The sequence below is a fragment of the Geminicoccus harenae genome (assembly GCF_019800005.1).
Taxonomy (GTDB): Bacteria; Pseudomonadota; Alphaproteobacteria; order Geminicoccales; family Geminicoccaceae; genus Geminicoccus; species Geminicoccus harenae.
In genome coordinates, this window is the sequence record NZ_JABGCL010000002.1 from 170,361 (window position 1) to 225,464 (window position 55,104).

Sequence of the window (55,104 nt, forward strand, 5' to 3'; positions counted from 1 at the left end):
GAGGCGGCGAGTGCGCTCGGCCTGGAGCGCAGCCAGATCCTGCGTCTGGTGGTGGTGCCTCAGGCGCTCAGGGTCATCGTGCCGCCGCTCACCAGCCAGTACCTGAACCTCACCAAGAACAGCTCGCTGGGCGTGGCGGTGGGCTATCCCGACCTGTTCAGCGTGGCCGGCACCATCAACAACCAGACCGGGCAGGCAGTGGAGGTCATCGCCATCACCATGGCGGTCTACCTCCTGTTCAGCCTGATCACCTCGGCCTTCATGAACTGGTACAACGCGCGCATCGCGCTGGTGGAGCGCTGACGCCATGGCCACGGACATCGCCCCTCACGCCACCGCCGCGGAGCTGCCGCCGCCGCGCACCTCGGTCGGCCCGCTGGCCTGGCTGAAGCAGAACCTGTTCGCCACGCCCAAGGACACGGTGCTCACCATCCTGGTGGTGCTGTTCCTCCTCTGGGTGGTGCCGCCCTTGCTGCGCTGGGCGATCTTCGACGCGACCATCTCCGGCACGACCCGTGACGTCTGCACCTTCGACGGGGCGTGCTGGACGGTCATCAAGATGCGGTTCGGCCAGCTCATCTACGGCCTCTACCCGCCCGAGGCACGCTGGCGGGTCAATCTCATGGCGGTGCTGGTGGTCCTCTCGCTGGTGCCCTTGTTCCTGCCATGGCTGAAGCAGAAGCTGCTCTACGGGGCAGGAGTGCTGATCGTCATGCCGATCGTGGCCAGCCTGATCCTGGAGGGAGGCTGGGGCGGGCTGCAGCAGGTCGAGACCAATCTCTGGGGCGGCCTGTTCCTGACCCTCCTGATCTCGTTCGTCGGCATCGCTGCCAGCCTGCCGATCGGCATCCTGCTGGCGCTCGGCCGGCGCTCCAACATGCCGATCATCAAGGCTTTGTGCGTGACGCTCATCGAGATCGTCCGCGGCGTGCCGCTGATCACCGTGCTGTTCATGGCCTCGGTCATGCTGCCGCTGTTCTTCCCGCCGGGCTGGTCGATCGACAAGCTGACCCGGGCACTGATCGGCGTATCGATCTTCAGCGGCGCCTACATGGCAGAGGTGATCCGCGGCGGCCTGCAGGCGATCCCCAAGGGCCAGTACGAGGCCGCCAACGCGATGGGGCTCAGCTACTGGCAGAGCATGGGGCTGATCATCCTGCCGCAGGCGCTGCGCCTGGTGATCCCGGGCATCGTCAACACCTTCATCGGCCTGTTCAAGGACACCTCGCTGGTGCTGATCATGGGCCTCTACGACCTCCTGGGCATCGCCCGGATGATCGTGGCCAGCCCGGAATGGCTGGGCCGCTCGATCGAGACCTATGTGGCTGCCGGGTTCGGCTTCTGGATCTTTTGCTACGCCATGTCGCGGTACAGCCAGCGCCTGGAGCGCAAGCTGCATACTGGCCACAAGCATTGACGGAGAGGGTGCCCATGAGCAGCGGGGCGATGATCCAGCTGGACCAGGTCAACAAGTGGTACGGCCAGTTCCACGTGCTCCGGAATGTGAACCTGTCCGTCGAGAAGGGGCAGAAGGTCGTGGTCTGCGGGCCGTCGGGTTCCGGCAAGTCGACCATGATCCGCTGCATCAACCGGCTGGAAGAGCACCAGCAGGGCCGCATCGTGGTGAACGGGATCGAGCTGACCTCGGACGTGAAGAACGTCGACGCGATCCGGCGCGAGGTCGGCATGGTGTTCCAGCACTTCAACCTGTTCCCGCATCTGACCGTGCTGGAAAACCTGACGCTGGCGCCGATCTGGGTGCGCAAGACGCCCAAGACCGAGGCCGAGGAAACAGCGCGCCATTATCTGGAGCGGGTGCGGATTCCCGAGCAGGCCGACAAATATCCGGGGCAGCTTTCCGGCGGCCAGCAGCAGCGCGTCGCGATCGCGCGCGCCTTGTGCATGAAGCCGCAGATCATGCTGTTCGACGAGCCGACCTCGGCACTCGATCCGGAAATGGTCAAGGAGGTCCTGGACACCATGGTCTCGCTGGCCAACGAAGGCATGACCATGATCTGCGTGACCCACGAGATGGGCTTTGCCAAGGCGGTGGCCGACTTCGTGGTGTTCATGGACAAGGGCGAGGTCGTCGAGCAGGCAGCGCCAACCGAGTTCTTCGGCAATCCGCGCAGCGACCGGACCAGGCTGTTCCTCAGCCAGATCCTGGCGCACTGACCAGATCCTGGCGCACGGAAAGCTGCGCCATCCCGGCGGCCGGCCGTGCCAGGCCACCCGCCAGGACGGTGCTGGCGATTACATCTCGTCCTTGACGTCGTCGGCGGTGTCCGAGATCGCGTCACCGCCAGCACTGATGTCTTCGCCGGCACCGCTGATGGTGTTGCAGGCGGCAAGGGAGCCGGCGGTGAGAGCGAGCATCATCATGGTGAGCAGGATACGACGGATCGACATGGTGGGGCTCCTTGGGCCTTGGCTGTTCGCCGCGCGGGATGTCCTACGGCGAAACGAGTGTAGGATGAACATCCACCCCGTTGCCGCGTTCCCGATCTGTCATAACGCATCTACCACACCATAGAACGTCGTGCCCGACACACCCATGCCTGCCGTGCTCGTCTACCGCGATCGCCTGCTGGCGCCGCCGGAAGGATTCGTCCCCCGCCAGTACCGGGCGTTCACCGAGCTGCGCCCGGTGTTCCTGGGGTGCCGTCGCGATACGGGGTTCGCGGACCTGCCGCACGAGGCCGCGATCCTGGGCGAACTTGACGGCGTGCGGCCCTGGCAGGTGCCGCTGTTCCGCCAAGCCGGGATCGTCCCGGACCGGCTGCTGCGCTGGGCGCGCGACCATGACGTGCGCATCGTCCATGCCCAGTTCGGCCGCGGCGGTACTTTGGCATTGCCGATCGCGCGGGCGCTGGGCGTGCCGCTGGTGGTGACGTTCCATGGCGGCGACGCCAGCAAGCGCAGCCATTTCCGGCGCTCCTGGCCATTCCGCACCATCTTCCAGCGGCGCTGGCCTGACCTGCAGCGCGAGGCTGCCAAGTTCCTGTGCGTGTCGGATTTCGTGCGCCGCCTCCTGCTGGAGCGCGGCGTGCGCGAGGATCTGCTGAGCGTCCATCATCTAGGCGTGGAGATGCCGTCCATGCCGCCCGCCACCCGGGAGCGCGGCAACCGGCTGCTCTGCGTCGGCCGCCTGGTGCCCAAGAAGGGTTTTGGCGACGCCATCGCCGCCCTGGCCGCAGCGCGTGCCCGGGGTCACGCGCTGGAACTCGACGTGATCGGGGACGGCCCCTTGCGCCAGGAACTCACCGCCGCAGCAGCCGGCCAGCCGGTGCGCTTCCTGGGCTGGCAGCAGCCCGACCAGGTGGCGGCCGCGATGGCCGACGCCCTGGCCCTGCTGGTGCCGAGCCGCGTCGCCGCCAGCGGTGATGCCGAAGGCCTGCCGACCGTGGTGCTGGAGGCGCAGGCGCGCGGCCTGCCGCTGATCGCCACCCGCCATGCCGGGATCCCGGAAGCCGTGCATCACGATACAACCGGCCTGCTCGTGGCCGAGGGCGACGTCGCCGCTCTGGCGGATGCGATCGTCCGGCTCGCCGGCGACGCGCAGCTCTGGCGGCGCCTGCGCGACCAGGCGCTGCACTCGGTGCGCGCGGAGTTCGACGCGGTGCGCCAGTCCCAGCGCCTGGAGCGCCGCCTCCTGGCACTGCTCTAGCGCCCCCCGGCTTGCACCTCCGGACGATCGACCCGACATTCTACCTGGATAGGCAGCAGAACCGAGGAGGAAGCATGGACGGGCTGGTCGCCGTCGAACTGGACGGGCGCGCAGTGCTGCGCATCGGCGGACCGGACCGGACCGGCTTCCTGCAGAACCTGGTCAGCGCCGATGTGGGCCGGGTTGCGGGCGGCCATGCGGTGTGGAGCGCCCTGCTCACCCCCCAGGGCAAGTACCTCGCCGACTTCTTCCTCTACCCGTTCGAGGACAGCTTCCTGCTCGACACGGAGGCCGAGCTCGCGCCCGACCTCCTGCGGCGCCTCACCCTCTACCGGCTGCGCGCCAAGGTCACCATCGAGCAGCCGGACCCGGCACTGCGCGTGTTCGCGCTGCTGGGCGATGGTGCGGCGGCCGCTGTCGACCTTCCTTCGGAGCCGGGTGCCTGCCGCTCCAAGGCGAGAGGCGTCACCGCCGTGGACCCGCGGCTCGTGGAACTCGGCGTGCGGATGGTGAGCGACCGGATGCCGGAGCTGCCTGGGATCCGGCCCGGCAGCTTCGCGGACTGGGATCGTGCGCGGCTGCTCGCCGGCGTGCCAGACGGGACGCGCGACCTGGTGGTCGAGAAGACCACGCTGCTGGAAGCCGGCTTCGACGAGCTGGGCGGCGTGGATTTCGCCAAGGGCTGCTATGTCGGCCAGGAACTCACCGCGCGCATGAAATATCGCGGCCTGCTGAAGAAGCGGCTCCTGCCGGTACTGATCGACGGCGAAGCCCCTGCCCCAGGCACGCCGCTGCTGGGCCCGGACGGCCGCGAGGCCGGCGAGATGCGCTCGGCCTGCGGCGAACTGGGCTTGGCGCTGGTGCGGCTGGAGGCGGCCGGTCAGGAGCTGAGCAGCGATGCCAGCCGGCTCCAGGTACGCCGGCCGGCCTGGCTGCCGCCTAGCTAGTTCGACCGGGCGCGGATCGCCGCCTGGGCCGCCGCCAGCCGGGCGATCGGCACGCGGTAGGGCGAGCAGGACACATAGTCCAGGCCGACCTCGTGGCAGAAGGCGACCGAGGCGGGATCGCCGCCATGCTCGCCGCAGATGCCGAGCTTGAGGTCCGGCCGCCTGGCCCGGCCGCGCTCCTTGGCGATCCGGATCAGCTCGCCCACGCCGTCCTGGTCCAGGGTCTGGAACGGATCGGCCTGGAAGATGCCTTCCTGGAGGTAGCGCTCCATGAACTTGCCGCTGTCGTCGCGCGACAGGCCCAGCGCCATCTGGGTCAGGTCGTTGGTGCCGAAGCTGAAGAAGGCGGCGTGCTCGGCGATGGCGGCAGCCTGCAGTGCGGCGCGCGGCAGCTCGATCATCGTGCCGATCAGATAGGTCAGCTCGCGGCCGCTCTCGCCGATCACCTGCCGCGCCGTCGCCTCGACCCGGCCCTTGATCAGCTCCAGCTCGCGCGCCATGCCGATCAGCGGGATCATCACCTCCGGGATGACGGTCTCGCCGGTCTTGCCCCAGACCTCGACCGCCGCCTCGAAGATGGCGCGCGCCTGCATCTCGTAGATCTCGGGGAACAGCACGCCCAACCGGCAGCCACGCAGGCCCAGCATCGGATTGGCTTCGGTGAGCTCGGCCAAGCGCCGCTTGACCACCTTGGGCTCGACACCGGCGGCCGCGGCGACCTCGGTGATCTCGTGCGGCTCGTGCGGCAGGAACTCGTGCAGCGGCGGGTCGAGCAGCCGGATGGTGACCGGCAGGCCCTGCATGATGGTGAACAGCTCGACGAAGTCGCGGCGCTGCATCGGCAGGATCTTGGACAGGGCACGGGTGCGCCCTGCCCCGTCCTCGGCCAGGATCATCTCGCGCATCGCCAGGATGCGCTCGTCCTGGAAGAACATGTGCTCGGTGCGGCAAAGCCCGATGCCCTCCGCGCCGAACCGCCTGGCCGCGCGCGCATCCAGCGGCGTCTCGGCATTGGTGCGGACCTTGAGAGTGCGCGCGCGGTCGGCCCACTCCATCAGCGTGGCGAACTCGCCAGAAAGCTGCGGCTCCACGGTCGGCACCTTGCCCAGCATCACCGTACCGGTGCCGCCGTCCACCGTGATCAGGTCGCCCTCGGCCACCTTGGTGCCGCGCACGTAGAAGCAGCGGTTCTCGTAGTCGATCAGCAGGTCGCCCGCCCCGCACACGCAGGCCTTGCCCATGCCGCGTGCCACCACCGCCGCGTGGCTGGTCATGCCGCCCCGGCTGGTGAGGATGCCTTCGGCCGCATGCATGCCGTGGATGTCGTCCGGCGAGGTCTCGATCCGGACCAAGATGACCTTCTCGCTGGCCGCGGCCCGGCGCTCGGCCACGTCGGCCGAGAACACGACCTTGCCGGAAACGGCACCCGGCGAGGCCGGCAGGCCCTTGGTCAGAATGGTCTTCTCGGCCTTGGGGTCGAGGGTCGGGTGGAGGAGCTGGTCGAGCGAGGCCGGGTCCACCCGGAGCACCGCCTCCTCCTCGGTGAGGATGCCGGCCTGTGCCATCTCCACCGCGATCTTGAGCGCTGCCTGGGCGGTGCGCTTGCCGGTGCGGGTCTGCAGGACGAACAGCTTGCCCTTCTCGATGGTGAACTCGATGTCCTGCATCTCGCGATAGTGCCCTTCCAGCTTCTGGAAGAGCGCCGTGAGCTCGGCGTAGGACTGGGGCAGCACCTCCTCCATGGGCGGCAGCTCGTTGCCGTCCTGCTCGCCCATCTTGCGGGTGAGCGGCTGCGGCGTGCGGATGCCGGCCACCACGTCCTCGCCCTGGGCGTTGACCAGGAACTCGCCGTAATAGGCGTTCTCGCCGGTGGACGGGTTGCGGGTGAAGGCCACGCCGGTGGCGCAGTCATTGCCCATGTTGCCGAACACCATGGCCTGCACGGTGACAGCCGTGCCCATGGCGGCGGAGATGTCATGCAGGCGCCGGTAGGTGACGGCGCGCGGTGTCATCCAGGAGCCGAACACCGCACCGATCGCCGCCCAGAGCTGGTCCTTCGGCTCCTCGGGAAACGGCCGGCCGGTCTCCTTGCGGACGATCGCCTGGTACTGGCGGACCAGCTCCTCCAGGTCCTTGGCGGAGAGATCGGTGTCGAACCTGGCACTGCGGTCGCGCTTGAGGTCTTCCAGCGCCTCCTCGAACAGATAGTGGTCGACGCCCAGCACCACGTCACCGAACATCTGGATGAAGCGGCGGTAGCTGTCGAAGGCGAAGCGGCGGTCGCCGCTGCCCTTGGCCAGGCCCTCCACGGTCCGGTCGTTCAGGCCCAGGTTCAGGACGGTGTCCATCATGCCCGGCATGGAGACCGGCGCGCCGGAGCGCACCGAGACCAGCAACGGCTGCTCGGGATCACCGAAGCCGCGGCCCAGCATCTGCTCGACCCTGCCCAGCGCCGCCGCGACCTGGTCGGCCAGCTCGGCCGGGTAATTCTTCCCGTTGGCGTAGTAGTGCGCGCAGACCTCGGTGGTGATGGTGAAGCCCGGCGGCACCGGCAGGCCCAGCTTGGCCATCTCAGCGAGGTTGGCACCCTTGCCGCCCAAGAGCTGCTTCATGCCCGCAGCACCTTCGGCCGAGCCGCCGCCAAAGCCGTAGACCCATTGCGCCATGCTCAACCTCGTCCCCTTGCTGCCTTGGAGCCGTCCGCCTCAGGCCCGGGCGGCTGCGCCCGGGCTGTCCTCGACCGCGCCGAAATCCGCTACCGCACCTAGTGCAGCCTGAATGGTGGACAACAGGAACAGTCGATTTCGCCGCAGGGCGGCATCATCCACGTTCACCAGCACCTTGTCGAAGAACTGGTCCAGCACGGGACGCAGGGCCGCGAGCGCCGCCATGGCGCGGCCGTAATCCTCGACCGCGAGCGCCGAATCGATCTCCTTGCCGGCGGCATCCAGCCCTGCCGCCAGTGTTCGCTCCGCCGGATCGACCAGCAGATCCGCCGCCGGGCGGCCGACATAGCTGGCCTTGTCCTTCTTCTCCTCGATCCGCACGATATTGGTGGCACGGCGCCAGGCAGCCAGGAGGTTGGCGCCGTCTTCGGTGGCGAGAAAGCTTTGCAGGGCAGCCACCCTCGCCAGGATCCGCACCAGATCGTCGTCACCGCCCTGGGCCACCACCGCCAGGATCAGGTCGTGCCGGACGCCCTGAGCCCGCTGCTGGACCTGGAGGCGGTCGATGAAGAAGCCCAGCAGCTCCTGGCCGAGTGCCGCCGCGTCGACGCCCGAGAAGCGCTCGCCATAGAGCCGGTGCGCCTGGGCGAACAGCTCGAGCAGCGGCAGGCGCAGCCGGTTCTCGACGATCAGCCGGATCACGCCCAGTGCCGCACGGCGCAGCGCGAACGGGTCCTTGGAACCGGTCGGCCGGATGCCGGCGGCGAAGAAGCCGGTCAGCGTGTCGATCTTGTCGGCCAATGCCAGCGCGACCGAAACCGGGGCAGCCGGGCAGAGGTCGTCCGGCCCCTTCGGCGCATAATGTTCCGCCACGGCCTGGGCCACCGCGTCCGGCTCGCCCTGATGGCGGGCATAGTAGCCGCCCATCACCCCCTGCAGCTCCGGAAACTCGCCGACCATCCCGGTCACGAGATCGCACTTGGCCAGCAGGGCCGCCCGCTCCGCCGCCAGCCGGTCCCCTTGCGGGATCAGGCCGGCGATGAACCCGGCCAGCGCCACCAGGCGCTGGACCTTGGCTTCGAGCGTGCCGAGCTCCGCATGGAACACCATGCGGCCGAGCTGCGGCAGGCGTGCCTCGAGTGGCTGCTCGCGGTCCTTGGCCCAGAAGAACTTGGCGTCCCACAGCCGCGCGCGCAGCACGCGCTCGTTGCCGGCGATCACCGCGGCACCGCCGTCCAGCGTCTCGCGGTTGGCGACGAACACGAACCGGTCGCCCAGCGAACCGTCGGCCTTGCGGGTGGCCAGATATTTCTGATGCTCGCGCATGGAGGTCACCAGCACCTCGGCCGGCAGCTCCATGAAGCTCGCCTCGATCCGGCCGATCAGCGGCACCGGCCACTCCGCCAGCCCCTTGAGCTCCTCGACGAGCCCGGGATCCTGCTCCAGCACGAGGCCGGCGCTCTCGGCGAGCTCGGCAGCCTTGGTGAGGATCAGCTCGCGGCGCCGGTCCTGGTCCAGCATGACCTTGGCCGCCTCCAGCTTCGCCGCATAGTCGGCAAAGCCCGTGACCTCGATGGGGCCGGGCGCCATGAAGCGGTGGCCGAAGCTCGTCCGCCCGGCGACGAGACCGGCGAACTCGACCGGCACCACCTCGCCGTCCAGGACGCACAGGATCGACTGGAGCGGGCGGACCCAGCGCGCCTCGCCGCTGCCCCAGCGCATGGATTTGGGCCAGGGAAACTGCGCCAGCACCCGTTCGACCAGCGTCCTGACGACTTCCCCGGCGGGCAGGCCGGGCTGATCGGAGAGGGCATAGAGCACCACGCCCTTCTTGCCCTCGTCGCGCTCCTCCAGCCGGTAGTCCTGGCCGGCCAGGCTGGCGAAGAAGCCGTCCTTGGCACGCTGGGGCGCGTCCACTCTGGGCCCGCGCTTCTCGACCACCCGGTCCGCCTGGCGGGCCGGCAGCCCGTCCGCCACCAGCACCAGGCGGCGCGGCGTGGCGAAGCTGCGGACGCCGGCAGGGCTGAGCCCGGCCTCGGCCAGTCCTGCCCCGATCAGGCGCGCCAGGTCGGCACGCGCCTGGTCCTGCATTCGCGCCGGGATCTCCTCGGAGAACAGTTCCAGCAGCAGCTCAGCCACGGGCCGCCTCCCCAACCTGGGTGGCTAGCCATGCCTCGGCGCAGCCCTTGGCCAGTGCGCGGACCCGGCCGATATAGGCCTGCCGCTCGGTCACCGAGATAACACCGCGCGCGTCCAGGAGGTTGAACAGGTGGCTGGCCTTCAGGCACTGGTCGTAGGCCGGCAGCGGCAGGTTGCGCTGGAGGATGCTCTGGCAGTGCCGCTCCGCATCGTCGAAGTGGCGGAACAGGATCTCGGTGTCCGCGTACTCGAAGTTGAAGGCCGAATATTCGCGCTCGGCTTGGTGGAAGACCTGGCCGTAGGTGAAGCCCTTGCCGTTGAAGTCCAGGTCGTAGACGTTCTCCACGCCCTGGATGTACATGGCCAGCCGCTCCAGCCCGTAGGTCAGCTCGCCGGACACCGGCCGGCAGTCGATGCCGCCCACCTGCTGGAAATAGGTGAACTGGCTGACCTCCATCCCGTCGCACCAGACCTCCCAGCCCAGGCCCCAGGCGCCGAGCGTCGGGCTCTCCCAGTCGTCCTCGACGAAGCGCAGGTCGTGCATCTCCGGATCGACGCCCAGCGCGTAGAGCGACTTCAGGTAGAGGTCCTGCAGGTCCGGCGGCGACGGCTTCAGGATCACCTGGAACTGGTAGTAGTGCTGCAGCCGGTTCGGGTTCTCGCCATAGCGGCCGTCGGTCGGGCGGCGGGACGGCTGCACATAGGCGGCGTTCCAGCTCTGCGGCCCGAGTGCCCGCAGCGTGGTCGCGGGATGGAAGGTGCCGGCACCCACTTCCATGTCGTAGGGCTGCAGGATGACGCAACCCTGGTCGGCCCAGAAGCGCTGCAGGGTGAGGATGAGGTCCTGGAAGCCCGGTCGGCCCTGGTCGCGCAAAATGGTCTCCGTGGGTGCCCATGAATCGAGGTGGCGCGGACCTTAGTGGCGCCGCCAGAGGCGGGCAAGGCGGCGCGCCGGGGGTGCTAGCGCCGGTCGCAGTCGCACCATTTGTCCTTGGGCAGGAAGGTGCCGCAGCGCGGGCAGGCGCTGAGCTCCACCGTCCTGGGATTGCCACGCGGCATGGCCTGGCTCCTGGCCCGCTCCTTGGCCCGCGAGCGCATCATGATCACGATCACGCCGATCACCAGGACCAGCAGCAGGAGCTTGCCGATGGAAAGCGTACCGATCATCGCCCCGCTCTTATAGCCCGTACCGCGCGAACGCCAGCCGCTCCTCGGCCAGCTCCAGCAGCTCGCCGCCGAGCGCCGCCATGCCGAGCCGCCGCTGCAGCCAGGAACGGCGCCGACCATAGGCCCGCAGGCGCAATTCGTCGCCAAAGCGCGCCCGCAGCACGGCTTCCGGTGTGCCCAGCGCGTCCACCAGGCCTAAGTCCTGGGCCCGCTCGCCCGACCAGACCCTGCCGCTGAAGATCTCGGCATCGTCGCCGGTGAGCCTGATCCCTCGCCTTGCCCGGACATGCTCGATGAAGGCGTGGTGGATGTCGGCCTGGATCTCGTCCAGCAGCTCCAGGTCCTGCGGCGATTGCGGCCGGAACGGGTCGAGCAGCGCCTTGCGCTCGCCACGCGCCCGGATGCGCCGCTCGATCCCGAGCTTGGCGATCGCCTCGGTGAAGCCGAACCCGGCCGAGATCACTCCAATCGAGCCGACCAGCGAGCAGCGGTGCGCGAACATCTCGTCGCCGGCGCAGAGCAGCCAGTAGCCGCCGGACGCGGCCACGTCCTCGGCGAACGTCAGCACCCGCTTCTTCTTCCGCTCGGCCAGGAGCCGGATCTTCTCGCTGATGAGGGCGGACTGGACCGGCGAGCCGCCCGGGCTGTTCACCACGATCGCGACGGTGTCGGTGCTCTTGTGGGCGAAGGCCTGGCTCAGCATGGCCTCCACGGCGGCGAGCGTCAGCCCGTTGCGGCCCGGCATGCTGCCGATCACGCCGGACAGGCGGACCACCGGCACCACCGGCCCGCGCTTGAGCGGCCAGAACCGTTGCAATTTCATCGAGCGCTTCCACCTTCACGATCGCCTGCGGCCCAATCGATCGCACCCCCGTCCTCCAGGATGTGCCGGGCCGCCTGGGTCCATCCGCCATCCTGCCCATGCAGGACGAGGCCGGGCAAGAGCATGTCCGGGCTGCGGTCCCCCTTGCGCGCCCGGATCAGTGCCCGGGAGGCCGGGCGGTCCGCGTAAGGGTGGACCGGGAGGATCCGGATGGCACCTGCCTTGCCGATGAGGCTCCCGAGTGTCGGCGCCAGCCGGTCGGCGCGCAGGATCACCACGATCTCGCCGCGCGAACGGCAAAGGCGCAGGCAGTGGCCGAGCCAGTCGGCCAACGACATGCCGCCGAAATGGGCGAGATCCCGGGCGGGTTCGGCCGCCCGGGAGGAGGCGGGATGGTGGAAGGGCGGATTGCTCAGCACCAGGTCGAAGCCCCCGTCGCGCAAGCCCGCCAGGTCCGCCTCTATCGTCCTGAAGGAATTCTGCCGGCCGTTGAGCGCCGCATTGGCCGAGGCGGCGGCAAGCGCCGTCCCGTTCACGTCCAGGGCGGTCACCTGGACGTCGGGGGCACGAGCCAGCAGGCACAGGCCCACCACCCCGGTGCCGCTGCCGGCATCGAGCACCCGCTGCGGGCCCGGCACCGGTGCGGCCGCAGCGAGCAGGACACCGTCAATGGCCGGCCGCGCCAGCCCGGCCTGGTCGATCATGGTGACCCGGCCCTGCAGGAGCCCGAACCTGCCGCTCATCGCGGCCTTGCGGTGCAGGGGGCGGCAAAGCGCCGGCGGCACCCTGCCCTCATGCGCCGGTCGGTTTGCCACCGCTCGGCAGCCCATGGTAGCAACGCCGCGCCGCATCCGGCGCTGCACATCATCAGGCGGGCCATAAGCCGAGGACGACGGAGTTGAGTTTGGCGCCTCTTTCCGATGACACGACTCCGACACTGGCAAAGGCTGGCCTGGATGGCCCGCTGGCCCTGGTGGCTCCCGAGATGCAGAAGGTCAACAGCCTGATTCTCGACCGCCTGCAAAGCGAGGTGTCGCTGATCCCGGAACTGGCGCGCCACCTGATCGCGGCGGGCGGCAAGCGGATCCGCCCGGTCCTGACCCTGCTCGCCGCCAAGCTGTGCGGCTACCAGGGCGAGCGGCATGTGGCGCTGGCGGCCTGCGTGGAGTTCATCCACACCGCCACCCTCCTGCACGACGACGTGGTCGACGAGAGCGATCTCCGGCGCGGCCGCAGCACCGCCAACGCGGTCTGGGGCAACAAGGCGCCGGTGCTGGTCGGCGACTTCCTGTTCAGCCGCGCGTTCATGATGATGGTGGACGATGGCTCGTTGCGGGTGCTGCAGATCCTCTCACGGGCCTCGGCGGTGATCGCCGAGGGCGAGGTCGAGCAGCTCGTCACCGCCAACGATACCTCCTCCACCGAAGCCGCCTACCTGCACATGATCGCCTCCAAGACCGCGGCCCTGTTCGAGGCGGCGGCCCAGGTGGGTGCCGTGGTGGCGGAACGCCCCGCTGCCGACGAAGAGGCGCTGGCCACCTATGGCCGCTCGGTCGGCGTCGCCTTCCAGCTCATCGACGACGCGCTCGACTACGGTGCCGGCAAGAACCTCGGCAAGACGGTGGGCGACGACTTCCGGGAGGGCAAGATCACCCTGCCGATCCTGCTCGCCATCGCGCGCGGCAACAGCGAGGAGCGCGCCTTCTGGAAGCGCTGCATGGAGACGATGGAGCAGGAGGAGCAGGACCTCGAGCGCGCGATCGGCATCCTGCACCGGCACGACGCCATCGACGACACGATCCGGCGCGCCGAGAGCTACTGCGCCGAGGCCAAGGGGGCACTGGCCGGCTTTCCTGACAGCCCGGCCCGGCAGGCACTGCTCGATCTGGCCGACTTCGCAGTCCATCGGGCGTTCTGACCAGGAACCCACTTGCGCGGGAGCGTCCTGGCGGCTATCTCCCGCGCACCGCAGGACGGGGCGTAGCTCAGCTTGGTAGAGCGCTTGCTTCGGGAGCAAGAGGCCGGAGGTTCAAATCCTCTCGCCCCGACCATCAACGGACCGGATCCCTCCGATCATCCCATGAGCTGGCTAGACGGCGGGCCGGATGTCGGTGTGGGCGAAGTCGTTGCCCTTGTCGAGCAGCGGCAGGTCGCTGGCCTTCGCCAGGGCATAGGCGAACAGGTCGCCATAGTTCAGGAACGATCCTTCAGCGCCGCGGCCTTTGCCGAAGCGGCAAGAGCCTTCGATCGCGCAGGCCAGCTGGGCTTCGTCGCCCGGAACGAGCTGGATCTCGTAGGCGTCGAGCAACCGCTCGATCCGATTTTTGGCTTCGGTGCCGACCCTTCCGCCCAACACCAAAGACAGCTCGACCCGGTTGCCGAAGGTCAGCAAGGCCCTGCCGTTCTCCAGCACGTTCTGAAGGCGTTCGTTGTCCGGTTCTCGCAGCAAGATCGCGATCAGCGCCGACGTGTCGACAACCACCGTCAACGCGGCAAGCCGAACTCGTCGTAGCCGATGATCTCCTCGGGGCTCCGGTCATCATAGACCGGTAGGCGAGCGACTTCTTCCTGAAGCGCCCTGATCCGCCGCCGCTTCTCCTGGACTGCCCGCTCGTGCGCGAGCCGTGCACGCAGGGCCCGCTCCACCGCCTCCTTCACCGACACATGCTCCACCTCGGCCAGCTCCTGGGCCAGGCGGTCGATGTCGGGATCGTCGATGACGAGCGCCATGGGTCGGATCTCCATGGAGGATGAAGCAACCTAACAAGGATCGATGCGCGCGCCAATCCACCAGAAGTTGCGCCCGGCCGGAGTGGTCCGGCCGGGCGTTGCATGATCAGGGCAGCGTGTAGCTGGTCTTGACCGTGGTGTAGAACTCCGCGGCGTAGCGGCCCTGCTCGCGCGAGCCGTAGGAGCTGCCCTTCCGGCCGCCGAACGGCACATGGTAGTCCACGCCCGCGGTCGGCAGGTTGACCATCACCATGCCGGCTTCCGACGCCTTCTTGAAGTGGCTGGCATGCTTCAGGCTGGTCGTGCAGATGCCGGAGCTGAGGCCGAACTCGGTGTCGTTGGCGACGTGGAGCGCCTCCTCGTAGTCCTTTACACGGATCACGCTGACCACCGGGCCGAACACCTCCTCGCGGTTGATCCGCATGGACGGGGTGGTGTCGGTGAACAGGGCCGGCTGGAGGTAGAAGCCGGTCTTCTCCCGGTTCAGCCGCTCGCCGCCGAACGCCAGCTTGCCGCCTTCCTTGCGCGCGATGTCGATATAGGAAAGGTCCTGGTCGAGCTGGTTCTGGTCGACCACCGGGCCGATCTGGGTGCCCGGCTTGAGCGCGTCGTCAACCACCAGCGCCTTGGTCGCCTCGACCGTGGCGGCCACGAACTTGTCGTGGATGCCCTCGGTGACGATCACCCGCGAGGACGCGGTGCAGCGCTGGCCGGTGGAATAGAAGCCGCTCTGGACCGCACAGTTGACCGCGGTGGTGAGATCGGCGTCGTCCAGCACAACAAGCGGGTTCTTGCCGCCCATCTCGAGCTGGAACTTGCACAGCCGTGCGGCAGCGGCCGCCGCGACGCGCTTGCCGGTCGCAACCGAGCCCGTGAAGCTGATCGCGTTCACCCGCGGGTCGTCCAGGAACACCTGGCCCACCACCGAGCCCCGGCCCATGACCAGGTTGAACACGCCTTCGGGCACGCCCGCCTCGACGATGATCTTCGCCAGCGCGTGGGCCGAACCCGGCACCAAGTCGGCGGGCTTGAACACTATCGTGTTGCCGTAGGCCAGTGCCGGCGCGATCTTCCAGGCCGGGATCGCGATCGGGAAGTTCCAGGGCGTGATCAGGCCCACCACGCCGATCGGATCGCGGCGCATGTCGACCTCGATGCCCGGACGGACCGAATCGATCCGCTCGCCGGTGATGCGCAGAGCCTCGCCGGCGAAGAACTTGAAGATCTGGCCGGCACGGGCGACCTCGCCGATGCCTTCCGGCAGGGTCTTGCCCTCCTCGCGGGAAAGCAGCCGACCGAGCTCCTCCTTGCGCGCCAGGATCGTGTTGCCGACCTTGTCGAGCAGGTCGGCGCGCTGCTGGATCGGGCTGAACTGCCAGGTCTTGAGCGCTTCCTTGGCAGCCGCGATCGCCTCCTTGGCCTGGGCGGCGTCGGCCTGCGCGTATTCACCGACCACGTCGTCCAGGTCGGATGGATTCACGTTGCGCGAAACGGACGCACCGTCGACCCAGGCGCCGGCGATGTAGTTCTGATGAACGCTCAATCTCTTCACTCCTTCGAAAGCCGGCCCGACCGAGGCCGCGCCCGTGCCTCACATGGGCAGCCCGGCATCGCTCTGCCACCCGTGCCGTGCTACCAGCCCGGCACAACTTGCGCGCAACGGGAGGCGCTTTTCGCATGAGCGGCATCGATCACGATCTGTTCCAGCATCTGGCCGGGTTCGACACGCCCACGATCTGCAACGCGCTGGAGGTGGCGCGAGGCTTCCGGTCGACCGAAGGCTATACGCTCCAGCCGCTCGTCTGCGCCTTCCCCGACCTGAAGCCGATCGTGGGCTTCGCCCGTACCGCGACGATCCGCGCCGCCCGGCCGAACGAGCGCAAGGGCGACGAGGCGCGCCAACACCGGATCGGTTATTACGAGTATGTCTGCTCCGAGCCGCATCCGACCATCGCGCTGATCCAGGATCTGGACGAGCACAAGGGCACCGGCGCCTTCTGGGGCGAGGTCAACACCGCCGTGCACAAAGGCCTGGGCGTGCTGGGCTGCGTGACCGACGGCTCGATCCGCGACCTCGACATGATCGCGCCGGGCTTCCAGCTCCTGGCCGGCTCGGTCGGGCCGAACCATGCTTTCGTCCACTGCGTCGAGTACGGCATCGACGTGACCGTGGCCGGCATGCAGGTCCGTCATGGCGACCTGATCCATGCCGACCGCCATGGCGCCACCGTGATCCCGCTCGATCTCCTGCCGAAGCTGCCCGACGCGATCGACCTGTGCATCCGCCAGGAGCGGCCGATCCTGGAGGCCGCCCGCTCCAGCGACTTCAACATCGACATGCTGAGGCGGGCGATGGCGGAGGCCGACGAGATCCACTGAGCCGGCCTGGACGGCCGGGTTCAGCCGCGCTTCAGCTCGGCCCCCGGCCACAGCCTGGCCCCGGCCCGCTCGTGGCGGACATGCCAGGCGGGCGGCACCCCCAGCGCATCGGCGGCATGCTGGCCCCAGCGCAGGTTGTCCAGATAGGCACGGGCAACCGCGACCAAGTCGGCCTTGCCCTCGGCCAGCACCTGCTCGGCCTGCTCCGGGGTGACCAGCATGCCCACTGCCTGGACTGCGGTGCTGTCGCCCACCGCCTGCTTCACCTTCGCGGCGAGCGGCACCTGGTAGCCCGGGCCCACCGGCACGCGAATGTCCGGGCGGATCGCACCGGACGAGACGGTGATGTAGTCGACCCCGATCGCCGCCAGCTCCTGGCCCAGGCGCGCTGCGTCCTCGGGCGTGAAGCCGTCCTCGTGCCAGTCGCTGCCGGTGATGCGCGCGCCCAGGATCTTGTCGCGCGGCCAGACCAGGCGCAGGGCGGACGCGATCTCCAGCACGAGCCGGATGCGGTTGGCGAAGCTGCCGCCATAGGCGTCCTGGCGCTGGTTGCTCAGCGGCGAGCAGAAGCTGTGCAGGAGGTAGCCGTGCGCCGCGTGCAGCTCGATGGCGTCGAACCCGGCGCACAGCGCCCGGCGCGCCGCCAGCACGAATGCCTCGCGGATCCGCTGGATGCCGGCCTGGTCCAGCTCGGTCGGCGGCTGGTGCTTGGGGTCGAACGGAATCGGGCTCGGCGCCACGGTGGTCCAGCCGCCCTGGTCCGGGCGGAGCTGGGCGCCGCCCCGCCAGGGTACGTCCGAGCCGGCCTTGCGGCCGGCATGGGCGAGCTGGATGCCGAACCGCTGCTCGGGCGCATAGGTGCGGATGTCGCGCAGGAGCCTGGCCAGCGCCGCCTCTTGGTCGCTGTTCCAGATGCCCAGGTCCGCAGGCGTGATCCGGCCCTCGGGCAGGACCGCGGAAGCCTCCATCACCAGGAGCCCGGCCCCGCCGAGCGCCAAGCTGCCGACATGCTGCTGGTGCCAGGGTGCGACCAGGCCATCCCGGGACGCATACTGGCACATGGGCGAAATGGTGATGCGATTGGGCAGGCGGATGCCGCCGATCGTGACGGGTTCGAACAGCTTGGCGCTCATCTGGTCCTGGAACTCCCTGGTCATAGGCGGCCGGATGGTGGGAGGCGGGCTCGGTGGGGTATCGGCTACAGGAACAGCCGGCCCTCGCCTACGCGCACCGCCCGGCCCGACACCTCGGCAGCCGCGTGGCCCGCCTGATCCAGAAACGGCTTCAGGTAGATGGTGCTGGGCCGGCCCATGGCCACGCCCTGGGCGATCGCCACCTGCCGGCCGGCACAGCCCGGCTCGTCGGCGAGCAGGAGGGCGGCCATCGCCGCGGCCGAGCTGCCGGTGGCGGGATCCTCGAACACGCCTTCCTGCGGAGCGAACATGCGGACGCTGAAGCTGGCGGGGCCGGTGCGGGCGAACACGGTGAGCCCGGTGGCCGGCGACGGCATCAGCCGGGCGATCGCCGCGTGGTCGGGCTCCAGCCGGTCGATCCAGGCCGGGTCATGCACCTGAAGGAAGGCGAAGGTGGTGCCGGCCGTGGCGAGGCGGACGGGGCTTGCCACTTCCGCCTCGGTCAAGCCCACCGCAGCCGCCAAAGGCTCTGCCTGGACGATGCCGGCCAGGGCCGGCGGCAGCGGTGCGCGCAGCGTCGCCAAGCCATCCTCGATCCGCACCGGCACCGGTCCTGCCGGCAGGTCCAGGACCGCCTGGCCCGCACCTTCGCTCGTGGGCAGCAGGCCCAGCTCGGCCAGCAGCACGGTGGTGCCGATGACCGGGTGGCCGGCAAAGCGGATTTCCGCACCCGGCGTGAAGATCCGGACGGAGAACAGTGCCTCCGCGTGCTCCGGCGGGAACAGGAACAGCGTCTCGGAAAGGTTGAACTCGCGCGCGATCATCTGCATGCGCTGCTCGTCCAGGCCGGCGGCGTCCGGCAGGACGGCGAGCTGGTTGCCGGCGAGCCTCGTCTGGGTGAACACGTCCAGCAGATGGTAGGTGTAGTCGGTCATCGGGCAGTCCTCGTCGGTCGTGAGCCCATTCAGAGCGGCAGATATTGCAGGGCCAGGAAGGCCAGGAGCGAGCTGCCGAGTGCTACGATGAACTGGCCGGACCAGCGCATCACGGCAAACCCCACCAGCGCCCCGCCCCAGCCGGCAGGTCCGGCGCTCCATACGGAAGGCGCTACCAGGGCGGCAAACACCGCCCCTGGCACATGGCCGAACCAGGCTTCGAGGAATGGCCCCGGCCGGAACCGGCGGATCAGGAGGAAGCCGCCGATCCGGGTGGCGTAGGTGGCAAGGCCCATCAGCAGGATGGCCAGTACGCCCTCAGGCCCGGCGGACATGCAGCCACGCTCCCAGCAGCGAGCCGGCGAGCGCGCCGGCCAGGATGTACCAGGTGCCGGGCAGCAGCGCCTTGACCGCCAGGGCCATGGCGGCCGCCACCAGCCACGGGACCAAGTCGCCCCTGCCCCGCCAGAATCCTGCCAGCAGCACGACGAAGAAGCCGGTGATCAGCCAGGCGAACAGGGCCGGGTCGACATCCCCGGTGAGGTTGCCCATGCCGTGGCCGGCCACGCCCGCCGACAGCCAGGCCAGCCACAGTGCTGCCCCGGCACCCATCAGGAAGGCCGCGTCGCCATGGCCGCGCCGCCGATCCGCGACGGCGACCCCCCAGGATTCATCGGTCATCAGATAGAGCGACAGCCAGGTCCGCGCCCGTCCCACCCCCTCGAACCAGGGGGCCACCGTGGCGCCCATCAGGAGATGGCGGAGATTGATCACCAGCACCGCGATCACCATGGTCGCGATCGGCAACGGCTCCTGCCAGAGCTCCAGGGCGACGAGCTGCGAGGCGCCAGCGAAGATCAGCATGCAGCTCAGCGCCACCTCCAGCAGCGACATGCCCTTCTCGGCCGCGGCCACCCCATAGACCAGGCCGAATGCGACGGCAGCCGGCAGGATCGGCAGCACGCCCAGTGCGCCGCGCTGCAGGCCGGCGGCGCTGAACGATGCAGGCGAGGCTTTCGAGCCGATCATGTAGCGATACACTTCCCGCGATTTCTGCGGATGATGATTCGTTGGCGAGCGAGCATCATCGGATTGACTCGGCAGGTGAGTCAATCCGATGATCGGTTCATGAGCATTCAGCGTAGTGACATCGCCGACGGGGGTCGCCCCGCCTACCGAGCTATCGCCGACGCGCTGGAGCGCGCCATCGGCGTGGGCGATTTCGGCCCGGGCGAGCGCCTGCCGCCGGTGCGCGATCTGGCCAAGAAGCTGGGTGTGACGGTCGGCACGGTGAACCGCGCCTATGTGCTGGCGCAGAGCCGTGGCCTGCTGACTGGCGAGGTCGGGCGCGGCACGTTCGTGCTGGCCCGGCCCGACCGGCAGAGCCGGATCCGGATCGCTGCCCAGGATGCGGCCAGCGTGTCCGACCTGGTGGTGAACCAGCCACCCTGCGTGCTTTCCGACGAAGAGGTTTCCGCGAGTGCCGCCAAGGCGCTCGCCGCGGGCGGCGCCGATCTGCTCGGCCGCTATCCGCCGACGGCCGGGCTCGAGCGGCATCGCGCAGCGCTGGCGCGCTGGGTCGGCCGGATCGGCATGCCGGCCACGGCCGATCAGGTGCTGATCACGGCGGGCGTCCATTCCGCGATCGCCGCGACCTGCCTGGCTTGGCTGCGCCCGGGCGACACGATCCTGGTGGACCAGCTCACCTATCCGGGGGCGCGCGACCTGCTGGGTAGCTTGAAGTTCCGGCTGGAGCCGGTCGCCACCGATGGCGACGGCGCCCTGCCTGACAGCCTGGCGGCGGCGGCGCGTGCCCATGGCGGGCGGGCCTTCCTCACCTGCCCCACCCTGCACAACCCGACCGCGGTGACCATGCCGGACGACCGGCGCCGCCAGATCGCCCAGGTGATCGAGCAGAACGACCTGCTGCTGATCGAGGACGACATCTACGGCCATCTGCCGACCGCCCGCCCGGCGCCGATCGCGGTGCACCTGCCCGAGCGCGCGGTGCTGGTCAGCGGCCTGTCCAAGTGCCTGGCACCCGGATTGCGGCTCGGCTACATCGTGGCTCCGCTCGACCGGGTGGGGTCGATCACCACCGCGCTGCACGACCTGCTGGTAGCCGCCTCGCCTTTGCCGGCGGAACTGTTCAGCCACTGGCAGGACACCGGCCAGGCCGATGAGGTGCTCGGCCGGATCCGTGCAGCCATCGCGCGCCGCCGCGAGATCGCCGGCGACCTGCTGGGCATGGCGCCGCCCGACGGCAGCCCGCATCTGTGGCTGCCGCTCCCGCCGGCCTGGAGTGCTGGGCGACTGGTCGAGGAGGCGGTGCGCCAGGGCATCTACCTGCCGCGCAGCGACGTGTTCCAGGTCGGCCGCACGGCACCATCGCCCAAGGCGATCCGGGTGGCACTCGGCTCGGTGCCGGGCGAAGCGGAGCTGGCTCTGGCGCTCGGTCGGCTGCGCGCCCTGCTCGACCAGCCGCCGCCGCGCGCGGCACCGGTCATCTGAAGCAGCAGACCAGCCGCAGCTCGACGGTACGGCCGGGATTGGCCACCGGCTGGCCCCACTGGAACCCGGCCGAGAACCGCGCGGCGACATGGTCGGCGGGCAGGCCAGCCTGGACCAGTCGGTCCACCAGCTGGCTGATGCGCATCAGCGAGAGCTGCCAGCCGGACAGATCGACCCCCGACGGGCCGGCCGCCTGGGCCGCATGTCCCTGGATCAGCACCTGCCAGCGCTGCTCGGCCGGGATCCTGGCCACCGCGGCAGACAGGCCCTCGATCGCCTGGACGAGCTGCCTGGTCTCGTCGGTGCCCAGATCCGCCGAACCCGGCGCGAAGGTCACGGTCGCGGCGAAGACCTGTGCCGGTGGTGCTTCGCCAGTGTCCGGTGCCGCCAGCACCTGGTCTAGATCGGCCACGCTCGCTGCCCGGTAGCGTGCCTCGGTCTCGGCGAGCTCGGCCTGGGCGCGTTCCGCCTCCAGGGTCAGCTCACCGATGCGCTGCTCGCGCTCGGCGAGGTTGCCCTGCAGGACCGTCACCCAGGTGATCCCGCCGGCCAGCAGCACGGCCAGCAAGGCACCCGTCAGCAGGGCCGGAACCGGCAGGTGCCGCGGCAGCCCGGTGCCCAGCGGATCGGCCGGGCGGGTGCGGGGCCGGCGCTTGCGCAGCAGGCGGTCGAACGACCAGGGACTGGCCAGGGGGTCGGCCCGTGGCGGTGCGGCCGGGCGCTCGGGCGCCGGCTCGTCGCGGCCAAGCTCGACGCTGTCGGCGTCGTAGTGCAGCCGCCGCGAGGGGTCGCGCAGCACCTCGTAGGCGTCCAGCACGCGCTGGAACGCCGCCGGGTCGCCCCCGTCCCCGGCATGGTCCGGATGGAGGAGCTTGGCGCGCTCGTTGAACGCCCGCCGGATCTCGTCCGCCGTCGCGGTCACCGGCAGGCCGAGCGCGGCATAATAGCCGCGCGGGTCGCCTCGGCGGATCATGGGATCGTGGGTATGACGCTCATGCCCCAGGCGCTTGCCGATTGGCCGGCCACTCGTCAAGCTGCGGGCGTACGTGCGGGTGGATGTCCGGGAAGCGGAACGAGTGGACCAGCGCAGGCAGACGGCTGCCAAGCCGACGGGAAGCGGTCGCCGGGCGAGGCAGCCCCGGCCGCGGGACTTCCAGCGCAGCCGCCTGTACCGCTGGGAGAACGAGCACGTCCTGCCGCTGGATCGCCAGCCGATCCCGCTGGAGGAGTGCCGCACCCTGGTGGCGGCCGTGTTCGCCCGCAGGCTCGGCCCGGATGCCGTGCCGCCGCGGGTGGAGGACGGCAGGGGCCGCCGCCATGCCGCCGGCTCCCGCGAGGCCATCAAGCTGCCCCGCTGGGCCAGGACCCGCCCGGTGGTGCTGCACGAATGCGCCCATGGCCTCGCCACCGACGGCCACGGCCCGGACTTCGTCCGCGCCTATGTCGAGCTCCTCGTGGAGTTCGGGAACTTCGACCGCGCCATGCTGGAAGCCAGCTTGGCGGCAGCGGGCCTCCAGGTGACGCCGGCCGGCCAGCCCATGCGTCAGCCGGACCCGCCGGAACTGTACGTGGCGGTCGGGCGGAACCTCAGCTCCTACCTGATGGCCAGGGGCATCCACAGCATTGCCCAGGTGCGGGCGCGCGGCGCCATCCAGACCTGGATCTGGCTGAAGCGTTGCTTCGGCGATGTGATCGGTCAGGCCAGCCTCCTGTCCCTGGCTGCGGTGGAGCAGGGCCGGCCGGTAGAGGCGCTGGACGGGCGCACCCGGGCGCGCATCCGGTTCGAGGCACTGGGCCAGCTCCTGGTCGCGCGGGCACGCGGCGCGTGGATGGACCGCCCGAGACGGCCGCGCGCGCCTCGCTAGGTGATGACCGGGTCAGTTGATGATCGGGCCGCTCGCGGGCTCGACCGGGATCAGGTGCTCGACGCCGTCCTGCAGGGTGCTGACCCGCCCCGCCTTGAGCGGCGGCCGGGCGCGCTCCACGAGGCGCCTGGGGGCGGGGACGGCGGCGCGATCGAGCTGCCGCGCGGCCGGCGAGGCCAGCCGGTCGAGCTCGTCGCGCGGACCCTCCTCGGCCCCCGACGACTTGCCCCACAAGGCCGCGGTGACCAGCGAGGTGGAGACGAGCTGGTTGGTCAGTACGCCCAGCGGCTCGGCGGCGAGCGTACCTGCCGGCCGGGCGCCGCCCTGCCCTGCCGGGCCACCCGCCGGCGCGGTCGCCGCGACCAGGGCCGCGGACGGGGCCGGGTCGATCGGCACGATCGCATCCCGGTCGGTACCTTCCGGTTGGGGCAAGCGGTCTTGCTGGGTCATGCGCGGGCTGGCCTCGACCTTCACCGGCGGAGCAGGATCGCCCGCTGTGCTGTCGTCCGGCGCCACCCAACTGCTAAACAGCTCCAGGAGCGTGCGCGGCTGCTGGGCGGGATCGGGGTTGGGCGCCACGGCCGGCACGCCATGATCGGTCACCTTCACCGCGGACGATCCCGGCACCACCGGCACGTCGGCACGCAGGCGCTCCAGGCTGCCGGCACCCATGGTCTGCGACATCATGAGCACGCCCAGGCAGCACGTCGCGAGGCCGGCCGATAGCCATTGGCGCGGCATCAGCAACCGGTCGGCGGGATCTTCAGGACGTTGCGGCAATCTGGGGCTCGAAATCGGGGTATCTGGGTTACCAATACTTAATCCGTTTTCAGCTGGCCGCAACAGATTGTTGGCGCACTGCAACTCGTATCACCCGCTCAGCCACGGATCCGCGTGTTTTCCGGGTCATACCAGGCACCAAGCTGCGCCTGCACCGGCACCCGCTTGCAGGCGATCTCGACCTCGAGCGGATGGCTCGCCAGCCAGCCCGAATCGGCCGGGACGTCACCGGTGACATAGCCCATGCCGAGCGACGCCCCGACCCGGTGGCCGTACATGCCGGAGGTGACGGCACCCACGATCCGGTCGCCCGACCAGATCGGCTCCTCGTGGTGCAGCAGCCGGCCAGGATCGGTGAGATTCAGTTGCACCAGCCGGCGACGCGGCCGGCCTTGCTCCCGCAGGCGCGCCAGTGCTGCCCGGCCGATGAAGCCGCCGGGCTTGTCCCAGGCGACGCAGAAGCCGAGGCCGGCCTCCAGCGGCGTGTCGTCCACCCCGATATCGTGCCCCCAGTGCCGGTAGCCCTTTTCGGTGCGCAGCGCGTTCATCGCATGGTAGCCGGCCAGCCGCAGGCCCAGCCCCTCGCCTTCCGCCAGCAGCGTGTCGAACAGATGGGTGGCGAACTCCGCGGGGACGTAGAGCTCGTAGCCGAGCTCACCCACATAGGTGAGCCGGGACGCCCGCACCCGGGCGAAGCCCAGCTCCAGCTCGCGCGATGTACCGAAGGGGAAGGCAGCATTGCCCAGTTCCTCGCCGCTCAGCCGCTCCAGGAGGGTACGGCTGCTGGGGCCCATCAGCCCGAACATCGGCAAACCTGAGGTAACGTCGACCGCGTGGCAGCGCGCGTCCTGGGGCAGATGGCGCCGGAGCCAGGCGAAGTCGCGGGCCTGGGCTGCCGCTGCGGTGACCAGCATGAAGCTGGTCTCGCCGGTCCGCGTGACGGTGAGGTCGCTCTCGATCCCGCCCCGCTCGTTCAGCCACTGGGTGTAGACCACGCGGCCGACCGGTACGTCGATGTCGTTGCAGCAGATCCGGTTCAGCACCTTCACCGCGTCGGCCCCTTCCACCAGGAACTTCGCGAACGAGCTCTGGTCGAACAGGCCCACGGCATCGCGTACCGCCCGACACTCCTCGCCCACCGGCTCGTGCCAGTTCTGCCGGCCCCAGGAATAGTGGTAGCGCCGCTCCGTCCCCTCGGGCGCGAACCAGTTCGGCCGCTCCCAGCCCGCCACCTCGCCGAACACGGCCCCCCGTGCCGCCAGCCGGTCATGGCAGGGCGAGCGCCGGGCCCCGCGCGCGGTTTCCATCTGCCGGTACGGCCAGTGCATCGCGTAGAGCAGGCCCAGCGTCTCCGTGGTGCGCTCCTTGAGATAGCGCCGCCCGGACTGGAAGGGCTGCATCCGCCGGACGTCCACGTCGATCAGGTCGGCCGGCATGGCGCGGCCCTGGATCCACTCAGCCAGCACCTTGCCCGCCCCGCCCGAGCTCTGGATGCCGATCGAGTTGAAGCCGCACGCGACGAACAGGTCGGCGACTTCCGGCGTCTCGCCCAGCAGGTAGCGGTCGTCCGGCGTGAAGCTCTCCGGGCCGTTGAAGAAGGTGTGGATCCCGGCGGTCTCCAATGCCGGCATCCGGGCCATGGCCGCCTCCAGGATCGGCTGGAAATGGTCGATGTCCTCGGGCAACTGGTCGAAGCAGAAATCCTCAGGGATGCCGGCCATGCCCCAGGGCTTGGCCACCGGCTCGAAGCAGCCCAGCAGGATCTTGCCGGCATCCTCCTTGTAGTAGGCGCACTCGTCGGGGACGCGCAGCACCGGCAGGTTCGACGGCAGGCCGGCGATCTGCTCGGTGACGATGTAGAAATGCTCGGCCGCATGCAGCGGCAGGGACACGCCGATCCTGCGGCCGAGCTCATGCGACCACATGCCGGCGGCGATCACCACCGTGCCGGCACGGATCTCCTGGCCGTCGACCAGGCGCACGCCTACTGCCCGGCCGCCTTCCACCAGGATCGTGTCGACCGGGCAGTTCTCCACGATCCGGGCACCGCGTTGCCGGGCACCGCGGGCAAAGGCCTGGGTCACGCCCACCGGGTCGGCCTGGCCGTCCTTGGGCAGGAACACGCCGCCCACCGCGCCGTCGAGATTGAGCTGCGGGTATTTCGCCCGCACGTCCTCGACCGTGAGCAGTTCCGCCGCCAGGCCGAAATTCTTGGCCATGGAGGCACCGCGCTTCAGCTCCTCGAAGCGCTCGCCGTTCAGCGCCAAGGAGATCGAGCCGTTCTGCCGAAAGCCAGTGGCTTGGCCGGTCTCGCGCTCCAGCTCGAACAGGAGGTCGGAGGTGTACTTGGCGAGCTCGGTCATCACCCGGGTGGCGCGGAGCTGGCCGATCAGCCCCGCCGCGTGCCAGGTCGTGCCACAGGTGAGCTGGCGGCGCTCCAGGAGCAGCGTGTCGGTGATGCCGAGCCTAGCCAGGTGATAGCTGATCGAGCAGCCGATCACGCCGCCGCCGATTACGATCACCTCGGTCCTGGAAGGCAGATCCTGACCCATCGCTGCGCCCCGTAGCTGTTGCGCCTGCCTGTCTAGCCTGGGGTGGCGTCAGGCGCGAAGCGACAGAGGCGACCTCGCTCGCCGCGCAGGGGCAAGTCCGCTAGCTCCGGCCCGTTCAGGACAGGCCGACCGGCCGGGCCAACGGTGGTGGCGCCTCGGCCGGGCGGGTGGCCGGCCGGGTCCATGGCTGCGCCTTGTACCAGTCGACGATCCGGGCGGTGACCAGCAGCACGAGGATGCCCCCCAGGTTCAGCAGCGGCACGACCACCGGCCCGCCGCCCGAGCGGTGCAGGACGATGCCCAGGACCTGTGCCGTCACCAGGCCCGCCAGGAACACGGCGAGCGACTGGCGGCCGATCAGGACACAGCGGCGCACCAGCGGCCCGCCCAGCCGGCTGCCGGCCGGTCCGACCAGCCACCAAGCGAGATAGGCCAGCGCCAGGAAGTGGACGAAGCGCAGCAGGCCGAACCGGGTCTTGCCGGTGAGCGGCAGGATGAGGTCGTGCACCGACTCGAGAACCGGCAGGGCCCGGACGAGCGGCAGCCAGGAGAACGGCACTGCCAGGGCGATGACCACGACTGCCGCCAGCGCCAGGGCGGTGCTGCGCGGTGGTGCCGGCAGCCAGCCGCGCACCAGGGCAAAGCCGGTAAAGAAGACGAGCTGCCAGCCGAACGGATCGAAGAACCACTGCCGCGTCATCCATGGATCCGCGGGCAGTGCGGTCAGCCGCGTCTGCGCCAGGCACCAGAGCAGGACCATCGCCGCGAGGGCGGCACCCCTGCCGTGCAGCCGCTCCAGCCCCAGCATCACCGGGATCAGCACCAGGATCACTAGGTACATCGGCAGGATGTCAAAATAGTTGGGCACATAGGTCAGGCTCATGAGCCCCAGGATCCCGCTGCCCGGGTCGGCCAAGAAGCGCTGGAGCTGGAGGAGCCTGGTATAGGCATCGGTCGCGAACAGGCGGTCGGCCGCCACCATCAGGGCCAGCACGGCAATGAACACCCCGATCTGCGCCCACCAGATCTGCCAGACCCTGAGCCCGATCCGGAGCGTGCCGACCGTCCAGCCATGCCGGTCGAACACCCGGGCGAACGCATGGGCGGACGCCATGCCGGAGCAGAACACGAAGATCTCGGTGGCGTCGGAGAAGCCGAAGCGGGCGGGGATCCAGTTGATCCAGGCATTGCCCGGGATGTGGGCGATCAGGATGATGCACATCCCGATGCCGCGGAAGAAGTCGAGCCGCAGATCGCGCTCGCTGCGCCGATGACCCTGACCGTCCACGGACACCCCCGGCTGGCGGGCGGCCCGGCCCCGCGCGGCCGGCCCGTTCCCTGCCAGCGCCGGCTACACGGGCGGCGGGTCGCTGTCCACGCCGGGCACCGGAGCGGCCGCGCCCGAGGGCGGCACGGTGGTGGCGCCGACGATCAGCCGGGCGCCGCGCTGGAAGGTGACATAGTCCCACAGCCAGTTGATCGCGACCATCAGGCGGTTGCGCCAGCTGATCAGGAAATAGATGTGCGCCACGCCCCACACCAGCCAGGCGAAGTAGCCGCTCAGGCGGATCCGGCCGAAATCGACCACCGCGGCGCGGCGGCCGATCGTGGCGAGGTTGCCGGCATGGCGGTAGCGGAACGGTGCCGGCTCGGCCGCCTCGCCCAGGAGGAAGCGCAGGCGGCGGGCGACGTGGCGACCCATCTGCTTGGCCGCCGGCGCGATCCCGGGCACCAGGCCGCCACCCGGCCACGGCACCGCCGCGGCATCGCCGATCACGAACACGCCCGGGCGACCGGGCACTCCGAGATGCCCGTCCACCGCCACCCGGCCGGCCCGGTCCGCCGGCACCTCCAGCCAGCGCGCCACCGGGGAGGCCTGCACGCCCGCTGCCCAGACCACCGAGCCGGCCGGGATGTGCAGGCCGGCGGCGGTCACCCCGCTTTCGTCGATCGCGGTGACCTGATGGCTGAGCAGCAGCTCCACGCCCAGTCCCGCCAGGGCCCGTTCGGTCCTGGCCGACAGCTCTGCGGGAAATGCGCCCAGCACGCGGTCACTGCCCTCGATCAGCACCACCCGGGCATCGGCCGGGTCGACCCGCCGGAAGTCGCGGGCCAGCGCGTAGCGGGTGAGCTCGGCGATGGCGCCGGCCATCTCCACCCCGGTGGGGCCGCCGCCCACCACCACGAAGGTGAGCAGCCGGCGCCTCATGGCCGGATCGTCGGCCAGCTCGGCCTGCTCCAGCCTGGTCAGGATCCGCTCGCGGATCTGGGTCGCATCGGCGATGCGCTTGAGGCCTGGCGCCAGCTCCTCCCACTCGTCATGGCCGAAATAGGCGTGGCGGGCACCGGTGGCGAGCACCAGCCAGTCATAGGCCAGGCGCCGCCCGTCGCCCAGGACGACCTGGCGTGCCGCATGGTCCACCCCGACGACCCGACCCAGCTGCACCTCCACGTTCCGCTGGCGGCGCAGGATGCTGCGAATCGGCCAGGCAATATCGGCGGGCGACAGGGCCGCGGTCGCGACCTGGTAGAGCAGCGGCTGGAAGAGATGGTAGTTGCGCCGGTCGACCAGGGTGATCCGCAGCCGGGCGCCGGCCAGCGCCTGGACGCAGCTCAACCCGCCGAACCCGGCGCCGACCACGATCAGACGCCGCGCACCGTCCTGTTCCGCGCCTGCCATGCTCCTTCCCGTTCCTTGGCTGTCGCTGCGTCGCCGCCATGTCCGGCGCGGCCGCCCTCGGTCAGGCGGTCACCTGCAGCAGCGCCTGCACCTTCGCGTGCAGCATGTCGAACGAGAACGGCTTGACCAGGAGCTCGGTGCCCTCGCCCAGATGCCGTTCCAGCCGCGCGCCGGCATAGCCGGTGATGAACAGGACGGCGAGGCCGGGTCGGCTCGCCCGGGCGATCTCGGCCAGCTGCCGGCCATTCGGGATCCCGGGCAGGCCCACATCGGTCACCAGCAGGTCGACCCGGCGCCGCTCCGACAGGATCGCGAGCGCCTCGCGCCCGTCCGCTGCCTGGAACGTGCGGTAGCCGGCCTCGGCCAGCCGGTCGACGGTCACCCGCCGGATCGCCTCGTCATCCTCGACCAGCAGCACGGTCCGCCCCGTCCCGTCCACTGCCGCCACCGGCTGGACGGGCTCGGCGGCAACAGGCGGTGCGCCCTCGTGGCGCGGCAGGTAGATCCGGATGGAGGTTCCCTGGCCGGGCGCGCTGGTCGTGCGCAGGAGCCCGCCCGACTGGTGGACGAAGCCGTAGATCTGGCTGAGGCCGAGCCCGGTCCCCTGGCCGATGGGCTTGGTGGTGAAGAACGGCTCGAACGCGTGGGCCAGCACCTCCGGCGGCATGCCCACACCATTGTCGGCGACCGCGATCTCGACGAACGCGCCGGGTGGCGGGTCGTCGCGCTCCGTCAGTTCGGCCGCCGTCAGGCTCACCTCCGCGACGGTGATCAGGATCCGCCCGCCACCCGGCATCGCGTCGCGCGCGTTGATGCACAGGTTGAGCAAGGCACTCTCGAGCTGGTTGGCGTCGCACAGCACCAGGCCGACCTGGTCCTGGAGGCCCAGCTCGATCTGCACCTCCGGGCCGACCGAGCGGCGGATGAAGTCCTTCATCCCGCGCACCAGCTCGACCGCATCGGTCGGCCGGGGCTGCAGGGTCTGGCGCCTGGCGAATGCCAGGAGCCGATGGGTGAGGTTGGCCGCCCGCTCGATCGCCTCGCGCGCGCCGTTCAGGTAGCGGTCCACCTCGTCGATGCGCCCCTGGGCGATCCGCCGCCGCACCATCTCCAGGCTGCCGGAGATGCCCTGGAGCATGTTGTTGAAGTCATGCGCGATGCCGCCGGTGAGCTGGCCCACCGCCTCCATTTTCTGTGCCTGGCGCAGGGCCTCCTCGTTGGCCCGCAATTCGCGGGTCCGTTCGGCGACCTGCTGCTCCAGGGTCGCGTTCAGCTCGTAGAGCGCCTGCTCCGCCCGCTTCTGCTCGGTGATGTCGTGGCCCTGGACGAAAATGCCGACCACGCCGCCCGAGGCGTCACGCACCGGCTGGTAGATCAGGTCCAGGAAATGCTCCGACGAGGACAGGCCGTCCGGTGCCACGAGGACGACGCGCACGTTCTGACCGACGAACGGCTCGCCCGTGGCGAACACCCGTTCCAGCACCTCGAAATGGCCCTGGCTGCCGATCTCCGGCAGTACCTCGCGCACGGTCTTGCCGACCACCGGGCGGTTGACCAGGCGGAGATAAGCGGCGTTGGCCAGCTCGAACACATGGTCCGGGCCGCGCAGCAGCGCCATGAAGCTGGGTGCCTGCTCGAACATCTCGCGCAGGTTGCTGCGTTCCGCGTCCAGCGCCTGGTTGGCGATCTGCACCGCCTCCGCACGCCGCAGCACCCCTTCGGTGATATGGATCGACGCGGCGACACCGCCGATACGCAGCCGGTGGAGCTCGGTGACGTCCACCGCGTGCTGCAGCACGAACGCCACCTCGCCCCGCTCGTCGAACATGGGCGCGTGGGTGGCGCTCCAGTAGCGGTCCTCCAACGTGCCGTCCGGGCGGGTGATCGCGTAGTAGATCAGTGAAAGATGGTCGACCGCCTTCTCGGCCACGACCCGGGTGAGCGATGCCCGCAGCGCCCGGCCGCTCGCCGCGTCCGGGCCGCTTGGAAAGGCGTCGAAGATGTTGCGGCCGACCAGCTGGTCGCGCTCGCGCATGGTGACGCGCAGATAGGCGTCGTTCATGCCGACGATGTCGAAGTTGCGGTCCAGGATGACGTACGGATTGGGCGAGGCGTTGAACAGCCCGGCCAGATCCACGGTGCTCAAGGCGGGTGCACGAAACAGACCGCATCTCCAGCCTGCCGGTCCTGCGCAGGCGCTCTCCTGGAGTCATTCTAGCGAGCCGCCTGGGCGAAGGCGAGCGGCATCCCGGCGCCGGCACCCTGCCCTGGCGCTCGCCGCCCGGGCGACTCAGCTCTGAAGCTGGGCCCGGATCGCGGCCTGGTCGATCACGGACCACACGCTTTCGATCCTGCCCTGCGCAAACCGGTAGAAGACGTTCTCCGTGAAGGTGACGCGCCTGCCGTTGACGGGCAGGCCGAACAGCTCGCTCGTGGGCGTGCAGTCGAACCGGAGCCTGGCCCCTATGACCGGCGGGTCGACCACGAGAAACTCGATCTCGAAGCGCAGGTCCGGAATGGCCGCGACGTCGCCTTCGAGCATCCGTCGATAGCCCTGGAGGCCGATCGTCTCGCCATTGTAGCAGACCGCATCCGCGACATGCTCGCCCAGGTGCTGCCAGTCCCGCCGGTTGAGGCACTGGATGTACGCCCGATACGCCGCCGCAAGCTCGTCCTTGGTCATGGGGCAATGTCCGATCTGCGGCCGTCCGCCAGCTTGCCGATGAAGGCGCGCAGGTCGGCCAGCATCAGCTCCGGCTGTTCCAGGGCAGCGAAATGCCCGCCAGCGCCGGGCTCGCTCCAGTGCACGACGTCGTAGGTCTGCTCGACGAGCGAGCGGGGCGTGGGCAGGAACACCGGGTCGGGAAACGCCGCGACCCCCATGGGTGCCCGCACCCGCGTGCCGGCCGGGAACCGGCTCGATCCTTCCAGGCGCTTGCCATGATAGATCCAGCTCGCCGTGACCATCGCGGACGGCGCCAGATAGAGCATGATGTTGGTGAGCAGCTCCTCTTCGGAGAACCGGCTCCACAGGTCCGGGCTGCCATCGGCACGCTTAGGCAGGTCCGCCCACTGGCCGAACTTCTCCAGGATCCAGCCAGCCGCCCCGACCGGGCTGTCGGCCAGGGCCACGCCCAGCGTCTGCGGGCGCGTTTCCTGCTCGAGATTGTAGCCGGTTTCCCACTCCAGGATCGCCTGGCGCCCGGCGATCAGTTCCTGTTCCGCGGGCGTGGCCGGCCGCACGTCCTCGCCCAGGATGCTGACCATGTTGATGTGGAAGCCCAGCAGTGCTTCCGGCCGGTCGTGGGCCATCCAGCTCGCGATGTGCGCACCCCAGTCGCCGCCCTGCACGAGGTAGCGACGCTCGCCGAACAGCCGGGTCATCAGGCCGTGCATCAGCGCGCCGGCGCGGCGCGGGCCGATGACACCGGTGATCGGCCGGGAGAAGGCGAAGCCCGGCAGGGAGGGCACCACGACATCGTGCCCATCCTGTGCCAGCGGCGCCCAGATGCGCTCGAACTCCAGGAACGAGCCGGGCCAACCATGGAGCAGCAGGACGGGCGGCTTCGACCCGTCGCCTCGCACATGGAGGAAATGAAGGCGCTCGCCCTCGATGTCGGTCACGAACTGCGGCAGCAGGTTGAGGCGCCCCTCGACCGCACGCCAGTCATAGCTGTCCCGCCACCAGGCGACGAGCCGCTTCAGGTCGGCGATGCCGACCCCTGCCGTCCAGCCGCCTATGTCCGGAAGCTGGCTCCAGTCATAGGCGTCGACCTTCGCCATGATGGCGGCCAACCGTTCCTCGGGAACGTCGATCCGGTAGGGCGAGATCATGTGCTTCTCCCAAGCTGCTGGGGCGACGGTGGTGCCCGCCGCGTCAGTCGCCGATCTTCACCACGAGCTTGCCGACATGGCCGGCCGCCCGCAGGGCCTGGTAGGCCTCGTCCGCCGCCTCGAACGGGAACACCCGGTCGATCACCGGCGCGATGCCGGTCGCGACCAGGGCGCGCAGCGTCGCCACCGGCCCGACATAGATGCCCTGGAGGGTGATGCGCTTTTCCAGGATGGCGGCGGTGTCGACCTCGCCGCCAAACCCGGTCAGCACGCCCATGAGCGAGATCCGCCCGCCAAAGCGGGTCGCGCGCAAGGTCATGCTGAGCGTTGCCGGGCCCGCGACGTCCACCGCCAGGTCGGCGCCGATCCCGCCGGTGAGCGCCAGCACCTCCTCCTCCCAGTCGGGCCGCGCCGTATAGTTGATCCCGTGGTCCGCCCCGAGTGCTCGGGCCCGCTCCAGCTTGGCATCCGAGCTGGAGGTGATGATCACGCGGGCACCCGCGAGCTTGGCCAGTTGCAGCGCGAAGATCGACACGCCACCCGTGCCCAGCAGGAGCACGGTTTCGCCCGGCTGGACCGGGCGCCGCTCGAACAGGGCCGACCAGGCGGTGACCCCCGCACAAGGCAGGGTCGAGGCCGCTTCGAACGACAGCGCGTCGGGCAGCCGGACCACGCCCGCGGCCGGCACCACGATCCGCTCGGCCAGCACGCCATCCACCCCGGGGCCGCCCAGGCTCGATGCCTTCTTCACTTGCGTGAACTCGCCCTCGACCCAACTCGGCATGAAGCCGATGACCACCCGGTCGCCGACCGCGAACCCTTCGACGCCGCTGCCGATCGCGGACACGACGCCTGCACCATCCGACAGCGGCACCACGTCGCTGAAGCGCTGGGCCACGATCAGGTCGCGATAGTTCAGGGATGCGGCCCTGAGATCGACCCGAAGCTCGCCATGACCGGGAACAGGGTCTTCGGCGTCTTCCAGCACGACCGTCGGATGTTCGCGGCCAGTGATTCGGTAACGGCGCATGAGCTGCCTCCTTTCGGACGGCAAGCTAGTGCGCCGGCTTCCCCGGCAGGAGTACGCACAAGAGCAGCATGTAGTATCACGGGTGATAGTGCCGCATTCCGGAAGACGGCCCGAGCTGCCTTCACCGGCCTGGCGTCTTGGCCGTGGGCCCAGCTTGGCAGCAGGTCGGGACAGGCAGGGTGCACCATCCACCAAGCCTCGGAGCATTTACCACCGAAGCGGCGCAGGAACCGATTTCGTTGGCTGGCGTTCTCCGACTTGCAAAGGCGGAGGACGCATGGAGCTTCTAGATTTGACCGGCTACGCTGCGGCTCTCTGTACCACGAGCGCCTACATCCCCCAGGTGCTGCGCGTCTGGCGCACGCGTTCCACCCATGACATTTCGCTCAAGATGTTCATCGTCCTCGTCACCGGCATCTCGCTGTGGCTGACCTATGGCATCTCGACCGCCGACTGGCCGCTGGTCGCGGCCAACTCGATCACATTGATCCTCGCCAGCACGATCCTGTACTTCAAGCTCCGCCACGGTTGACGCCGCTCAGGGTGGAGCTTCTTCCAAAGCTGTTGATTTCGCCCTGGTCCCGCTTCCGGCCTCGAACCGGCATGGGCGCGCCGATACGGCAGCAACAAGCTGCTGCCGGAGCCGGGGACCGCGGCTGACGGCTTCGATCAGTCGCGGTGTATCCACCCTGGGATCAGCTGATGGGACAGGCTGGAACTGGAGAAGGGGATGATACCAAGCCAAGGATTGGCTACGCGGGATCTGTTCCTGCGGGTGGAGCGAAGCAGCTCACGGACTACGACGCTCGGGCCTGTGCTAGTACCCAGCCCTTCTGAAGTTCAAGGTTGTGCCGCAGATGGCGTACCGAGTGTTTCAAGGTGACGAGCAGGTCCTGAGCAATCGCCGCCTGGGCTGAAGACCTTTGCGTCACCAGGCGATCAACCAGCGCGCGCTGGCGTTCAACCCGGCGCTCTCCTTCGGCAATGCGACGGTGCAGTTCCTCCAGCCGTAGAGCATCCTCAGATGTCGTCGGCTCGACAAGATCCTCGGCACTGAGCTCTGGTAGCGGAACCTCTTCTGAACCGTCGACGTACCAACGAAGGCTTGCCCCATCGGCACAACGGCCCAGTTGAAGCTCCTGCCCAGGCTGGGGCCAGTCCTGCCCCTGTGGCGTCAATCCCATCTCGGCCGTGTCGGTCTGCAGGATCGCCCTGACGTAGCCGGCTTCCCCCCAGCTGCACTCGTCGATGAGCCGGATCAATAGCTGCGTCAACTCGACGTGTTCCTGAACACCGGACTCATCAAGGCGCATAGGCTGATCATCCTCTGAGGAGGTTCGATCTTCACCAGGATGGCAACCACGATGGGCGGTACCTATCGTGGCTCTATCATCAGCTTGCTCGGCATCAGTCCAGTCATCGCGTCGCCCGCCGAGGAACTCTTCTGATTTGGTCGCTTCGTGCGCGTAAAGTTGTCTGCGACCAAACGCGCAGATTATCCCTGAGTCCGGAGATGGATTGAGGAGCATCCGGCTCCAACGACACGGGCAGATCGTGAAGCGGATGCCGAAGAACCGCCCGACATCACAGGCAGGCCGCTTCGTGCACGGTCCAGCCGCTCGGCGTGGCTGCATCTTGCTTGGTCCCCGCTGCCGGACTCGAACCGGCACGCCTTGCAGCGAGCGATTTTAAGTCGCTTGCGTCTACCTGTTCCGCCAAGCGGGGCTGCGGGGGGAGCCTAGCAAGCCGGTGGCGCGTGCGGAACCGGGCTCAGGCCTCTGCCTTGGTTTCGACCCCGCGCTGCAGCGCCCAGGCGGTGAGCTGGGCGTAGCCGGAATCGAGCTGGGCCTGGTCGGTGCCGCGGAACACGATGGTGGTGCCGTAGCGGCCGTCGCGGGTGAAGGGGTAGCTGCCAATGTCGATCTCGGCATGGTCCTGCTGAATCCTGCCCAGCGCCTCGGCGACCTCGCCTTCCGGGGTGAACAGGGTGAGGCTCCTGGACCGGAGGCGCGGGCCGCCCTTCAGCCTCGCCTTGATGCCGTCGAACATGGCCCGCATGATCGCCGGAACACCCGCCAGGACGTAGACGTTCTCGACCCGGAAGCCGGGCGCGATGCTGACCGGGTTGTCGATCAGCTCCGCTCCTTCCGGGGTCTCCGCCATGCGCATCCGCGCCGCGTTGACCTTCTCCGGCGGGAAATAGGCGAGCAGGCGGCGCTCTGCCTCCGGGTGGCGGCCAAATGGCAGGCCGAACGCCTTGGCGACGCAGGCCGAGGTGATGTCGTCATGGGTCGGGCCGATGCCGCCCGTGGTGAAGACATAGGTGTAGCGGCGGCGCAGCGCGTTCAGCGCATCCACGATCTCCGCCTCGATATCGGGCACGACCCGCGCCTCGGCCAGGCGCACGCCGATCTCGCCCAGCTCGCGCGCAATGTGCGCGAGGTTCACGTCCTGGGTCCGGCCGCTCAGGATCTCGTTGCCGATGATCAGGACCGCGGCGGTCGGTTGCTCACTCATGTCGCTTCGGCTCCCGCAGGCTGACAGGCACCGGCGCAGGCGCCGGTCACGGGCGGCTTGCGCGCGCCGGTCCGGTCAGCCTAGTCGACGGGGCCGGCTGGAACCTACATGGGCTCCGCGCAGCCCGCCATGATGATGTCCGCTTCGTTCCTGCTCGGCCCTTGCAGCAGCCCTCGCCAGCCGAAGAGAACGAACTTGAGCAAAATCTACCACTGGTTTAATTCTGGCGGCCGTCGCGCCAAGCACACCGGAAGAAATGCCCGTGCGCCCAGTGTCCCGCTGCATCGCCCCCAGGATTTCCCGGCCATGCGCCGGGCCGGCCGCCTCGCCGCGGCGACGCTGGCGATGATCGCCCCGCTGGTGCGCGAGGGTGCCACGACGCGGGCGCTGGATGCCGCGTGCGAGTCGTTCATCCGTGACCACGGCGCCCGGCCCGCCCCGCTCGGCTATCAGGGCTATCCATTCGCGACCTGCATGTCGCCGAACGAGGTGGTCTGCCACGGCATGCCGGACGACCGACCGCTCGCAGCCGGCGACCTGCTCAAGATCGACATCACGGTGGAGCTGGACGGCTGGCACGGCGACTGCTGCCGCACGTTCGCGGTGGGCGAGATCGATGTCCGGCGCCGGCTTCTGATGGAGGTCACCGAGGCGGCGCTGGCCGCCGGTATCGCCGCGGTGCGGCCGGGTGGCCGGCTGTCGGCGATCGGGCGGGCGGTGCAGGAACTGGTCGAGGTGGCGGGCTTCAGCGTGGTGCGCAGTTATTGCGGGCACGGCATCGGCCGTGAGTTCCACCAGCCGCCGCAGGTTCTGCACCACCTGGACGAGGATCGCGACCTGACGCTCCTGCCCGGCATGTTCTTCACGATCGAGCCGATGGTGAACGACGGGGGCCATGCGACGCGGCGCCTGGACGACGGCTGGACGGTGGTGACCGCCGATGGTGGCCTGTCCGCCCAGTTCGAGCACACGGTGGGGTTGACCGAAGGCGGGGTCGAGATCTTCACCCAGCCCCGTGCGGCCTGAGGCAGCGCGATGTTCGCCATCGATCCCTCTGTCGCCGACAGCCTCCGCCCGCACGGCCTCTCGGCGGCCTGCGAGACCGATGCGGCGGGCGTCGCGCGCTTCGTGGTCGTCGGCCGGACCTGGTCGTTCAAGGACCGGCTGAAAGCCCACGAGGCCCGCTTCGATGGCAGCCGCAAGGCCTGGCTGCTGCCCTCCGAGGCGGCCCTACGCAGCTTCGCGGATGGGCTCGCCACGGTGGCGCCCGGCCTGGCCGAGGCAGCGCCGGCGGAGCTTGGCAAGGGCTGGAGCTGGGGCAGCAAGCATTACCACGGCCATCGCGAGCGGCTGCGCGGCCGGTTCGCCGAGGCGCGCGACGAGACGGCGCTGGCTGACTATGAACTCCTGGAACTGCTCCTGTTCTTCTCGGTCCACCGCCGGGATACCAAGCCGATCGCCAAGGCGCTGATCGAGCGGTTCGGCGGGCTGGGCGGCGTGCTGGCGGCAGCGCCCGAGCGCTATGGCGAGGTGTTCGGTCTGGATCCCGCGGCCGCCGGCGAGGAGCGCCGCGACCAGGTCGACGAGGACCTGCGCTTCACCCGCATCCTGCTGAAGGCGGTTCACCAGCTGATGCGGCGCGTCCTGAAGGAGGAGGTGAAGGAGCGGCCGCTGATCGGCTCGTGGACCGCGCTGATCGACTACCTGGCCGTCAGCATGAGCCACGAGGGCACCGAGCATTTCCGCATCCTGTTCCTGGACCGCAAGAACATCCTCCTGCGCGACGAGGTGCAGAGCCGCGGCACGGTCGACCACACGCCGCTCTACCCGCGCGAGGTGCTCAAGCGCTGCCTGGAGCTGGACGCAGCCGCGATCATCATGGTCCACAACCACCCTTCGGGCGATCCGACCCCGTCGCGGGCCGATGTCGAGATGACCAAGGAAGTGGCGGCCCTGCTCAAGGCCGCCGGCATCGAGCTCCACGACCACGTGATCGTCGGCAAGGGGCGGCACCTGAGCTTCCGCACCGAGCGGCTGATCTAGCGGCGGCTTAAAGCCGGACGTCCGATCTGCTAGCTGGGCCGCGCCATGCCCGACCTGCCCGATCTTCCCGACCTTCCTGTCCGGGACGTCCTCCCGTCGCTGGCCCAGGCCCTGGCCGGGCCGGGTGCTGCCGTGCTGGAAGCCCCGCCCGGTGCCGGCAAGACCACGCTGGTGCCGCTGGCCCTGTTGGAGGCACCCTGGCGCCAGGGCGGCAGGCTGATCGTGCTGGAGCCCCGCCGGCTGGCTGCACGTGCCGCAGCGCGCCGGATGGCCGATCTCCTGGGCGAGCGCACGGGGGAGACAGTCGGCTATGCGATGCGCTTCGAGCGCAGCATCGGGCCGGACACTGTGATCGAGGTGCTGACGGAAGGGCTGTACCTGCGCCGGCTCCAGGCCGATCCCGAGCTTGCGGGCGTGGCCGCGGTGATCTTCGACGAGTTCCACGAGCGCTCGCTCGACGTCGACCTGGCCCTGGCGCTGACCCTGGAGAGCCGGACAGCGTTGCGCCCGGACCTGCGCATCCTGGCGATGTCGGCGACTCTGGATGGGGTGGCCGTAGCGAGCCTGCTGGGCGAGGCGCCGGTGATCCGCAGCGAAGGCCGGATGTTCCCGGTGGCGGTGCGCCATCTCGGGCGCGATCCGGACGAGCCGGTCGACCGGGCAGTGGCCCGCGCCTGCCTGGAGGCCGTCGCAATGGAGCAAGGCTCGATCCTGGCGTTCCTGCCGGGCCAGGCCGAGATCGGCCGTGCTGCCGCCTTCCTGTCCGGCCGGCTGGCGGGCGAGCCCGGGGTGGAGGTCCATCCGCTTTATGGTGACCTTTCCAAGGAGGCGCAGGACCGGGCGATCCGGCCGCCTCCGCCGGGTAGCCGCAAGATCGTGCTCGCCACGGACATCGCCGAGACCAGCCTCACCATCGAGAGCGTGCGGGTGGTGGTGGACAGCGGCCTCACCCGCAAGCCCAGCTTCTCCCCGCGCACCGGCACCGCAGCACTCACGACGCGCCGCATCGCATTTGCCAATGCCGAGCAGCGGCGGGGCCGTGCGGGGCGGCTGGAGCCCGGCATCTGCCTGCGCCTGTGGTCGGCCGCGGAGGAGCGGCAGATGGCGGCCCAGCCGCGCCCGGAGATCCTGGACAGCGACCTGGTGCCGCTGGTGCTGGAATTGCGGGTGTGGGGCGTGCGGGATGCCACGAGCCTCGCCTGGCTGGATCCGCCGCCGGCAGCGGCTCTATCCGCAGCCACGGACACGTTGCGGCTGCTGGGTGCGCTGGACGAGGACGGTGCGGTGACTGCACTCGGCCGGCGCATGGCGCGGCTGCCGGTCCATCCGCGCCTGGCGGCCATGGTGCTGGCCGGCGAGCACAGCGGGTCCGCCGATACCGCGGTGGCGATTGCGGCCCTCCTGTCGGGCCGTGATCTCCTGCCGGGCAGCACTTCGATCGATCTCGCCCTGCGCCTGGAGGTGCTGCAGGGCGGCGGTGGCGAGCCTGGCCGGCGTCAGCAGGCGCTCTCGATCGCGCGGCAGCTGGGCCAGGGCCGCTTCGACCGCGGCCGGATCGATCCGGCCCGCGCCGGCGCCCTGCTGGCGCACGCCTATCCGGACCGGATCGCCCGGCGGCGGGCACCGGGGTCCTACCGGCTGGCGAACGGCCGCGGCGCCCTGCTCGATCAGGCCGAGCCCCTGGCCGCATCCCCCTGGCTGATCGCGGCCGAGCTGGACGACCGGGGTGCGGATGGCCGGGTGCGGCTGGCCGCGGCGGTGCTGCCCGACGACCTGCCCGATGCGGGTCGGCGCGAGGTGACGGTGCTGGAACTGGAGGGGCCGAGCGGCCGGGTGGTGGCCAAGCGCGCGGTGATGCTGGGGGCGATCGAGCTGGCAGCGCGCCACGACGAGCCCTCGCGCGAGCAGGCGGCCGAGCTGCTGGCCCAGACACTGGCGCCGCGCCTGCCGGCCCTGGTCGCAGCCGCGCCCGCGGCCGAGCGGCTACGCCGCCGCGTCGTGCTGCTGCGGCGCCTGGAGGGCGAGCAGTCCGCCCTGCCGGACCTCTCGGACGAGGGGCTGGTCCGCGATGCTGGCGACCTTCTCGCTGGCTGGCTGGACGGGCTGCGCTCCCTGCGCGCTGCGGAGGCGCTCGACTGGCACGCGGTGCTCTCTGCCCGGCTGGACCATGCGACGCGCCTACGCCTGGATGCCCTGCTGCCGACCCATTGGACCACGCCAGCCGGCACGCGCCACGCGATCGACTACGGGAGCGACCCGCCGGTGCTGGCGGTGCGCCTGCAGGAGATGTTCGGCGCAGCCAACGGGCCCGTGCTGGCGAACGGGCGTATCGCCTGCGTGCTCCACCTGCTCTCGCCGGCACAGCGGCCGGCCGCGATCACCAGCGACCTCGCCAGGTTCTGGCGCACCGGCTGGCCGGATACGCGCAAGGAGCTGCGCGGCCGCTATCCCAGGCATTTCTGGCCGGACGACCCTGCCAGCGCCCAGGCGACCGCGCGGGTGCGCCCGCGCTAGGGTGGCCCAGGCCGCTGGAATCGGGCTTCGTCCGGCTGGTGATCGAAGCTGATGCGGGTGGTCTCGAACTGGCGGCTGTCCAGCCCGCCCGCCAGCAGCGGCCAGCCCCGACCGGCATAGGCGCGGAACGGGACGGCACCGCAGCCTTGCCATTCCGGAGGCCGGAGCGACGGCTGGCTGCGCTCCAGGAGGTCGACCGCCGCCACCAGTGGGGCGATGAGTGGCCGGGTCCAGGTGGCGGCCAGCACCTCGCCGCAGGTCCGACCAAGGCGGGTCAGCACGAAATAGGCGCCCTTCTCCCCCGCGATCATCGGCCGGCGCCCGCCCCAGAGCGTCAGGACGAAGCGCTGGCCAGGTGCCGCGTCGGGCAGGCTGACCGCATCGACCGGCAGCCCTGCCGGCTCGATCGGCACGACCAGATGCCGGTCGAGGTCGACCAGCATCTCCGCCTCGCCCAGGCGAACGCGCACCATGAGGGGGTCGGCGCCGGTTTCCAGCCGGATCGGCACCCCGCGCAACGCGCCTTCCACCAGCATCCCGGCATGGGCGGGGCCGGCAGCGAGGCCCAGGAGCAGTAGCGCCGCCGCCAGGGCCGATCGCACGGGCGTCAGGCCGTCCCGAACACGCGGTCCAGGATCGTGTCGACGTGCTTCAGGTGGTAGCCCAGGTCGAACAGCTCCTCGAGTGCTGCCGACTCGATCCGCGCGGTCACGTCCGGGTCGGCCTGGAGTTGGGCGAGGAAGGGCTGCTCCGCCTCCCAGGCGCGCATCGCGTTGCGCTGGACCAGCTCATAGGCCTTCTGCCGGGGCATGCCGGTGTCGATCAGGGCGAGGAGGATGCGCTGGGCGTTCCACAGGCCCAAGGAGGCGTCCAGGTTGCGCTGCATCCGCTCAGGATAGACCACCAGCTTCTCGACCATGCCGGCGGCCCGGTGCAGGGCGAAGTCCAGGACGATGCAGGCATCCGGCAGCAGCGTGCGCTCCACCGCGCTGTGCGAGATGTCGCGCTCGTGCCAGAGCGCCACGTTCTCCAGGGCCGGGATCACTGCCCCGCGCACGATCCGGGCCAGACCCGTCAGGTTCTCGGACAGGACCGGGTTGCGTTTGTGCGGCATGGCCGAGCTGCCCTTCTGGCCCTTGTGGAAGAACTCCTCGGCCTCGCGCACCTCGCTGCGCTGGAGGTGGCGGATCTCGACCGCCAGGCGCTCGATCGCAGACGCCGTGATCGCGAGGCTGGCGGTGAAGGCGGCATGGCGGTCGCGCGGGATCACCTGGGTGGAGACCGGCTCCACGGCCAGGCCGAGTTTCTGCGCGACCCTGGCTTCGACCGCCGGATCGACATTGGCGAAGCTGCCGACCGCACCGCTGATGGCGCAGGTGGCGATCTCTGCCCGGCCGGCCACCAGCCGCGCCCGGCAGCGGGCGAACTCGGCGAAATGGCCGGCGAGCTTCACCCCGAAGCTGGTAGGCTCCGCATGGATCGCATGGCTGCGGCCGATCGTGGGCGTGGCGCGGTGCTCCAGGGCACGGGCCTTCAGCGCGGCCAGCAGCCGGTCCAGCCCGGCGATCAGCAGGTCGGCGGCGCGGCTGAGCTGGACCGCCAGTGTGGTGTCGAGCAGATCCGAGCTGGTCAGGCCCAGATGGAGGAAGCGGGTGTCGGCACCGCACAGATTCTCCAGATGGGTCAGAAAGGCGATCACGTCGTGACGGGTCACCGCCTCGATCTGCTCGACCGCTTCCGGGTCGATGATCTCGGCCATCCGCTCCGTCGTGGCGGCACGCAGCGCGCCCACCGCGTCCGCCGGCACCTGGCCCAGTTCCGCCATCGCCTCGGCGGCGGAAAGCTCGATCTCGAGCCACAGGCGCAGCTTCTCCTCAGGGGAGAAGATCGCCGTCATCTCGGGGCGGGCGTAGCGCGGGATCATCTTGCATCGGCTCCGGTGGGATTCGCGGGTTCCGATAGCGCCCATTTCGCCGCATATGAAGGGCGGAACGGTTGCGGGCGAGGAGCAGCATGGGCCGCCATCACGTCGACGATATCCTCTCGTTCTGGTTCGGCCTGCCGGACAAGGCTGCCTGGTTCGAGGTCGATCCTGCATTCGACACCCGCATCCGCGACCGGTTCGGCGAGCTCCTGCTTCCGGCGACCGCCGGTGCCCATGACGACTGGGCGGTCACGCCCGAGGGTGCCCTGGCACTCCTGATCGTCCTGGACCAGTTCCCGCGTAACATCCATCGCGGCACGCCCTTGGCCTTCGCCTCGGACGCCAAGGCCCGCGAAATCGCCCGGGACGTGCTGGCGACGGGCCTCGACCAGCAGGTGCCGCGTGAGCGGCGCCTGTTCCTTTATCTGCCGTTCGAGCATTCGGAGCGGCTGGCCGACCAGGACCTGTGCTGCCGGCTCATGGCGACGCTGGAGGACCCGAGCCTGCTCGACTACGCGGAGCAGCACCAGCGGATCATCGCCCGGTTCGGCCGCTTCCCGCACCGCAACAAGTTCCTGGGCCGCCCGTCCACGCCGGAGGAGGAAGACTTCCTCCTGGAGCCGAACTCATCGTTCTGAGGCGCTCAGCGCTGGTAGGCGCGGCTGATATAGTTGCTCCAGAACCGTTCCAGCGCACCCAGCAGGTCGTTGGCCGAGGACAGGCGATCAGCGCCGATCCCGGTGGCGGCCAGTTCCTCGGCATTCTTGGCGTAGAGGGCGTCGATCTTGCCGACCAGGTCCAGGCCCTTGGCCGAGAGCCGCACCCGGGTCATGCGCCGGTCGTGGAAGGAGCGTTCCTGGATCAGGTAGCCGGTCTCGACCAGCTTCTTGACGTTGTAGGACACGTTCGAGCCGAGATAGTAGCCGCGCACTGTCAGTTCGCCGACGGTGAGCTGCTCCTCGTTGATGTTCGAGAGGATCAGGGTCTGGACGTTGTTGATGTCCTCGATGCCCAACCGATCGAGCTCGGTCTTGATGACATCCAGGAACCGCCGATGGAGACGTTCGATCAACCGGATGGAAACGAGATATGGATCTTTCACGTCGCCCTCGTATCGGGACAGCGCGGGGCCTGAACATGCCGACCATTCGCCTGGACCGCCGGTTCGCCAGGATCCGCCCATCTACATCTCAATAGACACTGACGAAAAGTCCCACCGCACGTCAACGATCGGTATATCGGAATCTCAATAATTTCTCACCCAGGAGGTGATTCTCCGGCCCGCATGTCCCCTGCCCGCGTGCGCGAGGCACTGGTACCTGAAGTCACCAGGAGCGTGGGGTTCGTCGCGACGGCCCGTCGCATGGTGGAGGGGAGCGTTTAACCTGGCCGCCACCCTGATCTATTCTGGGGCGGTTCCAACCTGCCTCTGGAGCAGCATTGACCCCGTTCGCCGCCTTTCCGCGCTCACGCCCCCGCCGGCTGCGGCGCACGCCCTGGATCCGCGCCATGGTGGCCGAGGTCGCCTTGAGCCCGCGCGACCTGATCCTGCCCGTGTTCATCCTGGAGGGACAGGGCCAGCGCGAGGCCGTGGCCAGCATGCCGGGTGTCGAGCGGCTGTCGGTCGACCTGCTGGTGGGCGTGGCCGAGGAGGCGGCGGGCCTGGGCATCCCGGCCCTGGCCCTGTTCCCGGTGACGCCGCCCGAGCGCAAGTCCGACGACGGGCGCGAGGCCTGGAACGAGGACAACCTGGTCTGCCGCGCGCTGCGGGCGATCAAGCGCGCCGTGCCTGAGATCGGGCTGATCACGGATGTGGCGCTCGACCCCTACACCTCGCACGGCCAGGACGGGCTGATCCGCGATGGCCGGATCCTGAACGACGAGACGATCGCAGCGCTCTGCCGCCAGGCGCTGTGCCAGGCGGCTGCCGGCTGCGATATCGTGGCGCCGTCCGACATGATGGACGGTCGGATCGGCGCGCTGCGCTCGGCACTGGACGAGCAGGGCTTCCAGGACACGATCCTCCTGTCCTACGCGGCCAAGTACGCCTCGGCCTTCTACGGGCCGTTCCGTGATGCGGTCGGCTCCGGCCGCTCGCTCGGCCGCGCCGACAAGAAGACCTACCAGATGGACCCGGCGAACACGGCAGAGGCGCTGCGCGAGGTCGCGGCCGACCTGGCCGAGGCCGCCGACATGGTGATGGTCAAGCCCGGCCTGCCTTATCTCGACATCATCCGGCGGGTGAAGGAGACCTATGACGTCCCGACCTTCGCCTACCAGGTCAGCGGCGAGTATGCCGTGATCCAGGCGGCGGCGGCGCAGGGCTGGATCGATGGCGACGCCGCGATGATGGAGACGCTGCTGGCCTTCAAGCGAGCCGGGGCGGACGGCATCCTCACCTATGCCGCCATCGACATCGCCCGGCGGCTGCGCGACGGGGGCTGAGGCTCACAGGCGGATCAGCGGCAGGCCCTTCTCGGGGTCGTGGACCCGGCGCAGATGAGCCGGCGATTCGGTCAGCACGACCTCGAGCGTCGGCTCCACCGTGCCCTTGAGGAGGTGGCCGCCCAGGGTGGAGCCGTCGCGCCGGCCCAGCACGGCATGAAGGTGCAGCTTGGGCTTGCCGTCCTCGGTCACGCTGACGTCGCCCAGCATCGCCACGACCTCCGTGACCTCCTCGACCGGGATCTCCAGATATTCCTTCTTCGCACCGTCCCAGAACGCCAGGGTCGCCCGGGCGAAGGCGCCGATCGCGGTGATCTGGGCTGCGGCCACCCCCTCGTCCGCGGCAAAGCGCTCCAGGCTCGCCATCACCTCGTCGCCCGGGTCCAGCACCAGCGCAAACGTCCGCTGGCCGTTCGCTTCGTGGATCTGCCGAGCCTGCATCACCCTTCTCCCGTCCTGGTTCGCCAGGATGGAACAGGACGCCCGCCCCTGCCGTTCCGCCGGATTTCACGGCAGCACGGTGCAGATTGATTGACTCCTGCCCCGGTCTGCCCGATCCCGGAACATGGCAGGGAGCAACCGGGGGTGGCGGGCCATGCGCCGGAGATCGATCGACGCGGCCATCGTGCTGGCGGGCGGGCTGCTGCTGGCCGGGTGCCAAAGCGGCGGTGACAGCGGCCCGATCGCGGCCGCGCCGGAGGCCGCCCAGATGCGGCCGGAGCCCGGGGTGATCGACGGCTGGACCTATCGCGACAGCCAGTTCGACCCGCACGCCTACCACAAGGTGATGATCGACCCGCAGGCGCAGGTGTATCGCGGGGCCGGTGCCGACTATGGCAGCCTCGACGCCCAGGAGGTGCAGAAGCTCGCCCAGATGCTGCCGGACGAGACGATCGCACTGCTGAAGTCGCGGGACTATCTGACCGACACGCCCGGGCCGGGCGTGCTCCGGCTGCGCTTCACCGTGCTGCGCATCTCGACCACCGTGCCGCTCGCCGCGACCGCGTCGCGGATCATCCCGGTGGGTGCGGTGATCAATCTCGGGCGAGAGGCCATGGGCAAGGCCGGCTCGCTCACCGGCAACGCCACGATCCTGATCGAGGTGCGCGATTCGGTGAGCGACCAGGTGCTGATGGCCTCGCAGCGGCTGGTCAGCCCGGGCGCGTTCGACCTGGAATCGACCCTCAGCACGGAGAACACCGCGCGCGCCATCGCCAAACTGGTGGCCGAGGAGATCCGCACGCGGCTGGACAAAGCGACCGGCCGGTCCTGACGCTTCTTGTGCCTCAGTCCAGCAGGGCCGCCACCTGGTCGTAGAGCTGTGCCGGGGCGGCGATGATCGGGTTGCCCCGGGTGAGCCCGTCATTGGCCAGGAAGTCGTTGGTGCGGCCGCCCGCCCCGCGCACCACCGCGATCGCGGCCAGCGCGTCCCAACTGTTCATGTGGCCCTCGACATAGCCCAGCAGCCGGCCGCAGGCGACGTAGCAGATCGACAGCGTGCCCGAGCCGCTGCGGTGGAACATGCCGCCCGCGTTCAGGAGCCGGGTCATCACCGAGATCACCGATTCCGGCGTGATCCGGTTGGAATAGCCTACGCTGGTGATCCCGGCGGTGAAGTCCGTGCCGGGATGCGGGCGGATCGGCCGGTCGTTCATCGTGGCGGGCTCGCTGCGGCGGGCGGCGAACAGTTCGTCGGCGCAGGGATCATAGACCAGGCCCATCTCGATCTCGCCGTCCCGCACATAGGCGATCGAGATGCACCAGGTCCGGATCCCGGAGATGAAGGGCTGGGTCCCGTCGATCGGGTCGACCACCCAGATGCCGCTGGCCCCGCTGAAGTCGGCGGCTCCCGTCTCCTCGCCCAGGAACGCGTCGGTCGGGAAGGCCTCGCTCAGGCGCCGCTTGATCAGGAGCTCGGTGTTCAGGTCGGCCTCGCTGGCCATGTCCTGCAGTCCCTTGCTCTTGATCGTGAGCTGGTCGAGCTTCCGGAAATAGTCCAGCGCCAGGGCGCCCGCCTCGCGGATCACCGTCTTCGCCGTGGCGAAACGCTCGCCGATCCCGTCCATGCCTGCTTCCACTCTCAGATCCGATCCTTCCAGAGCCACGCGGCCCCGCGCACGCCCGAGGAGTCGCCATGCTTCGCCTTGACCACCGGCGTGTAGAACACCGGCGAGAAGGTGTAGTGGGCGATCCGCTCCGGCAGGTCGACATAAAGCTCGTCGATGTTGGACATGCCGCCGCCCAGCACGAAGATGTCCGGGTCCAGCGTGTTGGCCACCACCGACAGGCCGCGGGCGAGCCGGTCCACGTAGCGCTCGAAGACCAGCTTCGCCAGCCGGTCGCCGTTGCGATTGAGCGCCATGATCTCCGGTGACTTGATGCGCCGGCCGGTATGGCGGGCGTAGTCGTTCTGGAAGCCGGTGCCGGACGTCCAGGTCTCCTGGCAGCCATGCTTGCCGCAATAGCAGGGGGTACCGGGGATCTCGGTCAGGTCCGGATAGGGCAAGGGGCTGTGGCCCCACTCGCCGGCACTGTTGTTGGGCCCGCTGTGCGGCCGGCCGTCGATCGCGATGCCGGCACCGTTGCCGGTGCCGAGGATCACGGCGAACACCACCCGGTGCCCGGCCCCTGCCCCGTCGATCGCCTCCGAGGAGGCCAGGCAGTCGGCATCGTTCTCCAGCCGCACCTCCCGCCCGCCCAGGGCCGCGACCACGTCCTGCTCGACATGGCGGCCGAGCAGCCAGGTGGAGTTGCAGCCTTTGGCGATGCCGGTGCGCGGGTCGACCGAGCCCGGGATGCCGATCCCGATCAGGCCCGTCTCGCCCGACCGGGCCTCGGCCTCCAGCGCCAGGTCGGCCACCATGCGCACGCAGGCCTCGTAGTCGCCGGCCGGCGTGTCCTTGCGGATCCGGACCAGCTCCGTGCCGTCCGGGCGCATGGCGAGCGCCTCGATCTTGGTTCCGCCCCAGTCGACGCCGATCAGGACCGTCATCTCGTCCTCTTGTCCATATCCGTTGCCATTGGCGATGGGCCGGCTGCCTGCGCCCGGCCCCGCTCCTTGAAGAGCACGTCCGGGTCGCGCGAGAAGCCGGCCAGGAGCGGCAAGCTGGCGGCCCCGATCGCACGGGCATTGGGGCCGATCGAGCCCGGGATGACCGCCGCCTCCGTCAGCCCCTGGCGGTCCTGCCGGAGGAAGCGCTCGCGCACCGCGTCGGTCAGCCGGCTACGCACCGCTTCCGGGAAGGCGCCGTCGATCACCACCGCCTGGAAGTCGATCACCGCGAGGCCGGCCACGCAGGCCACCGCCAGGCTCCCGGCACTACGCTCGATCCACTGGTCGAGTGTCTCGCCCAGGCCGGACCAGTCGTCCGAGCGCCACAGGAGCTGCGGGTCCAGGCCACGCTCGGCCAGCTCGCGCTCCAGCACGTAGAGCGACGCGGTGCGGATCAGCCGCTGGCCGCCATCGCCCACCGGCAGCGAGCCCACCGCACCGGCATTGCCGCTATGGCCCTGGAACAGCTTGCCGTTCAGGACGATGCCGCCGCCCAGGAAGGAGCCGACGAAGAAGTAGAGGAAGTCGGCGACGTGCTGGTGGTGGCCGAACGCCAGCTCGGCGGCACAGGCGGCGGTGGCATCGTTGCAGTAATGGACGGGCCAGGGGCAGATCTCCTGCACCGCGGCCGGGATGTCGAAGTCGCGCCAGGCATCCGCCACCGGGTCGGGTGCGCCCAGCTCCGGCTGCCAGCTCCACAGCTCGAAGGGTGCCGCCAGCCCGAGCCCGCGGATCCTGTCCGCCTGGGCCGCGGAAAGGCGGCTGGCCAGGATCCGGCAGCCGCGGTCGACGAAGGCACGCAGCCGTTCCGGGGTGGGATAGGCATAGGTCTCGCGCAGGCTGGCGCGGACCACGCCGGTGAAGTCCATCAGGATCAGGTCGCTGGAGCGCCGGCCGAGCTTCATGCCGAGCGAGAAGGCACCTTCCGGGTCGAGCGAAAGCGGTACGGACGGCTGGCCGACGCGGCCGCGCTGCGGGCTGTGCCGCAAGAGGAGCCCGTCCGCCTCCAGGCCGCTGATGATCACCGACACGGTCTGCGCGGAGAGGCCGGTCAGCCGGGCGACCGCCGCCTTGGACAGGCTGCCGCCGCGCCGGATCAGCGACAGGATCAGCCGCTCATTGTACAGACGACCGCCGATCTGGTTGGTCCCGCCGCCGAGGTCGGCGACGGCCCGCAGGCCGTCCTTGCCGCCGACGGCATGCCCGTTCATCCCTAGCGCCTCCCGGCTCGCGAGGGCTTGGCAGCCGGCAGCCAGATGCCGCGCCGCCACCCTCGGAGCGCGTGGATGCTGCTCTCGGCGATCGCGGCCGGTCAATAGTTAAATCACTTGGATTTATCTATTGACGGCATGCTTGGCCCCATGTTCCCTGCCCGCCCATGACCACCCTGCGCGCCAGGGCGGGCAACGACAATGATCGGCCTGGCTGCCATCAGGCAGCGGGTGCGGATCAGGGACCAACAACATAGCCACCGATCGGGAGGGACTTACCGCATGCGTCCCGTTTTGCTTTCGACCGCCGCAGCCCTCGCGGTGCTCGCCGCCACGGCCCTGCCAGCCTCGGCCGAGACCATTGTCGGCTTGGTCACCAAGACCAACAACAATCCCTTCTTCGCCAAGATGAAGGAAGGTGCCGAGGCCAAGGCCAAGGAGCTGGGCGTCACCCTGTCCAGCTTCGCCGGCAAGTATGACGGCGATAACGACGGCCAGGTCGCCGCCGTCGAGAGCCTGATCGCCGCCGGTGCCAAGGGCATCCTGATCACGCCGTCCGACACCAAGGCGATCGTGCCGACCATCCAGAAGGCGCGTGATGCCGGCATCCTGGTGATCGCGCTCGACACTCCGCTCGACCCGATCGATGCGGCGGATGCCACGTTCGCGACCGACAACTTCAAGGCCGGCGTGCTGATCGGCGAGTGGGCGGCCAAGACACTGGGTGACGAGGCGGCCAACGCCAAGATCGCGTTCCTGGATGCGCTGGAGACCCAGCCCACCGTCGACGTGCTGCGCGACCAGGGCTTCATGCAGGGCTTCGGCATCGACATCAAGGAGCCGCACCGCTACGGCGAGGAGGATGACCCGCGCATCGTCGGCCACCAATGGGGCGAAGGTGCCGAGGAAGGTGGGCGGACCGGCATGGAGAACCTGCTCCAGAAGGACCCGGACACCAACGTCGTCTACACGATCAACGAGCCGACCGCGGCCGGCGCCTACGAGGCGCTCAAGGCGTTCGGCGTCGAGGGCCAGGTCCTGATGACCTCGGTCGACGGCGGCTGCCCGGGCGTGCGCAACGTCCAGGCCGGCGTGATCGGCGCCACCTCCATGCAGTTCCCGCTCAAGATGGCGGCGCTCGGCGTCGAGGCGGTGGCGAAGTTCGCCGAGGACGGCTCCAAGCCCGAGCCGACGCCCGGCCTCGACTTCTACGACACTGGCGTCGAACTGGTCACCGACAAGCCGGTGGACGGCCTGGAGTCGATCACCTCCGAGGAAGCCCTGAAGCTCTGCTGGGGCTGATTCGGCCAGGGGTTTTGGCTTCCCACCGCCGCGAGGCCCATCGCGGCGGTGCGGGGGCCGACCCTCCCCATTTCTGAACCTCGCGGCCGCGGTCTGTCCCGGGCGGGCATGGTCCTCGACCGGCTCCACCCGACTGGCTGCCGATGCCGCCCAGCCCAGTCGGAAGAGGGCCGAGGATGACCGATGGTGCCAATCCTGCCGGCAGAGCAGGACCAGCCGAGCAGGAGCGGGTGTTGGCGAGCACGTCCCAGCAAGCGCATGTGAGTTTCGACGAGGAGCGCCGGACGCCGCTCAAGCGCTTCCAGCAGTTCCTCCATGCCAATCCGACCACGATCCCGTTCATCGTGCTGGCTCTGTCCATCGCCCTGTTCAGCGCGATCGTCGGCGGCCGCTTCTTCCACCCGTTCAACCTGTCGCTGGTCCTGCAGCAGGTCACGATCATCGCGATCCTGGGTACCGCGCAGACCCTGATCATCCTGACCGCCGGCATCGACCTGTCGGTCGGCGCCATCATGGTGCTGTCCTCGGTGGTGATGGGCCGGCTGGCCGTGCTGGCTGGTCTGCCTGTGCCCCTGGCCTTCATGCTGGGTCTGCTGGTCGGCGTCGCATGCGGCCTGCTCAACGGCTTCCTGGTCGCCCGGCTGAAGCTGCCGCCCTTCATCGTGACGCTCGGCACCTGGAGCATCTTCGGGGCACTCAACCTCTGGTATTCGGCCAGCCAGACGATCCGACAGCAGGAGGTCGCCGAAGCCGCACCCTTCCTGCAGTTCACGGGCACGGCCTTCAACTTCCTGGGTGCCCGGATCACGCTCGGCTCGATCCTGATGCTGATCATCGCGGCGTTCATCTGGTACCTGCTCAACCGCACCGCGTTCGGCCGGCACGTCCATGCCACTGGCGACGACCCGGAGGCCGCGAAGCTCGCCGGCATCAACGTCACCGGCACGCTGATCGCGGTCTACACGCTGGCGGGCTTCATCTGCTCCGTCGCCGCCTGGGCGTTGATCGGCCGGATCGGGGCGATCAGCTCGATCTCGGGTGCCACGGCTAACCTCGATTCGATCACCGCGGTGGTGATCGGCGGGACCAGCCTGTTCGGCGGGCGCGGCTCGATCATCGGCACGCTGGTGGGCGCGCTCATCGTGGGCGTGTTCCGCAACGGCCTGGCGCTGGCCGGGGCCGATTCGCTCTGGCAGGAATTCGCCATCGGCCTGCTCATCATCGTCGCGGTCGCGATCGACCAGTGGATCCGGAAGGTGTCCGCATGAACCAGACCGAGCAGAACACTCACGCGCCGGTGGGCGTGGCGCCGATCCTCCAGGCACGCAACCTGGTCAAGCGCTACGGCCATGTGGTGGCAATCGACCATGCCGAGTTCGAGCTCTACCCGGGCGAGATCCTGGCGGTGATCGGCGACAACGGTGCCGGCAAGTCGTCGATGATCAAGGCACTGACCGGGGCGCTCAGGCCCGATGCCGGCGAGATCCTGCTGGAAGGCAGGCGGGTCGAGTTCGACTCGCCGCTGGCCGCGCGGGCGGCCGGCATCGAGACGGTCTACCAGAACCTGGCGCTTTCCCCGGCACTCAGCATCGCCGACAACATCTTCCTCGGCCGCGAGCGCCGCTCGGAGGGCTTTCTCGGCAAGTACTTCCGCAAGCTCGACCGCGACTACATGCGCAAGGAGGCGCGCAAGCACCTCAACGCCCTGGGCCTGCTCACCATCCAGAACATCGACCAGCCGGTCGAGACCCTCTCCGGCGGCCAGCGCCAGGGTGTGGCGATCGCGCGCGCCGTCGCGTTCGGCAGCCGGGTGGTGATCATGGACGAGCCAACCGCCGCCCTGGGCGTGAAGGAATCACGCAAGGTGCTGGACCTGATCCTGGACGTGAAGCGGCGCGGCCTGCCGATCGTGCTGATCAGCCACAACATGCCGCACGTCTTCGAGATCGCCGACCGGATCCACATCCACCGCCTGGGCCGGCGCGCCTGCGTGATCCGCCCGCAGGACTATTCGATGTCGGACGCAGTCGCGATCATGACCGGGGCCAAGGAGGCGCCGGTCCACTAGCAACATCCGCCGGGATCTGGAGGGCCTGTCCGCCCGTTTCCCCGTAAGCAGAGGCGACCCAGTTCACGGCACGGGCGGCGGATCCATGCAGGACTTGACGGTGTTCGGGCGGCACGACCAGGCGACGCTCGACCAGATGGCGAACTGCCTGGTCGGGCCGGCGGCCCGCGGCGTGCTCTGCGCGGACGGGCATCTGGGCTACTCGCAGCCGGTGGGCGGCGTGGTGGGCTACCGGGATGCGGTGTCGATCAGCGGGGTCGGCTACGACATCGCCTGCGGGAACATGGCGGTGCGGCTGCCGGTCACGGCGGCGCAGATCCGCGACGCGCTGCCCGCGATCGCCCAGCGGATCAACGAGCGGATCTCGTTCGGGATCGGTCGGCGCAATGCGGAGCGGGTCGAGGCGGAATGCCTGGAGGACGATCCGGCCTGGAAGATCCGGGAGGTCCGCCCGCTGCGCGCCATGGCGCAGGAACAGCTCGGCACGGTGGGCGGCGGCAACCATTATGTGAACCTGTTCGAGGACGAGCAGGGCATGGTCTGGATCGGCGTCCATTTCGGCTCGCGCGGCCTCGGCCACCGGATCGCCACCCATTTCCGCAACGCCGCGGGCGGCAAGGAAGGCATCATGGTGCCGCCCACGCTGGTGACGCGCGGCACCGATCTGGCCGAGGAGTACCTGCTCGCGATGCAACTGGCCGGGCGCTACGCCTATGCCGGCCGGGAATGGGTCTGCCGGGAGGTGGCGCGGATCGTCCAGGGGACGGAGGAATGGACCGACGAGGTCCACAACCACCACAACTATGTCTGGGAGGAGGAGCATGGCGGCGAGACCCTGCTCGTGGTGCGCAAGGGTGCCACGCCGGCCTTCCCCGGGCAGCGCGGCTTCGTCGGCGGGTCGATGGCGGACGGGTCAGTGATCCTGCGCGGGATGGAGAGCGAGCGGGCAAAGGCGGCGCTCTACTCGACCGTGCATGGGGCCGGCCGGGTGATGGGCCGGCGCGAGGCGGCGGGCAAGTGGCGCTGGAAGGGCGGCCGCCGGGTGCTGGTGGAGCCGGGCAAGGTCGACGAGCGGGCGATGCGGGCGGAGGTGGCCAGGCAGGGCATCGTCCTGGTCGGCGGGGGTGCCGACGAGGCGCCGCAGGTCTATCGCCGGCTGGAGGACGTGCTGGCCGAACATGCCGGGACGATCGAGATCGAGCACCGGCTGACGCCGCTGGCGGTGGTGATGGCGCCGCCGGAACTGGTCGATCCGTTCAAGGACTGACGCATGCTGATGCAGCTGTCTTCTATTGCCCCGGCCAAGGCTCGCAGGCGATCCCATCCCTGTCACGGTCGTTGCGCCACCAGTAGCCGGGCTCGCCTTCGTAGGCAGGCGCCAGACTAACGGCTCGTGCGGCGTCGCAATTGAACGCGGCGGCGTAGTGCCTCAGCGTCGTGCTCTGGTCCCACGGGCTTCCCACCACGAGCGCCGCATAAGCCGTGGCTGCGCACCCGATCATCAGCATCGGCACCTTTACGCCGTGGTACAGTCGCCGGAGCCGGTTGGTACGATGGTAGTGGTCCGAGACCGCCGCAAAACGCCGCCGCACCTGCCGAATCTTAGGGTCGGGTTCATACCTTCGAAGGAATTGCCACGATTCAGGCCAGTTCTTCATGTGCTATGTCCACCCGACGTGATGGCCAGGACCGACATAGCTCCGGCTGTCGGTAAATCATAGGCGGCAACTTTGCTTGCTTGTCTTGGAAGTAGCTCTATACAGTCGTCCTACAGCTTGTCTGTCCGCTTCTCTTGCTAAGATAAAGTTGCCGTATTCTCCTCTGAGGATGACCGTGCTTGGAAACGGGCGGCGCATGGCGACGGGCCGGCTTGATGTGGCATGCTGGCCAGGATGGCGTGGCAGTGCGACTGGTGTAGGACCAGGCGAAACATGCTAATCACCGTCCGCATTCCCTGCCCTACCTGTTGCCGACCGAAGGCCGCTATTGCACGACCGTTCCGCGCCCGCGCCGTCCGACCTCGACCTGGCCCGCCGCCTGTCCGTGGCGCCGATGATCGACTGGACCGACCGCCACTGCCGGCGGCTGCACCGCATGCTGGCGCCGGGCGCCCTGCTCTATACCGAGATGGTCACGACCGGGGCGATCCTGTTCGGCGACCGGGAGCGGCATCTGGGCTTCGGCCCGGCC

Annotated in this window: 54 protein-coding genes and 2 tRNA genes (2 of these 56 running past the window's edge); 22 read left to right on the plus strand and 34 right to left on the minus strand. The window is 69.5% G+C overall.

Going from position 1 to position 55,104, the window contains the following annotated elements:
• The 3 genes in view from HLA95_RS02145 to HLA95_RS02155 are tightly spaced (at most 16 nt apart) and all read left to right on the plus strand, a layout consistent with a single transcriptional unit that may run on beyond the window.
• On the plus strand, window positions 1-303 hold the end of the coding sequence (locus HLA95_RS02145; RefSeq protein ID WP_191058918.1) for an amino acid ABC transporter permease. The gene continues 879 nt to the left of window position 1, outside the view; only the last 303 of its 1,182 coding nucleotides appear in the window; its start codon lies beyond the left edge, outside the window; its stop codon occupies window positions 301-303.
• Between the two features lie 16 nt (window positions 304-319).
• On the plus strand, window positions 320-1,417 hold the full coding sequence (locus tag HLA95_RS02150; protein ID WP_370467470.1) for an amino acid ABC transporter permease: 1,098 nt from the start codon (window positions 320-322) through the stop codon (window positions 1,415-1,417).
• A 14-nt stretch (window positions 1,418-1,431) separates the two neighbouring features.
• Window positions 1,432-2,175, plus strand: coding sequence for an amino acid ABC transporter ATP-binding protein (locus HLA95_RS02155; protein WP_306422226.1), 744 nt, complete (start codon window positions 1,432-1,434; stop codon window positions 2,173-2,175).
• A 78-nt stretch (window positions 2,176-2,253) separates the two neighbouring features.
• Here HLA95_RS02155 and HLA95_RS02160 read toward each other — a convergent pair whose 3' ends face one another.
• On the minus strand, window positions 2,254-2,409 hold the full coding sequence (locus tag HLA95_RS02160; protein ID WP_191058916.1) for an entericidin A/B family lipoprotein: 156 nt from the start codon (window positions 2,407-2,409) through the stop codon (window positions 2,254-2,256).
• A gap of 145 nt (window positions 2,410-2,554) precedes the next feature.
• On the opposite strand from HLA95_RS02160, the gene HLA95_RS02165 reads away from it, so the two are divergent.
• Window positions 2,555-3,667 carry a glycosyltransferase gene (locus HLA95_RS02165; protein WP_222182240.1) on the plus strand — a complete coding sequence of 371 codons (1,113 nt, stop codon included), beginning with the start codon at window positions 2,555-2,557 and terminating at the stop codon, window positions 3,665-3,667.
• A 74-nt stretch (window positions 3,668-3,741) separates the two neighbouring features.
• The gene (gene ygfZ / locus HLA95_RS02170) at window positions 3,742-4,614 is read left to right on the plus strand and encodes a CAF17-like 4Fe-4S cluster assembly/insertion protein YgfZ (RefSeq protein ID WP_222182242.1); all 873 of its coding nucleotides are present in this window, start codon (window positions 3,742-3,744) and stop codon (window positions 4,612-4,614) included.
• Here ygfZ and ppdK read toward each other — a convergent pair.
• The 6 genes from ppdK to HLA95_RS02200 form a co-directional block, all read right to left on the minus strand.
• Window positions 4,611-7,280 (minus strand): pyruvate, phosphate dikinase, encoded by a 2,670-nt coding sequence (gene ppdK, locus HLA95_RS02175; protein ID WP_191060848.1) that lies wholly within the window; start codon window positions 7,278-7,280, stop codon window positions 4,611-4,613. The genes ygfZ and ppdK overlap by 4 nt on opposite strands.
• 39 nt (window positions 7,281-7,319) lie before the next feature.
• Window positions 7,320-9,419, minus strand: coding sequence for a glycine--tRNA ligase subunit beta (glyS, locus tag HLA95_RS02180; RefSeq protein ID WP_222182244.1), 2,100 nt, complete (start codon window positions 9,417-9,419; stop codon window positions 7,320-7,322).
• Window positions 9,412-10,293, minus strand: coding sequence for a glycine--tRNA ligase subunit alpha (locus HLA95_RS02185; RefSeq protein WP_191059451.1), 882 nt, complete (start codon window positions 10,291-10,293; stop codon window positions 9,412-9,414). The genes glyS and HLA95_RS02185 overlap by 8 nt, the downstream gene beginning before the upstream one ends.
• A gap of 86 nt (window positions 10,294-10,379) precedes the next feature.
• Complete coding sequence (locus HLA95_RS02190; protein WP_191059450.1) at window positions 10,380-10,586, minus strand: hypothetical protein; 207 nt, start codon at window positions 10,584-10,586, stop codon at window positions 10,380-10,382.
• A 10-nt stretch (window positions 10,587-10,596) separates the two neighbouring features.
• Window positions 10,597-11,409 (minus strand): S49 family peptidase, encoded by an 813-nt coding sequence (locus HLA95_RS02195; RefSeq protein WP_191059449.1) that lies wholly within the window; start codon window positions 11,407-11,409, stop codon window positions 10,597-10,599.
• The gene (locus HLA95_RS02200; RefSeq protein ID WP_191059448.1) at window positions 11,406-12,152 is read right to left on the minus strand and encodes a tRNA1(Val) (adenine(37)-N6)-methyltransferase; all 747 of its coding nucleotides are present in this window, start codon (window positions 12,150-12,152) and stop codon (window positions 11,406-11,408) included. Before HLA95_RS02200 ends, HLA95_RS02195 begins: the two co-directional genes overlap by 4 nt.
• Window positions 12,153-12,394: 242 nt before the next feature.
• Here HLA95_RS02200 and HLA95_RS02205 point away from each other — a divergent pair, with 242 nt between their 5' ends.
• Both HLA95_RS02205 and HLA95_RS02210 read left to right on the plus strand, forming a co-directional pair.
• On the plus strand, window positions 12,395-13,327 hold the full coding sequence (locus HLA95_RS02205; protein ID WP_191059447.1) for a polyprenyl synthetase family protein: 933 nt from the start codon (window positions 12,395-12,397) through the stop codon (window positions 13,325-13,327).
• A 56-nt stretch (window positions 13,328-13,383) separates the two neighbouring features.
• Window positions 13,384-13,460, plus strand: a tRNA-Pro gene (locus HLA95_RS02210).
• A 38-nt stretch (window positions 13,461-13,498) separates the two neighbouring features.
• Here HLA95_RS02210 and HLA95_RS02215 read toward each other — a convergent pair.
• From HLA95_RS02215 to HLA95_RS02225, 3 genes are all read right to left on the minus strand, one after another.
• On the minus strand, window positions 13,499-13,891 hold the full coding sequence (locus HLA95_RS02215; RefSeq protein WP_223861489.1) for a type II toxin-antitoxin system VapC family toxin: 393 nt from the start codon (window positions 13,889-13,891) through the stop codon (window positions 13,499-13,501).
• Window positions 13,892-13,893: 2 nt separating this feature from the next.
• The gene (locus HLA95_RS02220; RefSeq protein ID WP_191059445.1) at window positions 13,894-14,139 is read right to left on the minus strand and encodes a type II toxin-antitoxin system VapB family antitoxin; all 246 of its coding nucleotides are present in this window, start codon (window positions 14,137-14,139) and stop codon (window positions 13,894-13,896) included.
• Between the two features lie 106 nt (window positions 14,140-14,245).
• Window positions 14,246-15,682, minus strand: coding sequence for an aldehyde dehydrogenase family protein (locus tag HLA95_RS02225; protein ID WP_191059444.1), 1,437 nt, complete (start codon window positions 15,680-15,682; stop codon window positions 14,246-14,248).
• Between the two features lie 134 nt (window positions 15,683-15,816).
• On the opposite strand from HLA95_RS02225, the gene HLA95_RS02230 reads away from it, so the two are divergent.
• Window positions 15,817-16,518: an RraA family protein gene (locus HLA95_RS02230; protein WP_191059443.1), complete on the plus strand. Its 702-nt coding sequence runs from the start codon at window positions 15,817-15,819 to the stop codon at window positions 16,516-16,518.
• 20 nt (window positions 16,519-16,538) lie between these two features.
• Here HLA95_RS02230 and HLA95_RS02235 read toward each other — a convergent pair whose 3' ends face one another.
• The 4 genes from HLA95_RS02235 to HLA95_RS02250 form a co-directional block, all read right to left on the minus strand.
• A complete protein-coding gene (locus HLA95_RS02235; RefSeq protein WP_191059442.1) occupies window positions 16,539-17,651 on the minus strand; it encodes an NADH:flavin oxidoreductase/NADH oxidase in 1,113 nt (370 codons plus the stop codon).
• A 65-nt stretch (window positions 17,652-17,716) separates the two neighbouring features.
• Window positions 17,717-18,586: a PhzF family phenazine biosynthesis protein gene (locus tag HLA95_RS02240; RefSeq protein ID WP_222182247.1), complete on the minus strand. Its 870-nt coding sequence runs from the start codon at window positions 18,584-18,586 to the stop codon at window positions 17,717-17,719.
• 29 nt (window positions 18,587-18,615) lie between these two features.
• Window positions 18,616-18,921 carry an AzlD family protein gene (locus HLA95_RS02245; protein WP_191061936.1) on the minus strand — a complete coding sequence of 102 codons (306 nt, stop codon included), beginning with the start codon at window positions 18,919-18,921 and terminating at the stop codon, window positions 18,616-18,618.
• Entirely contained in the window at window positions 18,905-19,615 is a 711-nt protein-coding gene (locus HLA95_RS02250; RefSeq protein WP_191061935.1) for an AzlC family ABC transporter permease, read from the minus strand. Before HLA95_RS02250 ends, HLA95_RS02245 begins: the two co-directional genes overlap by 17 nt.
• A 99-nt stretch (window positions 19,616-19,714) precedes the next feature.
• Between HLA95_RS02250 and HLA95_RS02255 the strand changes: the two genes are divergently transcribed.
• The gene (locus tag HLA95_RS02255; RefSeq protein WP_222182249.1) at window positions 19,715-21,097 is read left to right on the plus strand and encodes an aminotransferase-like domain-containing protein; all 1,383 of its coding nucleotides are present in this window, start codon (window positions 19,715-19,717) and stop codon (window positions 21,095-21,097) included.
• Here the strand turns inward: HLA95_RS02255 and HLA95_RS02260 are convergent.
• Window positions 21,090-22,070, minus strand: coding sequence for a DnaJ domain-containing protein (locus HLA95_RS02260; RefSeq protein ID WP_222182251.1), 981 nt, complete (start codon window positions 22,068-22,070; stop codon window positions 21,090-21,092). The genes HLA95_RS02255 and HLA95_RS02260 overlap by 8 nt on opposite strands.
• 103 nt (window positions 22,071-22,173) lie before the next feature.
• Between HLA95_RS02260 and HLA95_RS02265 the strand changes: the two genes are divergently transcribed.
• On the plus strand, window positions 22,174-22,962 hold the full coding sequence (locus tag HLA95_RS02265; protein ID WP_222182253.1) for a hypothetical protein: 789 nt from the start codon (window positions 22,174-22,176) through the stop codon (window positions 22,960-22,962).
• Window positions 22,963-22,974: 12 nt separating this feature from the next.
• On the opposite strand, the gene HLA95_RS02270 is transcribed toward HLA95_RS02265, so the two are convergent.
• From HLA95_RS02270 to HLA95_RS02305, 8 genes are all read right to left on the minus strand, one after another.
• Window positions 22,975-23,649: a hypothetical protein gene (locus HLA95_RS02270; RefSeq protein ID WP_222182255.1), complete on the minus strand. Its 675-nt coding sequence runs from the start codon at window positions 23,647-23,649 to the stop codon at window positions 22,975-22,977.
• Window positions 23,650-23,840: 191 nt separating this feature from the next.
• Window positions 23,841-26,294, minus strand: a complete 2,454-nt coding sequence (locus HLA95_RS02275; protein WP_191061062.1) for a GcvT family protein — start codon at window positions 26,292-26,294, stop codon at window positions 23,841-23,843.
• Between the two features lie 115 nt (window positions 26,295-26,409).
• Window positions 26,410-27,582: an OpgC family protein gene (locus tag HLA95_RS02280; protein WP_222182257.1), complete on the minus strand. Its 1,173-nt coding sequence runs from the start codon at window positions 27,580-27,582 to the stop codon at window positions 26,410-26,412.
• A gap of 63 nt (window positions 27,583-27,645) precedes the next feature.
• Entirely contained in the window at window positions 27,646-28,974 is a 1,329-nt protein-coding gene (locus HLA95_RS02285; RefSeq protein ID WP_222182259.1) for an NAD(P)/FAD-dependent oxidoreductase, read from the minus strand.
• Between the two features lie 61 nt (window positions 28,975-29,035).
• Window positions 29,036-31,111, minus strand: coding sequence for a PAS domain-containing protein (locus tag HLA95_RS02290; RefSeq protein WP_223861492.1), 2,076 nt, complete (start codon window positions 31,109-31,111; stop codon window positions 29,036-29,038).
• Window positions 31,112-31,264: 153 nt separating this feature from the next.
• The gene (locus HLA95_RS02295; RefSeq protein ID WP_191059458.1) at window positions 31,265-31,657 is read right to left on the minus strand and encodes an ester cyclase; all 393 of its coding nucleotides are present in this window, start codon (window positions 31,655-31,657) and stop codon (window positions 31,265-31,267) included.
• Window positions 31,654-32,808 (minus strand): epoxide hydrolase family protein, encoded by a 1,155-nt coding sequence (locus HLA95_RS28800; RefSeq protein WP_191059457.1) that lies wholly within the window; start codon window positions 32,806-32,808, stop codon window positions 31,654-31,656. The genes HLA95_RS02295 and HLA95_RS28800 overlap by 4 nt, the downstream gene beginning before the upstream one ends.
• A 43-nt stretch (window positions 32,809-32,851) precedes the next feature.
• A complete protein-coding gene (locus tag HLA95_RS02305; RefSeq protein WP_191059456.1) occupies window positions 32,852-33,838 on the minus strand; it encodes a zinc-dependent alcohol dehydrogenase family protein in 987 nt (328 codons plus the stop codon).
• 277 nt (window positions 33,839-34,115) lie between these two features.
• Here HLA95_RS02305 and HLA95_RS02310 point away from each other — a divergent pair, with 277 nt between their 5' ends.
• Window positions 34,116-34,370 (plus strand): SemiSWEET transporter, encoded by a 255-nt coding sequence (locus HLA95_RS02310; protein WP_191059455.1) that lies wholly within the window; start codon window positions 34,116-34,118, stop codon window positions 34,368-34,370.
• A 265-nt stretch (window positions 34,371-34,635) separates the two neighbouring features.
• Here HLA95_RS02310 and HLA95_RS02315 read toward each other — a convergent pair whose 3' ends face one another.
• From HLA95_RS02315 to HLA95_RS02325, 3 genes are all read right to left on the minus strand, one after another.
• The gene (locus HLA95_RS02315) at window positions 34,636-35,151 is read right to left on the minus strand and encodes a hypothetical protein (RefSeq protein WP_191059454.1); all 516 of its coding nucleotides are present in this window, start codon (window positions 35,149-35,151) and stop codon (window positions 34,636-34,638) included.
• A gap of 327 nt (window positions 35,152-35,478) precedes the next feature.
• Window positions 35,479-35,563: transfer RNA gene (locus HLA95_RS02320), tRNA-Leu, on the minus strand.
• 45 nt (window positions 35,564-35,608) lie between these two features.
• Window positions 35,609-36,355, minus strand: a complete 747-nt coding sequence (locus HLA95_RS02325; protein ID WP_191059453.1) for a competence/damage-inducible protein A — start codon at window positions 36,353-36,355, stop codon at window positions 35,609-35,611.
• Window positions 36,356-36,550: 195 nt separating this feature from the next.
• Between HLA95_RS02325 and map the strand changes: the two genes are divergently transcribed.
• Genes map through hrpB form a run of 3 tightly spaced genes read left to right on the plus strand, consistent with a single transcriptional unit; the run spans window position 36,551 to window position 40,912 of the window.
• Window positions 36,551-37,381 carry a type I methionyl aminopeptidase gene (gene map / locus HLA95_RS02330; protein ID WP_370467469.1) on the plus strand — a complete coding sequence of 277 codons (831 nt, stop codon included), beginning with the start codon at window positions 36,551-36,553 and terminating at the stop codon, window positions 37,379-37,381.
• Between the two features lie 9 nt (window positions 37,382-37,390).
• Complete coding sequence (locus HLA95_RS02335; RefSeq protein ID WP_191061562.1) at window positions 37,391-38,398, plus strand: JAB domain-containing protein; 1,008 nt, start codon at window positions 37,391-37,393, stop codon at window positions 38,396-38,398.
• 45 nt (window positions 38,399-38,443) lie between these two features.
• Window positions 38,444-40,912, plus strand: a complete 2,469-nt coding sequence (gene hrpB, locus HLA95_RS02340; RefSeq protein WP_222182261.1) for an ATP-dependent helicase HrpB — start codon at window positions 38,444-38,446, stop codon at window positions 40,910-40,912.
• On the opposite strand, the gene HLA95_RS02345 is transcribed toward hrpB, so the two are convergent.
• Window positions 40,909-41,514, minus strand: coding sequence for a hypothetical protein (locus tag HLA95_RS02345; RefSeq protein WP_191057547.1), 606 nt, complete (start codon window positions 41,512-41,514; stop codon window positions 40,909-40,911). The genes hrpB and HLA95_RS02345 overlap by 4 nt on opposite strands.
• A 5-nt stretch (window positions 41,515-41,519) precedes the next feature.
• Window positions 41,520-42,836, minus strand: coding sequence for an adenylosuccinate lyase (purB, locus tag HLA95_RS02350; protein ID WP_191057546.1), 1,317 nt, complete (start codon window positions 42,834-42,836; stop codon window positions 41,520-41,522).
• An 89-nt stretch (window positions 42,837-42,925) separates the two neighbouring features.
• Between purB and HLA95_RS02355 the strand changes: the two genes are divergently transcribed.
• Complete coding sequence (locus HLA95_RS02355; RefSeq protein WP_191057545.1) at window positions 42,926-43,474, plus strand: DUF924 family protein; 549 nt, start codon at window positions 42,926-42,928, stop codon at window positions 43,472-43,474.
• Window positions 43,475-43,479: 5 nt separating this feature from the next.
• On the opposite strand, the gene HLA95_RS02360 is transcribed toward HLA95_RS02355, so the two are convergent.
• Window positions 43,480-43,938: a MarR family winged helix-turn-helix transcriptional regulator gene (locus HLA95_RS02360; protein ID WP_191057544.1), complete on the minus strand. Its 459-nt coding sequence runs from the start codon at window positions 43,936-43,938 to the stop codon at window positions 43,480-43,482.
• Window positions 43,939-44,276: 338 nt separating this feature from the next.
• Here HLA95_RS02360 and hemB point away from each other — a divergent pair, with 338 nt between their 5' ends.
• Window positions 44,277-45,281, plus strand: a complete 1,005-nt coding sequence (gene hemB / locus HLA95_RS02365) for a porphobilinogen synthase (RefSeq protein WP_191057543.1) — start codon at window positions 44,277-44,279, stop codon at window positions 45,279-45,281.
• A 3-nt stretch (window positions 45,282-45,284) separates the two neighbouring features.
• Here hemB and HLA95_RS02370 read toward each other — a convergent pair whose 3' ends face one another.
• Window positions 45,285-45,722 (minus strand): PPC domain-containing DNA-binding protein, encoded by a 438-nt coding sequence (locus tag HLA95_RS02370; protein WP_191057542.1) that lies wholly within the window; start codon window positions 45,720-45,722, stop codon window positions 45,285-45,287.
• 154 nt (window positions 45,723-45,876) lie between these two features.
• On the opposite strand from HLA95_RS02370, the gene HLA95_RS02375 reads away from it, so the two are divergent.
• On the plus strand, window positions 45,877-46,554 hold the full coding sequence (locus HLA95_RS02375) for a DUF3313 domain-containing protein (RefSeq protein WP_191057541.1): 678 nt from the start codon (window positions 45,877-45,879) through the stop codon (window positions 46,552-46,554).
• A 13-nt stretch (window positions 46,555-46,567) separates the two neighbouring features.
• On the opposite strand, the gene HLA95_RS02380 is transcribed toward HLA95_RS02375, so the two are convergent.
• Genes HLA95_RS02380 through HLA95_RS02390 form a run of 3 tightly spaced genes read right to left on the minus strand, consistent with a single transcriptional unit; the run spans window position 46,568 to window position 49,544 of the window.
• The gene (locus tag HLA95_RS02380) at window positions 46,568-47,347 is read right to left on the minus strand and encodes an inositol monophosphatase family protein (RefSeq protein WP_191057540.1); all 780 of its coding nucleotides are present in this window, start codon (window positions 47,345-47,347) and stop codon (window positions 46,568-46,570) included.
• Between the two features lie 14 nt (window positions 47,348-47,361).
• Window positions 47,362-48,273: an ROK family protein gene (locus HLA95_RS02385; RefSeq protein ID WP_191057539.1), complete on the minus strand. Its 912-nt coding sequence runs from the start codon at window positions 48,271-48,273 to the stop codon at window positions 47,362-47,364.
• A complete protein-coding gene (locus HLA95_RS02390) occupies window positions 48,270-49,544 on the minus strand; it encodes an ROK family transcriptional regulator (protein WP_191057538.1) in 1,275 nt (424 codons plus the stop codon). The genes HLA95_RS02385 and HLA95_RS02390 overlap by 4 nt, the downstream gene beginning before the upstream one ends.
• A gap of 282 nt (window positions 49,545-49,826) precedes the next feature.
• Between HLA95_RS02390 and HLA95_RS02395 the strand changes: the two genes are divergently transcribed.
• The 4 genes from HLA95_RS02395 to HLA95_RS02410 all read left to right on the plus strand — a co-directional run bounded on the left by HLA95_RS02395 (window position 49,827) and on the right by HLA95_RS02410 (window position 54,181).
• A complete protein-coding gene (locus tag HLA95_RS02395) occupies window positions 49,827-50,846 on the plus strand; it encodes a sugar ABC transporter substrate-binding protein (RefSeq protein ID WP_191057537.1) in 1,020 nt (339 codons plus the stop codon).
• 176 nt (window positions 50,847-51,022) lie between these two features.
• On the plus strand, window positions 51,023-52,114 hold the full coding sequence (locus tag HLA95_RS02400) for an ABC transporter permease (protein WP_191057536.1): 1,092 nt from the start codon (window positions 51,023-51,025) through the stop codon (window positions 52,112-52,114).
• A gap of 29 nt (window positions 52,115-52,143) precedes the next feature.
• Entirely contained in the window at window positions 52,144-52,914 is a 771-nt protein-coding gene (locus tag HLA95_RS02405; RefSeq protein WP_191057551.1) for an ATP-binding cassette domain-containing protein, read from the plus strand.
• An 85-nt stretch (window positions 52,915-52,999) separates the two neighbouring features.
• Window positions 53,000-54,181: an RtcB family protein gene (locus HLA95_RS02410; RefSeq protein WP_191057535.1), complete on the plus strand. Its 1,182-nt coding sequence runs from the start codon at window positions 53,000-53,002 to the stop codon at window positions 54,179-54,181.
• 22 nt (window positions 54,182-54,203) lie between these two features.
• Here HLA95_RS02410 and HLA95_RS02415 read toward each other — a convergent pair whose 3' ends face one another.
• Window positions 54,204-54,572, minus strand: a complete 369-nt coding sequence (locus tag HLA95_RS02415; RefSeq protein ID WP_191057534.1) for an excalibur calcium-binding domain-containing protein — start codon at window positions 54,570-54,572, stop codon at window positions 54,204-54,206.
• Between the two features lie 328 nt (window positions 54,573-54,900).
• Here HLA95_RS02415 and dusA point away from each other — a divergent pair, with 328 nt between their 5' ends.
• Window positions 54,901-55,104 carry the 5' portion of a tRNA dihydrouridine(20/20a) synthase DusA gene (gene dusA / locus HLA95_RS02420; RefSeq protein ID WP_223861337.1) on the plus strand. It continues 825 nt past the right edge of the window, so only the first 204 of its 1,029 coding nucleotides appear in the window; its start codon is at window positions 54,901-54,903; the stop codon falls past the right edge of the window.

What these genes read in the sequence shown, in the direction of transcription:
- HLA95_RS02155 (WP_306422226.1), top strand. Translation starts at nt 1,432, where the DNA reads ATGAGCAGCGGGGCGATGATCCAGCTGGACCAGGTCAACAAGTGGTAC.
- HLA95_RS02160 (WP_191058916.1), bottom strand. Translation starts at nt 2,409, where the DNA reads ATGTCGATCCGTCGTATCCTGCTCACCATGATGATGCTCGCTCTCACC.
- HLA95_RS02165 (WP_222182240.1), top strand. Translation starts at nt 2,555, where the DNA reads ATGCCTGCCGTGCTCGTCTACCGCGATCGCCTGCTGGCGCCGCCGGAA.
- ygfZ (WP_222182242.1), top strand. Translation starts at nt 3,742, where the DNA reads ATGGACGGGCTGGTCGCCGTCGAACTGGACGGGCGCGCAGTGCTGCGC.
- ppdK (WP_191060848.1), bottom strand. Translation starts at nt 7,280, where the DNA reads ATGGCGCAATGGGTCTACGGCTTTGGCGGCGGCTCGGCCGAAGGTGCT.
- HLA95_RS02190 (WP_191059450.1), bottom strand. Translation starts at nt 10,586, where the DNA reads ATGATCGGTACGCTTTCCATCGGCAAGCTCCTGCTGCTGGTCCTGGTG.
- HLA95_RS02195 (WP_191059449.1), bottom strand. Translation starts at nt 11,409, where the DNA reads ATGAAATTGCAACGGTTCTGGCCGCTCAAGCGCGGGCCGGTGGTGCCG.
- HLA95_RS02200 (WP_191059448.1), bottom strand. Translation starts at nt 12,152, where the DNA reads ATGAGCGGCAGGTTCGGGCTCCTGCAGGGCCGGGTCACCATGATCGAC.
- HLA95_RS02205 (WP_191059447.1), top strand. Translation starts at nt 12,395, where the DNA reads ATGCAGAAGGTCAACAGCCTGATTCTCGACCGCCTGCAAAGCGAGGTG.
- HLA95_RS02220 (WP_191059445.1), bottom strand. Translation starts at nt 14,139, where the DNA reads ATGGCGCTCGTCATCGACGATCCCGACATCGACCGCCTGGCCCAGGAG.
- HLA95_RS02230 (WP_191059443.1), top strand. Translation starts at nt 15,817, where the DNA reads ATGAGCGGCATCGATCACGATCTGTTCCAGCATCTGGCCGGGTTCGAC.
- HLA95_RS02235 (WP_191059442.1), bottom strand. Translation starts at nt 17,651, where the DNA reads ATGAGCGCCAAGCTGTTCGAACCCGTCACGATCGGCGGCATCCGCCTG.
- HLA95_RS02240 (WP_222182247.1), bottom strand. Translation starts at nt 18,586, where the DNA reads ATGACCGACTACACCTACCATCTGCTGGACGTGTTCACCCAGACGAGG.
- HLA95_RS02245 (WP_191061936.1), bottom strand. Translation starts at nt 18,921, where the DNA reads ATGTCCGCCGGGCCTGAGGGCGTACTGGCCATCCTGCTGATGGGCCTT.
- HLA95_RS02250 (WP_191061935.1), bottom strand. Translation starts at nt 19,615, where the DNA reads ATGATCGGCTCGAAAGCCTCGCCTGCATCGTTCAGCGCCGCCGGCCTG.
- HLA95_RS02255 (WP_222182249.1), top strand. Translation starts at nt 19,715, where the DNA reads ATGAGCATTCAGCGTAGTGACATCGCCGACGGGGGTCGCCCCGCCTAC.
- HLA95_RS02260 (WP_222182251.1), bottom strand. Translation starts at nt 22,070, where the DNA reads ATGATCCGCCGAGGCGACCCGCGCGGCTATTATGCCGCGCTCGGCCTG.
- HLA95_RS02270 (WP_222182255.1), bottom strand. Translation starts at nt 23,649, where the DNA reads ATGATGTCGCAGACCATGGGTGCCGGCAGCCTGGAGCGCCTGCGTGCC.
- HLA95_RS02275 (WP_191061062.1), bottom strand. Translation starts at nt 26,294, where the DNA reads ATGGGTCAGGATCTGCCTTCCAGGACCGAGGTGATCGTAATCGGCGGC.
- HLA95_RS02285 (WP_222182259.1), bottom strand. Translation starts at nt 28,974, where the DNA reads ATGGCAGGCGCGGAACAGGACGGTGCGCGGCGTCTGATCGTGGTCGGC.
- HLA95_RS02295 (WP_191059458.1), bottom strand. Translation starts at nt 31,657, where the DNA reads ATGACCAAGGACGAGCTTGCGGCGGCGTATCGGGCGTACATCCAGTGC.
- HLA95_RS28800 (WP_191059457.1), bottom strand. Translation starts at nt 32,808, where the DNA reads ATGATCTCGCCCTACCGGATCGACGTTCCCGAGGAACGGTTGGCCGCC.
- HLA95_RS02305 (WP_191059456.1), bottom strand. Translation starts at nt 33,838, where the DNA reads ATGCGCCGTTACCGAATCACTGGCCGCGAACATCCGACGGTCGTGCTG.
- HLA95_RS02310 (WP_191059455.1), top strand. Translation starts at nt 34,116, where the DNA reads ATGGAGCTTCTAGATTTGACCGGCTACGCTGCGGCTCTCTGTACCACG.
- HLA95_RS02315 (WP_191059454.1), bottom strand. Translation starts at nt 35,151, where the DNA reads ATGCGCCTTGATGAGTCCGGTGTTCAGGAACACGTCGAGTTGACGCAG.
- HLA95_RS02325 (WP_191059453.1), bottom strand. Translation starts at nt 36,355, where the DNA reads ATGAGTGAGCAACCGACCGCCGCGGTCCTGATCATCGGCAACGAGATC.
- HLA95_RS02335 (WP_191061562.1), top strand. Translation starts at nt 37,391, where the DNA reads ATGTTCGCCATCGATCCCTCTGTCGCCGACAGCCTCCGCCCGCACGGC.
- hrpB (WP_222182261.1), top strand. Translation starts at nt 38,444, where the DNA reads ATGCCCGACCTGCCCGATCTTCCCGACCTTCCTGTCCGGGACGTCCTC.
- purB (WP_191057546.1), bottom strand. Translation starts at nt 42,836, where the DNA reads ATGATCCCGCGCTACGCCCGCCCCGAGATGACGGCGATCTTCTCCCCT.
- HLA95_RS02355 (WP_191057545.1), top strand. Translation starts at nt 42,926, where the DNA reads ATGGGCCGCCATCACGTCGACGATATCCTCTCGTTCTGGTTCGGCCTG.
- HLA95_RS02370 (WP_191057542.1), bottom strand. Translation starts at nt 45,722, where the DNA reads ATGCAGGCTCGGCAGATCCACGAAGCGAACGGCCAGCGGACGTTTGCG.
- HLA95_RS02375 (WP_191057541.1), top strand. Translation starts at nt 45,877, where the DNA reads ATGCGCCGGAGATCGATCGACGCGGCCATCGTGCTGGCGGGCGGGCTG.
- HLA95_RS02380 (WP_191057540.1), bottom strand. Translation starts at nt 47,347, where the DNA reads ATGGACGGGATCGGCGAGCGTTTCGCCACGGCGAAGACGGTGATCCGC.
- HLA95_RS02385 (WP_191057539.1), bottom strand. Translation starts at nt 48,273, where the DNA reads ATGACGGTCCTGATCGGCGTCGACTGGGGCGGAACCAAGATCGAGGCG.
- HLA95_RS02390 (WP_191057538.1), bottom strand. Translation starts at nt 49,544, where the DNA reads ATGAACGGGCATGCCGTCGGCGGCAAGGACGGCCTGCGGGCCGTCGCC.
- HLA95_RS02395 (WP_191057537.1), top strand. Translation starts at nt 49,827, where the DNA reads ATGCGTCCCGTTTTGCTTTCGACCGCCGCAGCCCTCGCGGTGCTCGCC.
- HLA95_RS02400 (WP_191057536.1), top strand. Translation starts at nt 51,023, where the DNA reads ATGACCGATGGTGCCAATCCTGCCGGCAGAGCAGGACCAGCCGAGCAG.
- HLA95_RS02410 (WP_191057535.1), top strand. Translation starts at nt 53,000, where the DNA reads ATGCAGGACTTGACGGTGTTCGGGCGGCACGACCAGGCGACGCTCGAC.
- HLA95_RS02415 (WP_191057534.1), bottom strand. Translation starts at nt 54,572, where the DNA reads ATGAAGAACTGGCCTGAATCGTGGCAATTCCTTCGAAGGTATGAACCC.